Annotated in this window: 51 protein-coding genes (2 of these 51 running past the window's edge); 26 read left to right on the top strand and 25 right to left on the bottom strand. The window is 70.9% G+C overall.

Annotated elements, in window-relative coordinates; genetic code table 11:
* A protein-coding gene (gene araD, locus AC1HIL_RS41085; RefSeq protein WP_479669655.1) for an L-arabinonate dehydratase crosses the window boundary here: on the top strand, positions 1–477 show its end. 1,257 nt of this gene lie to the left of the window's left edge; only the last 477 of its 1,734 coding nucleotides appear in the window; the start codon falls outside the window, past its left edge; its stop codon occupies positions 475–477.
* An 11-nt stretch (positions 478–488) separates the two neighbouring features.
* Here araD and AC1HIL_RS41080 read toward each other — a convergent pair whose 3' ends face one another.
* Entirely contained in the window at positions 489–1,493 is a 1,005-nt protein-coding gene (locus tag AC1HIL_RS41080; protein WP_479669266.1) for a LacI family DNA-binding transcriptional regulator, read from the bottom strand.
* 81 nt (positions 1,494–1,574) lie between these two features.
* Positions 1,575–2,522, bottom strand: a complete 948-nt coding sequence (locus AC1HIL_RS41075; protein WP_261214105.1) for a GlxA family transcriptional regulator — start codon at positions 2,520–2,522, stop codon at positions 1,575–1,577.
* A 114-nt stretch (positions 2,523–2,636) separates the two neighbouring features.
* Between AC1HIL_RS41075 and AC1HIL_RS41070 the strand changes: the two genes are divergently transcribed.
* Positions 2,637–3,470, top strand: coding sequence for an isocitrate lyase/PEP mutase family protein (locus AC1HIL_RS41070; protein ID WP_479669267.1), 834 nt, complete (start codon positions 2,637–2,639; stop codon positions 3,468–3,470).
* Between the two features lie 10 nt (positions 3,471–3,480).
* On the top strand, positions 3,481–4,665 hold the full coding sequence (locus AC1HIL_RS41065; RefSeq protein WP_479669268.1) for an MFS transporter: 1,185 nt from the start codon (positions 3,481–3,483) through the stop codon (positions 4,663–4,665).
* On the opposite strand, the gene AC1HIL_RS41060 is transcribed toward AC1HIL_RS41065, so the two are convergent.
* A complete protein-coding gene (locus tag AC1HIL_RS41060) occupies positions 4,660–5,577 on the bottom strand; it encodes a DMT family transporter (RefSeq protein ID WP_479669269.1) in 918 nt (305 codons plus the stop codon). The two genes, AC1HIL_RS41065 and AC1HIL_RS41060, sit on opposite strands and share 6 nt — an antisense overlap.
* A 54-nt stretch (positions 5,578–5,631) precedes the next feature.
* Positions 5,632–6,426, bottom strand: a complete 795-nt coding sequence (locus AC1HIL_RS41055; RefSeq protein WP_479672820.1) for a helix-turn-helix domain-containing protein — start codon at positions 6,424–6,426, stop codon at positions 5,632–5,634.
* Positions 6,427–6,580: 154 nt separating this feature from the next.
* On the opposite strand from AC1HIL_RS41055, the gene AC1HIL_RS41050 reads away from it, so the two are divergent.
* From AC1HIL_RS41050 to AC1HIL_RS41025, 6 genes are all read left to right on the top strand, one after another.
* A complete protein-coding gene (locus tag AC1HIL_RS41050; protein WP_479669271.1) occupies positions 6,581–8,602 on the top strand; it encodes an FUSC family protein in 2,022 nt (673 codons plus the stop codon).
* On the top strand, positions 8,599–8,805 hold the full coding sequence (locus AC1HIL_RS41045; protein ID WP_057594640.1) for a DUF1656 domain-containing protein: 207 nt from the start codon (positions 8,599–8,601) through the stop codon (positions 8,803–8,805). The genes AC1HIL_RS41050 and AC1HIL_RS41045 overlap by 4 nt, the downstream gene beginning before the upstream one ends.
* Positions 8,806–8,850: 45 nt before the next feature.
* Positions 8,851–9,813: an HlyD family secretion protein gene (locus AC1HIL_RS41040; RefSeq protein ID WP_296730144.1), complete on the top strand. Its 963-nt coding sequence runs from the start codon at positions 8,851–8,853 to the stop codon at positions 9,811–9,813.
* The gene (locus AC1HIL_RS41035; RefSeq protein ID WP_479669272.1) at positions 9,810–11,273 is read left to right on the top strand and encodes an efflux transporter outer membrane subunit; all 1,464 of its coding nucleotides are present in this window, start codon (positions 9,810–9,812) and stop codon (positions 11,271–11,273) included. Before AC1HIL_RS41040 ends, AC1HIL_RS41035 begins: the two co-directional genes overlap by 4 nt.
* 3 nt (positions 11,274–11,276) lie before the next feature.
* Positions 11,277–12,173, top strand: coding sequence for a LysR family transcriptional regulator (locus AC1HIL_RS41030; protein ID WP_057594638.1), 897 nt, complete (start codon positions 11,277–11,279; stop codon positions 12,171–12,173).
* Between the two features lie 187 nt (positions 12,174–12,360).
* Positions 12,361–12,786 carry a hypothetical protein gene (locus AC1HIL_RS41025; RefSeq protein WP_057594637.1) on the top strand — a complete coding sequence of 142 codons (426 nt, stop codon included), beginning with the start codon at positions 12,361–12,363 and terminating at the stop codon, positions 12,784–12,786.
* Here AC1HIL_RS41025 and AC1HIL_RS41020 read toward each other — a convergent pair.
* Positions 12,776–14,767 carry a lactonase family protein gene (locus AC1HIL_RS41020; protein WP_479669273.1) on the bottom strand — a complete coding sequence of 664 codons (1,992 nt, stop codon included), beginning with the start codon at positions 14,765–14,767 and terminating at the stop codon, positions 12,776–12,778. The two genes, AC1HIL_RS41025 and AC1HIL_RS41020, sit on opposite strands and share 11 nt — an antisense overlap.
* A 257-nt stretch (positions 14,768–15,024) precedes the next feature.
* Here AC1HIL_RS41020 and AC1HIL_RS41015 point away from each other — a divergent pair, with 257 nt between their 5' ends.
* The 7 genes from AC1HIL_RS41015 to AC1HIL_RS40985 are packed head-to-tail and all read left to right on the top strand — an operon-like array spanning position 15,025 to position 22,290.
* Complete coding sequence (locus AC1HIL_RS41015) at positions 15,025–16,209, top strand: acyl-CoA dehydrogenase family protein (RefSeq protein WP_479669275.1); 1,185 nt, start codon at positions 15,025–15,027, stop codon at positions 16,207–16,209.
* 6 nt (positions 16,210–16,215) lie between these two features.
* Entirely contained in the window at positions 16,216–17,349 is a 1,134-nt protein-coding gene (locus AC1HIL_RS41010) for an acyl-CoA dehydrogenase family protein (protein WP_479669276.1), read from the top strand.
* Entirely contained in the window at positions 17,346–18,242 is an 897-nt protein-coding gene (locus tag AC1HIL_RS41005; protein WP_479669277.1) for an enoyl-CoA hydratase-related protein, read from the top strand. The genes AC1HIL_RS41010 and AC1HIL_RS41005 overlap by 4 nt, the downstream gene beginning before the upstream one ends.
* A complete protein-coding gene (locus tag AC1HIL_RS41000; RefSeq protein ID WP_479669278.1) occupies positions 18,239–19,762 on the top strand; it encodes an acyl-CoA synthetase in 1,524 nt (507 codons plus the stop codon). Before AC1HIL_RS41005 ends, AC1HIL_RS41000 begins: the two co-directional genes overlap by 4 nt.
* A gap of 1 nt (position 19,763) precedes the next feature.
* On the top strand, positions 19,764–20,768 hold the full coding sequence (locus AC1HIL_RS40995; RefSeq protein ID WP_479669279.1) for a phosphotransferase family protein: 1,005 nt from the start codon (positions 19,764–19,766) through the stop codon (positions 20,766–20,768).
* A gap of 17 nt (positions 20,769–20,785) precedes the next feature.
* On the top strand, positions 20,786–21,154 hold the full coding sequence (locus tag AC1HIL_RS40990; protein ID WP_479669280.1) for a DUF6285 domain-containing protein: 369 nt from the start codon (positions 20,786–20,788) through the stop codon (positions 21,152–21,154).
* Positions 21,151–22,290, top strand: a complete 1,140-nt coding sequence (locus AC1HIL_RS40985) for an acyl-CoA dehydrogenase family protein (RefSeq protein ID WP_479669281.1) — start codon at positions 21,151–21,153, stop codon at positions 22,288–22,290. Before AC1HIL_RS40990 ends, AC1HIL_RS40985 begins: the two co-directional genes overlap by 4 nt.
* A gap of 37 nt (positions 22,291–22,327) precedes the next feature.
* On the opposite strand, the gene AC1HIL_RS40980 is transcribed toward AC1HIL_RS40985, so the two are convergent.
* From AC1HIL_RS40980 to AC1HIL_RS40950, 7 genes are read right to left on the bottom strand one after another with little or no spacing between them, the layout of a single operon-like run.
* Entirely contained in the window at positions 22,328–23,464 is a 1,137-nt protein-coding gene (locus AC1HIL_RS40980) for an acyl-CoA dehydrogenase family protein (protein WP_057594645.1), read from the bottom strand.
* A gap of 28 nt (positions 23,465–23,492) precedes the next feature.
* Positions 23,493–24,500: an NADPH:quinone oxidoreductase family protein gene (locus AC1HIL_RS40975; RefSeq protein WP_479669282.1), complete on the bottom strand. Its 1,008-nt coding sequence runs from the start codon at positions 24,498–24,500 to the stop codon at positions 23,493–23,495.
* Complete coding sequence (locus AC1HIL_RS40970; protein ID WP_479669283.1) at positions 24,497–25,363, bottom strand: MaoC/PaaZ C-terminal domain-containing protein; 867 nt, start codon at positions 25,361–25,363, stop codon at positions 24,497–24,499. The genes AC1HIL_RS40975 and AC1HIL_RS40970 overlap by 4 nt, the downstream gene beginning before the upstream one ends.
* Positions 25,364–25,409: 46 nt before the next feature.
* Complete coding sequence (locus AC1HIL_RS40965; protein ID WP_479669284.1) at positions 25,410–26,204, bottom strand: enoyl-CoA hydratase/isomerase family protein; 795 nt, start codon at positions 26,202–26,204, stop codon at positions 25,410–25,412.
* A complete protein-coding gene (locus tag AC1HIL_RS40960) occupies positions 26,201–27,238 on the bottom strand; it encodes a DUF7064 domain-containing protein (protein WP_479669285.1) in 1,038 nt (345 codons plus the stop codon). The genes AC1HIL_RS40965 and AC1HIL_RS40960 overlap by 4 nt, the downstream gene beginning before the upstream one ends.
* A gap of 14 nt (positions 27,239–27,252) precedes the next feature.
* A complete protein-coding gene (locus tag AC1HIL_RS40955; protein WP_479669286.1) occupies positions 27,253–28,026 on the bottom strand; it encodes an SDR family NAD(P)-dependent oxidoreductase in 774 nt (257 codons plus the stop codon).
* Positions 28,027–28,085: 59 nt separating this feature from the next.
* Complete coding sequence (locus AC1HIL_RS40950) at positions 28,086–29,750, bottom strand: long-chain-fatty-acid--CoA ligase (protein ID WP_261214233.1); 1,665 nt, start codon at positions 29,748–29,750, stop codon at positions 28,086–28,088.
* 190 nt (positions 29,751–29,940) lie between these two features.
* On the opposite strand from AC1HIL_RS40950, the gene AC1HIL_RS40945 reads away from it, so the two are divergent.
* Positions 29,941–31,110: a thiolase domain-containing protein gene (locus tag AC1HIL_RS40945; RefSeq protein ID WP_479669287.1), complete on the top strand. Its 1,170-nt coding sequence runs from the start codon at positions 29,941–29,943 to the stop codon at positions 31,108–31,110.
* A gap of 2 nt (positions 31,111–31,112) precedes the next feature.
* Positions 31,113–31,511: a Zn-ribbon domain-containing OB-fold protein gene (locus tag AC1HIL_RS40940; protein ID WP_479669288.1), complete on the top strand. Its 399-nt coding sequence runs from the start codon at positions 31,113–31,115 to the stop codon at positions 31,509–31,511.
* 9 nt (positions 31,512–31,520) lie between these two features.
* Here the strand turns inward: AC1HIL_RS40940 and AC1HIL_RS40935 are convergent, their stop codons facing one another.
* From AC1HIL_RS40935 to AC1HIL_RS40910, 6 genes are read right to left on the bottom strand one after another with little or no spacing between them, the layout of a single operon-like run.
* The gene (locus tag AC1HIL_RS40935) at positions 31,521–32,489 is read right to left on the bottom strand and encodes a Bug family tripartite tricarboxylate transporter substrate binding protein (RefSeq protein ID WP_479669656.1); all 969 of its coding nucleotides are present in this window, start codon (positions 32,487–32,489) and stop codon (positions 31,521–31,523) included.
* Positions 32,489–33,898: an MmgE/PrpD family protein gene (locus AC1HIL_RS40930; RefSeq protein WP_479669289.1), complete on the bottom strand. Its 1,410-nt coding sequence runs from the start codon at positions 33,896–33,898 to the stop codon at positions 32,489–32,491. Before AC1HIL_RS40930 ends, AC1HIL_RS40935 begins: the two co-directional genes overlap by 1 nt.
* Positions 33,899–33,955: 57 nt before the next feature.
* Positions 33,956–34,276, bottom strand: coding sequence for a DUF4387 domain-containing protein (locus AC1HIL_RS40925; protein WP_479669290.1), 321 nt, complete (start codon positions 34,274–34,276; stop codon positions 33,956–33,958).
* Positions 34,273–35,646, bottom strand: coding sequence for an acyclic terpene utilization AtuA family protein (locus tag AC1HIL_RS40920; protein WP_479669291.1), 1,374 nt, complete (start codon positions 35,644–35,646; stop codon positions 34,273–34,275). Before AC1HIL_RS40920 ends, AC1HIL_RS40925 begins: the two co-directional genes overlap by 4 nt.
* Entirely contained in the window at positions 35,643–37,019 is a 1,377-nt protein-coding gene (locus AC1HIL_RS40915) for an LLM class flavin-dependent oxidoreductase (protein ID WP_479669292.1), read from the bottom strand. Before AC1HIL_RS40915 ends, AC1HIL_RS40920 begins: the two co-directional genes overlap by 4 nt.
* A gap of 32 nt (positions 37,020–37,051) precedes the next feature.
* Positions 37,052–38,044 carry a Bug family tripartite tricarboxylate transporter substrate binding protein gene (locus AC1HIL_RS40910; RefSeq protein WP_479669293.1) on the bottom strand — a complete coding sequence of 331 codons (993 nt, stop codon included), beginning with the start codon at positions 38,042–38,044 and terminating at the stop codon, positions 37,052–37,054.
* Positions 38,045–38,175: 131 nt separating this feature from the next.
* On the opposite strand from AC1HIL_RS40910, the gene AC1HIL_RS40905 reads away from it, so the two are divergent.
* Both AC1HIL_RS40905 and AC1HIL_RS40900 read left to right on the top strand, forming a co-directional pair.
* Positions 38,176–39,117, top strand: a complete 942-nt coding sequence (locus AC1HIL_RS40905) for a LysR family transcriptional regulator (protein WP_479669294.1) — start codon at positions 38,176–38,178, stop codon at positions 39,115–39,117.
* 121 nt (positions 39,118–39,238) lie between these two features.
* Positions 39,239–40,315 (top strand): flavin reductase, encoded by a 1,077-nt coding sequence (locus tag AC1HIL_RS40900; RefSeq protein ID WP_479669295.1) that lies wholly within the window; start codon positions 39,239–39,241, stop codon positions 40,313–40,315.
* Here AC1HIL_RS40900 and AC1HIL_RS40895 read toward each other — a convergent pair.
* The 5 genes from AC1HIL_RS40895 to AC1HIL_RS40875 form a co-directional block, all read right to left on the bottom strand.
* The gene (locus AC1HIL_RS40895) at positions 40,312–41,340 is read right to left on the bottom strand and encodes a Bug family tripartite tricarboxylate transporter substrate binding protein (protein ID WP_479672819.1); all 1,029 of its coding nucleotides are present in this window, start codon (positions 41,338–41,340) and stop codon (positions 40,312–40,314) included. The genes AC1HIL_RS40900 and AC1HIL_RS40895 overlap by 4 nt on opposite strands.
* A 38-nt stretch (positions 41,341–41,378) precedes the next feature.
* On the bottom strand, positions 41,379–42,590 hold the full coding sequence (locus tag AC1HIL_RS40890; protein WP_413765457.1) for a CaiB/BaiF CoA transferase family protein: 1,212 nt from the start codon (positions 42,588–42,590) through the stop codon (positions 41,379–41,381).
* Positions 42,583–43,479, bottom strand: coding sequence for a CoA transferase subunit A (locus AC1HIL_RS40885; RefSeq protein WP_479669297.1), 897 nt, complete (start codon positions 43,477–43,479; stop codon positions 42,583–42,585). The genes AC1HIL_RS40890 and AC1HIL_RS40885 overlap by 8 nt, the downstream gene beginning before the upstream one ends.
* Before the next feature lie 11 nt (positions 43,480–43,490).
* Positions 43,491–44,288, bottom strand: coding sequence for a CoA-transferase subunit beta (locus tag AC1HIL_RS40880; protein ID WP_479669298.1), 798 nt, complete (start codon positions 44,286–44,288; stop codon positions 43,491–43,493).
* A 163-nt stretch (positions 44,289–44,451) separates the two neighbouring features.
* Positions 44,452–45,330, bottom strand: coding sequence for a FadR/GntR family transcriptional regulator (locus tag AC1HIL_RS40875; protein WP_479669299.1), 879 nt, complete (start codon positions 45,328–45,330; stop codon positions 44,452–44,454).
* Between the two features lie 166 nt (positions 45,331–45,496).
* On the opposite strand from AC1HIL_RS40875, the gene AC1HIL_RS40870 reads away from it, so the two are divergent.
* On the top strand, positions 45,497–47,746 hold the full coding sequence (locus AC1HIL_RS40870; protein ID WP_479669300.1) for an acyl-CoA dehydrogenase: 2,250 nt from the start codon (positions 45,497–45,499) through the stop codon (positions 47,744–47,746).
* A 22-nt stretch (positions 47,747–47,768) separates the two neighbouring features.
* On the opposite strand, the gene AC1HIL_RS40865 is transcribed toward AC1HIL_RS40870, so the two are convergent.
* Positions 47,769–48,497, bottom strand: coding sequence for a FadR/GntR family transcriptional regulator (locus AC1HIL_RS40865; RefSeq protein WP_057595726.1), 729 nt, complete (start codon positions 48,495–48,497; stop codon positions 47,769–47,771).
* Positions 48,498–48,651: 154 nt separating this feature from the next.
* Here AC1HIL_RS40865 and AC1HIL_RS40860 point away from each other — a divergent pair, with 154 nt between their 5' ends.
* The 3 genes from AC1HIL_RS40860 (at position 48,652) to AC1HIL_RS40850 (ending at position 52,623) form a co-directional block, all read left to right on the top strand.
* On the top strand, positions 48,652–49,635 hold the full coding sequence (locus AC1HIL_RS40860; RefSeq protein WP_479669301.1) for a Bug family tripartite tricarboxylate transporter substrate binding protein: 984 nt from the start codon (positions 48,652–48,654) through the stop codon (positions 49,633–49,635).
* 45 nt (positions 49,636–49,680) lie between these two features.
* Complete coding sequence (locus tag AC1HIL_RS40855) at positions 49,681–50,856, top strand: PDDEXK nuclease domain-containing protein (RefSeq protein WP_057595728.1); 1,176 nt, start codon at positions 49,681–49,683, stop codon at positions 50,854–50,856.
* A 159-nt stretch (positions 50,857–51,015) separates the two neighbouring features.
* Positions 51,016–52,623, top strand: coding sequence for an MFS transporter (locus tag AC1HIL_RS40850; RefSeq protein ID WP_479669302.1), 1,608 nt, complete (start codon positions 51,016–51,018; stop codon positions 52,621–52,623).
* Between the two features lie 15 nt (positions 52,624–52,638).
* On the opposite strand, the gene AC1HIL_RS40845 is transcribed toward AC1HIL_RS40850, so the two are convergent.
* Positions 52,639–53,340 (bottom strand): nitroreductase, encoded by a 702-nt coding sequence (locus AC1HIL_RS40845; RefSeq protein ID WP_208513123.1) that lies wholly within the window; start codon positions 53,338–53,340, stop codon positions 52,639–52,641.
* Positions 53,341–53,592: 252 nt separating this feature from the next.
* Here AC1HIL_RS40845 and AC1HIL_RS40840 point away from each other — a divergent pair, with 252 nt between their 5' ends.
* Positions 53,593–54,912, top strand: a complete 1,320-nt coding sequence (locus tag AC1HIL_RS40840; protein ID WP_296728571.1) for a Rieske 2Fe-2S domain-containing protein — start codon at positions 53,593–53,595, stop codon at positions 54,910–54,912.
* Positions 54,909–55,132, top strand: the start of a protein-coding gene (locus AC1HIL_RS40835) for a PDR/VanB family oxidoreductase (RefSeq protein WP_413765467.1). The gene runs 748 nt beyond the window's last position; only the first 224 of its 972 coding nucleotides appear in the window; its start codon is at positions 54,909–54,911; the stop codon falls past the right edge of the window. The genes AC1HIL_RS40840 and AC1HIL_RS40835 overlap by 4 nt, the downstream gene beginning before the upstream one ends.

The following is a 55,132-nucleotide window of genomic DNA, read 5'->3' as shown; positions in this document are numbered from 1 at the left end:
AAGGAGCTCGACAACGAGGCCACCACCCTGACCGAGGATCACGTAATCGTGCTGCGCAACGCGGGGCCCAGGGGCGGGCCCGGCATGCCGGAGTGGGGCATGGTGCCGATCCCGACGCGCCTGCTGAAGCAGGGCGTGCGCGACATGCTGCGCATCAGCGACGCGCGCATGAGCGGCACGAGCTACGGCGCCTGTGTCCTGCATGTCGCGCCCGAGGCCTATGTGGGCGGCGCCCTGGCACTGATCCGAACCGGCGACATCGTCAGCGTGGACGTGCCGGCACGGCGCATTTCGGTGGAGCTGTCGGGGGAGGAGATGGCGGCGCGGCGCGCCCGATGGTCACCGCCTCCGCCGCGCTTCGGCCGGGGCTACGGCAGGATGTTCTCCGACCACATCCTCCAGGCCAACGAAGGCTGCGACCTGGATTTCCTTCGCACGAGCCACGGTTTCTCCGCGGGCGAACCCGACATCTTCTGAAAGCCGCCGCCTCAGGCACTCTCCCGCGCCACGATCCGGAACCCCAGGTCGACCACCTTGGGCAGGAGCGCGGCATCGGACCCGCCTTCGAGGCGGGCGACGAGCATCGTCGCGGCCCGCCGCCCGAGTTCGCGCGCCTGCACGGCCACGCTCGTGAGGGCGGGCACGCTCGCCGCCGCGATCGGCTGGTCCGAGAAGCCCACGATGGCGATGTCCCGCGGCACTCCCCAGCCGCGGCGCCGGCACTCGAAGAGCGCGCCGGCGGCCAGCGTGTCGTTGCTGCAGAAGACGGCATCGAGCCGGGGCTCGCGCTCCCGCAGTTGTTGCAGCGCCGCGGCCCCGGCATCGAAGGCCGTGGGCGGACTGCCCAGCCAGGGACTCACGGGACCGCGGCCCGCGCGCTCGACCGTTTCGGCAAAGCCTTGCAGGCGCTTGCGCGCGCGCTCCTCGTCGGCACCGATGAAGCCCAGGTGCCGGCAGCCACGCGCCAGCAGATGGGAGGCCGCCGCCTCGCCGGCCCGCACATTGGAGAAGCCCGCCACCATGTCCAGCGGCGCCTCGACACCATGCCCGCCGTGCGCGGGCAGGTCCCAGGTTTCCACCACGGGAATGCCGGCACGGCCGACGAGCTCGCGCAGCGCCGGTGCGTGGCCCGTTCCCGTCAGCATCAACGCATCGACGCGGCGCCCGAGCAGGGTCGACGCGACACGCAGTTCCCGCTCCATGTCGTAGCGGGACTGCGCCAACAGCAGCTGGTAGTTGGCTTCCTCCAGCACTTCGGACAGGCCGTCGATCGTCTCCGCGAACCAGGCATTCGACAGGCTCGGCACGATGCCGCCCACGATGCGCGAGCGGCTCGAGGCCAAGGTGCCGGCGTTCAGGTTCGGCACATAGCCGAGCCGGGAGATCGCCTCCTGCACCGCGGCGCGCGTGGCCGGCGCGACGGACTCGGGATCGCTCAGGACGCGGGACACGGTCACGCGCGCCACGCCCGCTTCGCGCGCGACGTCGGACATGCGAAAGGTGCCGGGTGGAAGAGGTGACGGCATGGCGGGCTTCGTCATCGGAGCGGCGTTGCCCGGGTTAGCCATGCGCCCTCACGCACGCCGCGCCTCCGACCGATTGGCCCGGCGGATCACCTGCGGCGGCTGCCCATAGGCCCGCAGGAAGGCCCGGCGCATGCGGTCGGGATCGCCGAAGCCGGTGTCGCGCGCCACGGTCTCGATCGGCAGCAGCTGCGACTCGATCATCAGCCGCGCCGTCTCGGTCCGCAGCCGCTCAATGGCCTTGGCCGGCGTCTGTCCGGTCTCCTCCCTGAACACGCGGCCGAACTGGCGCGGGCTGAGGTTCGCGGCCTCGGCGAGTTCCTCGAGCGAGAGCTCGTTCGTCAGGTGGCTCTTGGCATAGGTGAGCGCCTTCTGGATGCGATCGGTGCGCGGGCGCAGCTCGAGCAGCGCGGAATGCTGCGACTGGCCGCCGGTGCGGCGGTGATACACCACCATGCGCTTCGCCACGAGCTTGGCGACATCGGCGCCGCAGTCCTGCTCGACGAGCGCCAGCCCGAGGTCGATGCAGGCGGTCGCGCCGGCCGAGGTCCAGACGCCATCGTCGTGCACGAAGATGCTGTCCTCCTCGAGCAGCACCTCGGGATGGTCGCGCCGCATCTTGACGACGTGCGCCCAGTGGGTGGTCGCGCGCTTGCCGTCGAGCAGCCCGGCCTGCGCGAGATTGAAGGCGCCGGTGCAGGCCGCGCCCAGGCGCCGCGCGCGGCGGGCCGACTTGCGCAGGAAGCCCAGCAGGGCAGGGGAGCCCTCGGTCACGACCGTATCGCCGACCACCAGCACGGTGTCGTAGCGCGCGTTGCCGAACGGCACCGTGCCGACTTCCACGCCGCATGAGGACCTGACGGGCCCGCCGTGCTCGGAGAGCAGGGTGTGGCTGTACAGCGGCGCGTCCAGCGACATGTTGGCGTACTCGAACACCGAGACGACTGCCAAAGTGAGCAGCTGGAAACCGGGATAGATCGCCACGCCGACACGAATCATTCGAGAGCTCCTTTTATGGCGTGAAAAGACGGAAACCTGACCTTAACGCCATCGCAGTTTATCGCGAAGATGAGCCCCTGTCACCCCGCGAGGGGCCCACTCCAGGAGCACGCAATGACCCATCCGAACCGCGACAAGCCGAAGAACACGGCCGCGCATTTCCGCCAGCTTCACCACGCCGCCACGCCGCTGGTGCTGCCCAACGCCTGGGACGCGGTCTCGGCACGGCTCTTCGAGAGCGCCGGCGCCGCGGCCATCGCCACCACCAGCGCGGGCCTCGCCTGGTCGCTGGGCTGCGCGGATGGCCGGGAACTGCCGGTCGACGAAGCCGTGGGCGCGGTCGCCCGCATCGCGCGGGTGCTCACGGTGCCGCTGTCGGTCGACATCGAGAACGGCTATTCGGACGACCCGAAGGCCGTCGTCGAGTTCGTGCGGCGGCTGCTCGACCTCGGGGTGACCGGCATCAATATCGAGGACGGGCGCGACGCGCCGGAGACCCTGGCGGCCAAGATCGAGGCGATCAAGGCATTCCTGCACCGCACGAACACCGACCTGTTCGTGAACGCGCGCACCGACGTGATCCTCGCCGGGCTCGCGGAGCCCTCGCAGCGGGTGGAGGAAACGATCCGGCGCGCGGGGCTGTATGCGCAAGCCGGCGCCGACGGCCTGTTCGTGCCGGGCCTGCGCGAGCCGACCGAGATCGAGGACGTCGCCCTCGCCACGCGGCTGCCGCTGAACGTGATGGCCTGGGGCGGCCTGCCCGCGGCGGCCGAGCTGTCCAGGCTCGGCGTACGGCGCCTCAGCGCGGGCTCGGCCATACCGCAGTGGATCTGGGGACAGGCCGAGCGCGCCGCCAGGAGCTTCCTCGAGACCGGCCATTCGGATCCGCTCTCGGCCGGCGCGAAGCCGTTCGCGGAGATGCAGCAACTCTTCGCCGCGGCGCGCTGAAGGAAAAGCCATGGACAAACGATTGCTCGTGCTGGCGCTCGGCATGTTCGCGCTCGGCACCGACACCTTCGTGGTGGCCGGCATCCTGCCGCAACTGGCGCACGCCTTCGACGTCGACATCGCCGTGGCCGGCCAGTTGACGACGCTCTATGCGATCTCCTACGCGCTGCTGGCGCCGACCATTGCCGCCATCGCGGGCAACGTGCCGCGCAAGCGGCTGATGCTGGCGGGCCTGGGCATCTTCGTGCTCGCGAACCTCGCCACCGCGCTCGCGCCCACCTTCGCGCTCGCGCTGGCCTCGCGCGTGTTCGCCGGGCTGGGCGCGGCCATGTACTCGCCGACCGCGACCGGGACGGGCGCGAGCATCGTGGAACCGAACCGCCGCGGCCAGGCGATCGCCGTGATCGTGGCGGGCCTGACGGCGGCCACGGCGCTGGGCTCGCCGATCGGCACGGTGCTCGGCGGGCTCGGCGACTGGCGCTGGACGATGTACTTCGTCGCGGCCGTGGGGCTGGCGGCGGGCCTGGGCATCCTGGTACTGCTCGAGCGGGTGCCGCTGGCGCCGAGGATCGGCCTCATGGCACGCCTGGCGCCGCTGAAGGATTCGCGCATCGGCTGGACCCTCCTCACCACCTACCTGGGCATGGCGGGCAATTTCCTGGTCTACGTCTATTTCTCGGTGGTGTTCGATCGCGTGCTGGTCAACTCCCTCGTGTTCGGCGCGCTGCTGGTGGTCTGGGGCGCGAGCGGAACGCTCACCAACATCGCGCTGGCGCGCGTGCTGGACCGGACTTCTCCGACGACGGTCATGTTCGTGGTGCTCGTGGCGCAGGCGGTGGACATGGCCTTCCTGCCCTGGACCAGCGCTTCGCTATGGCCCGCCGTGGTGGCGGTCGCCATCTGGGGTGCGACGGGCTGGGGCATCCAGGGGCCGCAACAGTACCGGCTCGTCAACGTCGCGCCGGCCATCGCGCCGGTGCTGCTGGGCCTGAACACCGCGGCGACCTACCTCGGCGTCACGACGGCCGGCATCCTCGGCGCCGTGGGCATCCATCTGCTCGGCGCCCACTGCTTGAGCCTGTTGAGCGTGGGCGTCTTCATGCTGGCGATCTTCAGCTCGCACATGGCCGGGCGCCGGATCGCCGGCCACCGCGCGCAGGCGGCTTCGGGCGCCGCGCTGCCGGTGCGCTCATGAGGACGAGCGCGTCACGGGGGCGGCCGGCCGCTGCTTGTTCCGGGCCGACCTCGATGCCTCGCTGCGCGCCAGCCAGAGGCCGCTCGCGACGATCAGCGCGCCGCCGCCCAGCGTCCAGGCATCGGGCACGGCCTGCCAGAACAGCCAGTCGAGCAGCAGGGCCCAGGCCAGGGCGCTGTACTCGAAGGGCGCGATGGCGGCGGCCTGGCCGTGGCGAAACGCCTCGGCGATGGCCAGCTGTCCCAGGAAGCCGCTGAGGGCCAGGCCCGCGAGCATCCATGCGTGCTCGGCACGGATCGGCACCCATTGCGGCGCCGCCAGCAGGCTGCCGCCCACGGCCATGCCGACGGTGGTCCAGAACACCAGCGCGGCACTCGGTTCGGTGCGGCTGATGAGCCGGCCCAGCATGTTCGACAGCGCATAGCAGACCGCGGCCACCAGGATCGCGATCGCGCCCATCGAGAGGAAGGCGCCCTGCTCGGGCCGCAGCGCGATCACCACGCCCGCGAAGCCCAGCCCGATGGCGACCCAGTGCCGCGCGTGGATCGACTCACCCAGCATCGGCACGGCGATCAGCACCATCAGCAGCGGCGCGATGAAGGTCAGCGTGTAGGCCTCGGCCAGGCCCAGGGTCTTGAGGCCATGGACGAAGAGCATGAGCATCGCCATGTTCAGCACGGCGCGCAGCAGGTGCAGGCGCCAGCGCAGCCGGCGGTTGAAGACGCCGGCGGCCTCGCGGCGCCAGGCGACGTAGAGGCACACCAGCGGCAGGGCCGTCAGGCCGCGCAGCGCCATCACCTGCGCGGGCGGATAGTGGTCGGCCAGGGTCTTGAGCAGCGCGTCCATGCAGGCAAAGAAGGCGCAGGCCAGCAGCATCGCGGCGATGCCGCGCAGGGTTCCGGTCGATTGCATGGGTGGGTTGTCTCGCTCCTGCCGCATTCTGCCTGCCGGGGCAGGGCGCGCGGATCAAGGGCCCACCTTGAACCGCTCGGCGATGTAGGTGGCCGGCGGTTTGCCGAAGGCCTTCTTGAACATCGTGATGAAGGCGGACGGCGACTCGTACCCCAGGCCATAGGCCACCTGCTGCACGGTCGCGCCGCCCGACAGTTCGCGCAGCGCCACGATCATGTGCAGCTGGCGCCGCCAGCGGCCGAAGCTCAGGCCGGTCTGCGCCGTGCACAGCCGGGTCAGGGTGCGCTCGCTGGTGCCGGTCTCGGCGGCCCAGTCCTGCAGGGTCCGGCGGTCCGAAGGGTCGAGCGAGATGGCGCGCGAGATCCTGCGCAACCGCGCATCCTGCGGCATCGGCAGCGAGAAGTCCTCGTTCGGCATCGCGCCGAGCTGGTCGAGCACCACATGCGCGAACCGGTCCGTGGCGCTGCCGGGCTCGTAGGTCGGCGCCAGGCCGGCCAGGTGCTGGATCATCTCGCTCAGCATGGTGCTGATGGCCAGGGTGCAGCACCTGGTCGGCAATGCGCCCGCGCCCGGCGCGACGAACAGGTAGAAGATCAGCGCGTTCGCCGTGCCGTGGTTGCTGTGCGGCGTGCCGCCCGGAATCCATACGCCCGCCTGCGGCGGCACCATCCACAGCGCGCCCGGCACCTCGCACGACACGGCACCGCGCAGCGCGATGACGAGCTGCCCCATCTGGTGCTGATGGACCGGGATCTCGCGCGCACGCGCCTCGACGTCCACGCGAAGCGCCATGACGGGCACGGTGAGCGGGTAGTCCAGGCCTTCGGGGACGACCTCGGGGCGTTGCATGGTCTCCATGAGGGTTGCTGCGAACCGGCCATTCTCGCCCGCCGGCCGCGGGGCTCCGCACGGAAGGGACGCAGTCCGCGCCGTGGCCGAAAAGAGAAATCGTTCGGCCGGGATTGCAATTTCCGACACGCACGGCGCTGCCTAGCATCGACGCATGCAACGGATCCGCTTCTCTCGCCAGGAGATGCTCTTCTCCCTCAAGAGCTTCGCAGGCGCCATGCTCGCGCTCTACCTGGCCTGCCGCGCCGGCCTGCCGCGGCCCTTCTGGGCCTTCATGACCGCGTACATCGTGGCGCATCCGCTCGCGGGCCAGGTGCGCTCCAAGGCGCTCCATCGCTTCGTGGGGACCGTGCTCGGCTGCGCGGCCACCGTGGTGCTGGTCCCCGCGCTGTCGGCCGCGCCCGAGCTGCTGACCCTGGCGCTCGCGCTGTGGACCGGGCTATGCCTCTACCTCTCGCTGCTGGACCGCAGCGCGCGCTCCTATGTCTTCCTGCTCGCGGGCTACTCGGCCACGCTCATCGGCTTCCCGCTGGTGGAAGCGCCCGCGGCCATGTTCGACACGGCCGTGGCGCGGGTGCAGGAGATCGGACTCGGCATCCTGTGCGCCAGCCTGGTCCACGGTCTCGTGCTGCCGGCCAGCCTGGCGCCGTCGCTGCTGGCCCTGATGGACCGCGCGCTCGGCGACGCGCGCCGCTGGATGAACGACCTGCTCGGCGACGGGCACGCTGACGGCATGCGCATGGCCGCGGACCGCCAGCGGCTCGCGCTGGACATCACGCAGCTGCGCCTGCTGTCGACCCATGTGCCCTTCGACACCGGCAACCTGCGCTGGACCGCGGGCGCCATTCGCGCCATGCAGGACCGCCTCTCGGCGCTCGCGCCCACGCTGTCGGCGATCGAGGACCGGCTCGAGGCGTTGAAGGCCGCCGAGGGCGAGGTGCCGGAAGACATCGTCTCGGCGCTCGAGCGGCACGCGGGCTCGATGGCGCCGCCGGGAGCGGGGCAGCCGGCCGCGTCCATGGACGAAGCACGCGCCGCGTTCCAGGCCCTGGCGGATGGGCCGGCGGCGTCGCCCTGGATCCGCGCGCTGCGCATCGACCTCGCCGTGCGGCTCGAGGAACTGGTGTTCGAGTGGCGGGCCTGCGTCGGGCTGCGCGCCGACATCGACGCCGGCCTCGCCGGCGGCGCGATGCCGCCGCGGCGCAGCGCGGCACTCGGCCAGAAGGTGCTGCATCGGGACCGGGGCCTGGCACTGCGCTCGGCGGCGACGGCCGTGCTGGCCACCTGCGCATGCTGCGCGGCCTGGATCGCCACGGCATGGCCCTCGGGGTCGGCCGCGGCGATGTCGGCGGCCGTCTTCAGCAGCTTCTTCGCGACGATGGACGATCCGGTGCCCGCCATGCACAGGTTCGTCGTCGCCTTGCTGTGGTCCTTGCCGGTGTCGGTGTTCTGCGTGCTGGTGGTGATGCCGCTGGCGCGCGACTTCGGCATGCTGGCGCTGTGCATCGCGCCGTTCTTCCTGCTGGTCGGCTGCTACATCGCGCGGCCCGCCAGTTCGCTCGCGGCGCTGGGCCTGTTCTTCGGCGTGGCCGGCACGCTCGCCTTGCAGGACACCGCCAGCGCGGACCTGCCGACCCTGCTCAACTCGAACCTCGCGTTGATCCTGGGCGGGGTGGCCGCGGCGCGCCTCACCGCGCTGGTGCGCAGCGTGGGCAGCGACTGGAGCGCCCGGCGCCTACGGCGCGCGACCTCGCTCGACCTGGCCGAGCTCGCGGCCCGCCCGCGGGGCGCATCCGCGCGCGACGCCTATGCGGGCCGGATGCTGGACCGTATCGCGCTGCTCGCACCGCGCACGGCACCGGGCGCGGGCGAGGAAGCCCGGGCCCACGCGCGACTGGCGCTGCGCGAGCTGCGCACGGGTGCCGACATCGCGACCCTGCAACAGTGGCGCCGCTGCCTCCCCGCCGGAGCCCTCGGCCGCCTGCTCGCGGACTCGGCCCGGGTCTTTCGCGCCCGGGCCGCGGGAGCGCCGCGGCGCGATGAACCGCTGCTGCCGCAGATCGACCGCCTGCTGCTCGACGCGCTGCACGGCGGCGCCGCGCCGCCCGCCATCGCGGCCCTCGTGGGCCTTCGACGCAACCTCTTTCCGGCGGCCGACGGCACGCTCCACCCATGATCGAAACGAGTTTCCACGGCGTGTACCTGCCGGGCCTGATGCTGCTGGCCGGCGGCGCGCTGGCGTGTTCCTGGGCGCTGCGCCGCCTGCTGGCGCTGGCCGGCGTCTACCGCTGGGTGTGGCACCCGGCCCTGTTCGACCTGGCGGTGTACGTGCTGCTGCTTCATGCCCTGGCCCGTTTCACCGGCGCCTTCGCCACCTGATTTCCGCGCTTCGCATTCCATTGCCTTTTCATGAGACCTGACGCCATGTCCTTTCCTGCATGGGCCCGACCGGGCGCCCGCGCGCTCCTCACCCTGGCGGTCGTCGCCGCCGCCTGCGGCTCCGCCTGGCAACTGTGGGACCACTACGAGCTGGCCCCCTGGACCCGCAACGGACGCGTGCGCGCCGAGGTCGTGCAGGTCGCGCCCGACGTGTCCGGCCTGGTGACCGAGGTCGCGGTGCGCGACAACCAGTTCGTCGCCGCCGGCGCGCCGCTGTTCTCGCTGGACAAGGCCCGCTTCGAACTGGCCGTGCAGCAGGCCGAGGCGGCCGTCGCCGCGCAGGCCGTCGCGCTCGACAACCAGCGCATCCTCATCGCGCAGGCACGGCGCGAGAACGACCGCAACACGGGCCTGGCCGAGCTGGTCTCGCGGGAGCTTCGCGAGCAGTCGCGCCTGCGGCTGGACCAGGCGAACGGCACCCTGCGCGCGGCCGAGGTGGCGCTGCGCCAGGCGCAGGTCGCGCTGGACACCGCGCGGCTGAACCTGCGCCGCACGCAGGTGCATGCGCCCGCCGACGGCCTCGTGACCAACCTCGACCTGCGACAGGGCGCCTATGCGAGCGCCGGCCATCCGGTGATGGCGCTGGTGGACGCGGGGTCGGTCTACGTCGAAGGCTATTTCGAGGAGAACAAGCTGCCGCGCATCCACCTGGGCGACCGGGTGCGCGTGACGCCCATGGACGCCGGCGCGCTCGAAGGCAGCGTGGAGAGCATCGCGGCCGGCATCGCCGATCGCGATCGCAGCACCGGCGCCAACCTGCTTCCCAGCGTGAACCCGACCTTCAACTGGGTACGGCTCGCGCAGCGCGTGCCCGTGCGCGTGAAGCTGGACACGCTGCCGGCGGGCACGCGGCTGGTCACGGGCCAGACGGTCACGGTGCAGGTGCTCGGGGCCTCGGCGGCGCCAGAGACGGCCGCCGCCGCGCGCCGTGCGGAGCCGCGAGGATGACGCACCTTCACCGACACCTGGCCACCGTCGCGGCGGGCGCGCTGCTGGCCGGCTGTGCCCATTCGCCCATCGGCCCCGACTATGTCGCGCCGGCCGCGCTCTCGCCCGCGCAGGCGGCCTCCGCGGGGCCGTTCCTGTCGGCCGGCGGTAATGCGACGGACGCGGCGCTGCCGCCGAACTGGTGGCATCTCTACGAGGACCCGCAACTCGACGCACTGGTCGCCCGGGCCCTGGCGCACAACGCCGACCTGCGGCAGGCCATGGCCAGCCTCGAGCGCGACCAGGCGCTCGAAGCCGAGGTGCGCGGGCCGCAGCGGCCGACGCTGGCCCTGAACGGCGGCCCCGGCTTCGGCCATGTCTCGGGGCTCACGCTCGTGCAGAAGGACTACGAACCGCCGAGCCGCTTCACCTATGGCGTGGGCGCGAACCTGTCCTACCAGCTCGACCTGTTCGGCCAGTTGCGCCGCGCCATCGAGGCGGCCGAAGCCGGCAGCGGCGCGGCGCGGGCGGCCGTCGACCTGGTGCGCGTCAACGTCGCCGGCGGCACGGCCCGGGCCTATGCCGAGGCCTGCGCCACCGGCTTGCGTCTGCGCAGCGCCCGCGAATCGGTGCGGCTGCAGGAAGAGGCCGTGCAGCTCGCGCAACGGCTGCAGCAGGGCGGCAGGGTAGGGGCCATCGACACCGCGCGCGCACGCGGCCAGCTCGAACTGCTGCGCGCCTCGCTGCCGCCGCTACGGGCGCAGCGCCAGAACGCGCTGTACCGGCTGGCCACGCTGACCGGCGCGGCCCCGCGCGACTTCCCGGCCCAGGTGGCCGCATGCGACAGCCCGCCGCGCGTGGCGGGTCCGTTGCCCGTGGGCGATGGTGCAAGCCTGTTGCGTCGCCGGCCCGACGTGCGACAGGCCGAGCGCAGCCTCGCGGCCGCCACCGCCCGCATCGGCGTGGCGACGGCCGAGCTCTATCCCAAGGTCGTGCTCGGCCTGTCGGCCAGCTCGGCCGGCTTCATGGACCGGTTCGGCAACCGCGAGTCGTTCAGCTACAGCCTGGGGCCGCTGGTCAGCTGGACGCTGCCCACCAACGGCGTGGCCCGCGCGCGCATCGCGCAGGCCGAAGCCGCCACGCGGCAGGCCGCCGCGCGCTTCGATGCCACCGTGCTCACGGCGCTGCGCGAGGTCGAGAGCGCCCTCGAGTCCTACGCGCGCGAACTGGAGCGGCACGCCGCCCTCGCGGCCGCCCGCGACCAGAGCGCCGTCGTGGCGGCACAGGCGCGCACGCTCTACGTCAGCGGCAAGACCGCGCAACTCGATGCGCTCGATGCCATGCGCACGCTGGCGGCCAGCGAGGCGGCCCTCGCGGCATCGGAAGCCCGGCTCGCGGACGACCAGTTCGCCGTGTTCATGGCGCTCGGCGGCGGCTGGGAAGGCCAGGGGCGGGACCTGCTCGCCGGCGTGGCGCCATAGGCCATGGAAGACTTGCAGCAGCTCAGGGTCTTCGCCGAAGTCGTCGCCCGCAAGAGCTTCACGCGCGCGGGCATCGCATTGGGAATTTCCAAGGCCAGCGTCACCAAGATCGTGGCCCAGCTCGAGAAGGGCGTGGGCGTGCGGCTGCTGAACCGCTCGACGCGTTCGGTCACGCCGACCGACGCCGGGCAGACGCTCGCGCGGCGGCTGGCGCCTCTGTTCGGCCTGCTCCAGGAGCTGAGCACGGAACTGTCGGACTTCGCGGCGCATCCGCGCGGACGCCTGAGGGTCGCGGCGCCGCACGGCCTGTCGCTGAGCCTGCTGGGCTGGCAGATCGAGGACTTCATCACCGACCACCCCGACGTGCACGTGAGCATCCACCTGAGCAATCGCGACGACGACCTGGTGATGGGAGGCATCGATGTCGCCTTGCGCATCGGGCCCATCGAGGCCAGGGACGTCGTGGTGCGCAAGCTTCGGCCCGTGCCGCTGGTGCTCTGCGCATCGCCGCAATACTGGGCGCGCAAGGGCATGCCGTCGAAGCCCGAGGACCTGGCCCGGCACGAACTGCTGACCTTCTCGCTGTGGGACGCGTCGCCCCGGCTGCCCTTCCTGATCGATGGCAAGACGCACCACGTGCCCGTGCGCAGCCGCCTCGATGCGGACGATGCCGCGCCGCTGATCGCACTGGCGGTGAAAGGGCTCGGCGTCACCTGCGTGCCCGAGGTGCTGGCGCGCGCGCACCTGGGCTCGGGTGCATTGGTGCCCGTGCTGAAAGACGCGATGCCCCCGACGATCTGGCTGTATGCGACCTACGCGCATCGCAATCACAAGAGCGCGGCACTGCGGGCGTTCCTGGACTTCCTCACGTCGAGCGCCGGGGATCTCTCCGTGCGCTGATGCGGGCACCGGCGATCCGTCGAAGCTTGCCCTGAACCTGGGCTGGGCTGGCCTGGCTGGACGCTCTCACGTCGTGGCGCGCCGATTCGCACGGCCCCCTGCAAGGCACATGGATGGCGGCGTGATCGGAAAAGCGCCTACGAGCAGGGCATGTTCCTCGTTCCATAAAGTCGTTTCGGGGGCGCCAATGTTCGACTTCAGCCAGGAAAAGGTAGCGATGCGTCGAAAGATCCTCAACGAGCGGCAGCTTCGCGTGCTGGACAGCATGAGGCTGCTGGCGTCCTTCTGGCAGCGGCGCCTGCCCGCCGAATCGACCTCCCCCGACGAGATCGAACAGCTCCTCTCGCTGGAGGCTGCCGGCCTCGTGAAGGCACGCTTCGACCCGCCGCGCAGGGAGCGCACCGGCGAGCTCGTGATCGCACGCGCGGTCGTTCTCGAAGTCACGGCCGAAGGACTCTCCGCGCTGACGCACGCGCAGCGTCAGCAGCCGGGCATTCTCGGAGAAGCGCCAGGTCGCCGACCCGTTCGGTCGAGCCGGGCGCGCAAGCTGGAGGCGCGCGCGAACCCGCTCGACGCCTGCCGCACGAACGTCCGCGGGCCTCTCAGCGATTGAGCAGCACCATCGCCCTGATCGCGGGCCCGACCTGCGTGGTCAGCGTGTTCGCGTAGCTGGCCGTGGCGGGGTCGATGGTGCGGCGGTAGAGGTTGAGGGACCCCACGAGAAAGTTCACGCCGTCGCTCGAAGGGTCGAAGGCGGTGGCCACAGGATTGATCAGGCCGTGGATCGGGAAGGGCGTCCCCAGTGCGCCGGTGGCCATGTCGGTGATCGCCCGCGTGTATTGCAACTGGTTGGCCGTATCGACCAGGCTGAGCATGCGGCCCCTGCCGTCGATGGCCAGGGAGGTCGACCCATCCACTCCCAGGCCGGCCACCGTCAGGGCCGTCTGCGTCAGGGCGCCGGTCGACGCATGGATCGAGTAGGTCCGCAACATGCCATCCGTTCCGATGGCATAGAGGTAGGCGCCGGAAGGGTGGACCACGACCGATACCACGTCTGTTGTTGCTTGCCGGACCGGGTCATCCAGCGTGCCATCCGCGCGGATCGGCAGCGTCTGGATGCCCTGGCCGCTGGTGCCGACGAACACGAAGCGCCCCAGCGGATCCACCGCCAGCGGCAGCGGCAGCGGGGAGGTACCGCTGGCGCCCGAGAGGAATTTCTGCTGAAGAACGCCCGGTGCCGCGGGCGTGGCCGGGGGCACGGCATACGTGCTCAGCAGGCCGTCGCCGTTCGCGACGACATAGAGATAGTCGCCGCTGGGATGCATGCCCACCGCGACAGCTCCGCGGGCGCCCAAGGTTGCGGAGCTCATCGTATCGATGCCATCGCCTTGCCGGATGGCATACACCCGACCGCTGTCGCTCCCGCCGAACACGAGACGCCCCTTCGGATCGGCCGCGAACGACACGAAGGTGGCGGGCGCGATGGTCGATGCCTGTGCCGTCAGGTCGGCGGCGCTATAGCGCATGAGCATGGGAATGCTGGAGCCGAGCAAGGAGGACACGTAGACGCTGCGCGTCGCGGGAGTGGCGCAGGCCACGCTCACATCGTCGATGTCCGCCGCGGCGACCGTGCCATTGCCCCGGTCGACGGTGCAGAACTGGGTGTACATGCGCGGCTGGGATTTCACCGTCACGGCATACGTGCTCCCTTCGGCGACGGAGGTCGCGAACTGGCGCTTGCCATTGGCGCCGACGGCCAGGTCGTCGCCCGAATTGTTCTGCAGCACCAGGCCCTGTCCGTCGAGACCGCTCACCTTGACGTTCACCGCACGGGTGCGGGTGGCGCAGACCACCTGCACCGAAGCCACGTCGTCCGCGTCGATGGTGCCGCTGCCCTGCGCCACCGAGCACAGCTGGGTCGGTCCGCCGGGCTGCGTCTTCACGGTCACCGCATAGGCGGCGCCGCTGGCCACCGCGACCGGAAACACGAAGCTGCCGTTGGCCGCGACGGGCAGATCGTCCCCCGCATTGTTCTGCAGCACCAGGCCCGTGCCGGCCAGTCCGCCGACCGTGCCGCCCACCGTGTACGACTGCGTGGCGCACAGCACCTTCACCCCGGTGACCGCCGTATCGGCCACGGTGCCCGTGCCGCCGTTGACCGTGCAGACCTGGGAAGGTCCGCCGGGCTGGGACCGCACGCTCACCGCGTAGGTCGCGCCTTGCGCCAGCGCGGTGGAAAAGGTGAAGGCACCATCGGCCGACACCGCCAGCGTGTCGTCGTTGTTCGCCAGCACGAGCCCGTGGCCCTTCAATCCGGTGACCGTTCCCCCGATGGTGAGCGGCGGGGGCGGCTCCGGCACGGAAGGCTCCGTCGGCACCGAAGGCTCCGTCGGCGCGGAGGGCTCCGTCGGCGTCGTCGCGGGGCCGACAGGCGGCAGTGCGAACGCGCCGCCACCGCTGCCTGCACCGCCGCCACAAGCGGCCAGCAGCAGCACCAGCAGTGCGCAGCTGCGGCGTGCGACGGCCCGAAACGAGTCGGTGCTGCGGGTTGACGAAACAGGGGCGGGGATGGCGGCGGGCGTGTGCTGTTGCATGAAACGATGAGCCCGGTGGCGCGACGTGGCGATCGCGGGGCAGGGTCGGGAAAACGGGCATCCTAGGGAGCTCCGCCTCGAGAGCCAATCCCCGAGAACTGGTAAATCGAGGGCTGCGACTGCATCGTCTTTCGTCAGTTTGATTTGACATAACACTCATTGGATGATTTTCAGCTGGGCTAGAAAATCAATGGTTGATCCAATAGAAAGTCAGGCATATGATTCCCCAAGCCAACTCCCAGCCCGCCACCCGCCCGATGGACCTACACACGCCCCCCGACCAAGCCGCTTTCCGCCGCGAGGTCCGCCAGTTCATCGAGGAGCGGCTGCCCGCCGAGATCCGCGAACGCCTGCGCCTGGGCCACCCGCCGCGCAAGCAGGACACCGTCACGTGGCAGCGCATCCTCAACGAGAAAGGCTGGGCGGCGCCGCACTGGCCGCGTGAATACGGCGGCGCCGAGCTCGGACAGGCCGAGCGGCTGATCCTGCTCGACGAGCTGTTCCGCGCGCCCGCGCCGCTGCCGCAGGTGTTCAACGTGGGCATGCTCGGGCCGGTGCTGCTGAAGTTCGGCACCGAGGCGCAGAAGCGCTTCTTCATGCCCAAGCTCGCGAACCTCGACCTCTGGTTCTGCCAGGGCTTCTCCGAACCGGGTTCGGGCTCCGACCTGGCCTCGCTGCGCACTTCGGCCAGGCGGGAGGGCGAAGGCGAAGACGAACACTACGTCGTCGACGGCCAGAAGATCTGGACCACCACCGCGCACCTGGCCGACTGGGTGTTCGCGCTGGTGCGCACCGATGGCACGGGCAGCAAGCAGCACGGCATCTCCTTCCTGCTGATCGACCTGCGCAGCCCGGGCATCACGATCCGCCCGATCACCTCGATCGACGGCCAGCACCATCTCAACGAGGTCTTCTTCGATGCGGTGCGCGTGCCGGTCGGCAACCTCGTCGGCGAGGAAGGCCGCGGCTGGGACTGCGCCAAGTACCTGCTGATGAACGAGCGCACCGGCATCGCCAACGTGGGCCTGTGCCGCGAGCGGCTGGACTATGCGCGCGAGCTGGCCGGCCGCCTCACGCAGGCCGGCCGACCGCTGCTCGACAGCCCGCGGCTGCGCGCCGAGATGGCCGTGCTCGACGCCGAGATCCGCGCGCTCGAGGTCACGAACTGGCGCTTCCTGCTGTCGAACGACACGGCGCGGAAGAATCCGGGCTTCGCTTCCGTGCTCAAGCTCAAGGGCACCGAGCTGCAGCAGGAGATCGCGCAGCTGCTGCAGCGCATCGCCGGTCCCGCGGCGATGGAGCGCCGCGCGCACGACGGGCCCGGCGCCGAGCACTGGGCCGGGCCGCTCGCGATGCGCTACTTCTACAGCCGCGCCGCCAGCATCTACGGCGGCACGAGCGAAGTCCAGAAGGACATTCTTTCCAAGACGATCCTGGGATAGGCCCGCATGAACTTCGAACTCAATGAAGAGCAGCAGGCGCTGCAGGCCAGCCTCTCGCGCCTGCTCGGCGATGTCTACGGCTTCGAGCAGCGCCGCGCGATCGCCGCCACGCCCGCGGGCTGGAGCGAAGCGGTGTGGCGGCAACTGGCCGATCTGGGACTGACCGCCCTGCCCTTGCCGCAGGCCCACGGCGGTTTCGGCGGCGGCGCGGTCGACCTGCTGCCGGTGATGCAGGAGCTCGGCCGCGCGCTGTCGCTCGAGCCCTTCCTCGCCTCGGTCGTGCTCGGTGCCACCGCGCTGCGGCTCGCGGGCGACGACGGCATGCAGGCGCGGTTGCTGCCCGGCGTGGCCAGCGGTGAAGTCCGCCTGGCCTGGGCCCACGACGAAGCGGCCGGGCACCAGGCGCCGCTGTGGATCGAGACCGTCGCGCGCCGCGATGGCGAGCGCTGGCGGCTCGACGGCGTGAAATGCAACGTGCTGCATGCCACGGCCGCTCACCATGTCGTGATCAGCGCACGCGTCGCAGGCGTGCCCGACGATGCACAGGGCCTCGCCCTGTTCCTGGTCGATGCCCAGGACCCGGGCGTGCAGTGCCGCGCCCATCGCCTGGTCGACGACACGCCGGCCGGCGAGCTGCGCTTCGAATCCGCCACCGCGCTGCCGCTGCACGATCCGCACGATGCCGCCACCGCGCTGCGCGCGCTCGAGGGAACGCTGGCCGCCGGCACCGCCGCGGTCTGCGCCGATGCCGTCGGCCTCATGGAGTCGGCCTACCGGCTGGCCGTCGACTACCTGAAGACGCGCCGCCAGTTCGGCCGACTGATCGGCGAGAACCAGGCGCTGCGCCACCGCGCCGCGGAAATGCTCGTGAGCCTCGAGATGTGCCGCAGCATGGCGCTGGTGGCGGCGGTCGCCGCCGACGACCTCGACGCACCCGGCGCGCGCGCCGACCTCGCGCGCGCCAAGCTCATGATCGGCCGCCACGGCCGCGGCCTGTGCCACGCGGCGATCCAGCTGCATGGCGGCATCGGCATGACGGAGGAATACGCGGTGGGCCACTGCCTGCGCCGCCTCGCGCTGCTCGACCAGCTCTTCGGCGATGTCGACGCGCAGTCGGCGCGGCTGGCGGCGATGGCATGAGCGAACCCGCCTTCGAGACCCTGCGCTGGGACCTGTCGGGCCCGGTGCTCACGCTGACGCTGCACCGCCCCGAGCGCATGAACGCGATGACCCGCGCCATGCGCCGCGAGCTGTGCCGCGCGCTCGACCTCGCGGATGCGCAAGACGCGGTGCGCGCCATCGTGATCACCGGCGCGGGCCGTGCCTTCTGCGCCGGCTTCGACCTGTCGGAAGGCGCGCGGGCCTTCGATCCGGCCGCGGCCGCGCGTGACGCCGAATCCGGCGAGGAGCCGGGCCGCGATGGCGGCGGCGTGCTCGCGCTGCGCCTGTTCGCGAGCACCAAGCCGCTGATCGCCGCCGTGAACGGCGCGGCCGTCGGCATCGGCGCGTCGATGCTGCTGCCGATGGACATCCGCATCGCCTCGCGCGACGCGCGCTTCGGCTTCGTCTTCGCGCGCCGCGGCATCGTGCCCGATGCCTGCGCGAGCTGGTTCCTGCCGCGCGTGGCCGGCATCTCGAAGGCGCTGGAATGGAGCATGGGCGGCCAGGTCTTCGATGCCGAGGAGGCCCGCGCGGGCGGCCTCGTGAGCGAGCTGTGCGAACCCGGCGAGCTGCTGGCGCGCGCGCAGTCGCTGGCCGCGGAGATCGCCACGCATGCGGCACCGGTGTCGGTGGCGCTCACGCGGCAACTGATGTGGCGCATGCTCGGCGCGGCGCATCCGATGGAGGCCCATCGCCTCGAAAGCGCCGCGCTGCGCGCGCGCGGCGCTTCGGCCGACGCGGCCGAGGGCGTGGCCTCGTTCCGCGAGAAGCGGCCCGCGCGCTTTCCCGATGCCGTCAGCACCGGCATGCCCGCGCCCTACCCCTGGTGGACGGAGCCGCCGTTCGCCCCCACCGGAGACACGACGACATGAGCCAGGTGATCCTCGACGGGCGCGCGATGGAGCGCGACCTGCTGACCCAGCGCGCCCTGCAGGCCGCGCGCGGCCTCGATGCGCTCGGCGTGCGCGAGGGCGACGCGGTGGCACTGCTGCTGCGCAACGACTTCGCCTTCCTCGAGGCGCAGCAGGCCGCGGCCGCGCTCGGCGCCTACGCCGTGCCGATCAACTGGCACGGCAAGCCCGAGGAGGTGCTCTACATCGTCGAGGACGTGCGTCCGCGCGTGATCGTGGGCCATGCCGACCTGCTCGCGCCGGTGCGCGAGCGCTTCCCCGTGGACACCGCCGTCGTCACGGTGCCGACGCCGCCCGAGGCGGTGCGCGCCTTCGCGCTGACCGACGAGGCCGCCGCGGTGCCGGGCGGTGCGCTCGAATGGAACACCTGGCTCGCGGCCTTCGCGCCCTGGGACGGCCCGCCGATGCGCAGCCGCGCCACCATGATCTACACCTCGGGCACCACCGGCCGCGCCAAGGGCGTGCGGCGCGAGGCCGCCACGCCCGAGCAGGCGCGCGCCTATGTCGAACTGCTGCGCAGCGTGTACGGCCTGCAGCCCGGCGTGCGCGCGCTGATCGCGGGGCCGCTGTACCACTCCTCGCCCAATGCCTTTGCGCGCCAGGCGCTGCCCGCCTGCGAGGTGCTGGCGATGCAGACCAAGTTCGATCCCGAGGCCGTGCTCGCCGCGATCGAGCGCCACCGCATCAGCCACATGGTGGCGGTGCCCACGATGTTCGTGCGCATGCTCAAGCTGCCCGAGGCGGTGCGCCGCCGCTACGACCTGGGCTCGCTGCGCTGGGTCACCCATACCGGCGCGCCCTGCGCGCCCGAGACCAAGCGCGCGCTCATGGACTGGTGGGGACCGGTGGTGTACGAGACCTATGGCGGCACCGAGGTCGGCACCGCCACGCTGAGCACGCCGCAGGACTGGCTGGAATTTCCCGGCAGCGTGGGCCGGCTGACGCCCGGCGCGCGCATGGTGCTCTACGGCGAGGACGGACGCCCGGTCGCGCCGGGAGAGGTCGGCGAGATCTTCGTGCGCGTGCCGGCCTATGCCGACTTCACGTACCACAACCATCCCGAGAAGCGCCGCGAGGTCGAGCGCGACGGGCTGATCAGCTGCGGCGACGTGGGCTACGTCAAGGACGACCACCTGTACCTGTGCGACCGCCGCGCCGACATGGTGATCTCGGCCGGCGTGAACATCTATCCGGCCGAGATCGAGGCCGTGCTGCTGCAATGCCCCGCGGTGCGCGACTGCGCGGTGTTCGGCATTCCGGACGACGAGATGGGCGAGTCGCTGGCCGCGGCCATCGAGTGCATGCCCGGCGCCGCGCCCGACGCGGAAGCGATCCGCGCCTTCCTCGCCGAGCGGCTCGCCCGGTACAAGGTACCGCGCCGCATCGACTTCCACGCGTCGCTGCCGCGCGAGGACAGCGGCAAGATCTTCAAGCGCCGCCTGCGCGACCCGTTCTGGCAAGGCGCGGGCCGCAGGATCTGAAATGGCGCCCGCCACGGAAGCGATGGCGCAACGGCTCGCCGCCGCGCTGAGCCGCCATGCGGGACTGCACGGCCGCGTCGAGGCGCTGCGCCGCCTCACGGGCGGCGCGACCAAGACCACCTGGTCCTTCGAGCTCGCGACCGCCGACGGCCCTGTCGCGCTGATCCTGCAGCAGGCACCAGCCGCCACACCCGAAAGAAAGGAATCGTCGGCACCGAAGCTCGATGCCGCCGACGATGCGCGGCTGATGATCGCCGCGCGCGGCCACGGCGTGCCGGCGCCCAGGGTGCGCGCCATCCTCGACCTGCACGACGGCCTCGGCCGCGGCTACGTCACCGAGCATGTGGAAGGCGAGACGCTGGGCCGCAAGCTGGTCGCCGATCCCGCGCATGCCGGTGCGCGCGCCGCGATGGCGGAGCAGGCCGGACGGATCCTCGCGACCATCCATCGCATGCCCACCACCGGGCTGGATTTCCTGCAGCGGCTCTCGCCCGCGCAGGAGCTCGCGGTATATGCGGGCCTGCTCGACGCCACGGGGTTCCGTCATCCCGCGCTCGACTTCGCGCTGCAATGGGTGCGCCGCCATCTGCCCGCGGACGATACCGACGCGCTGGTGCATGCGGACTTCCGCACCGGCAACCTGATCGTCGGACCCGAAGGCATCCGCTGCGTGCTCGACTGGGAGATCGCGCGCCGCGGCGATCCGATGCAGGACCTCGGCGTGCTGTGCATGCGGACCTGGCGCTTCGGCGCCGCGCCCGAGGTCGGCGGCTTCGGTGCGCGCGAGTCGCTCTACGCAGCCTACGAGCGCGCGGGCGGCGCGCCGGTCGATCCCGCGCGCGTGCGCTTCTGGGAGGCCTTCTCCAACCTCAAGTGGGCCATCGGCTGCGTGCGCCGCGGTCTCGCCGCCCGCGACGACGGCACGCCCGCGAGCCTCGAGCTGTGCGCCGTGGGCCGGCGCATGGAAGAGCCGCTGTGGGACTTCTTCCAGCTTGTCGAGCACTGAACAAAGGAACCGCGGCCATGTCCGACAGCGTCCCGCCCGCCCCCACCCTGCTCGCGGCGACCGCGCGCTATCTCGAGGACGAGCTGATGCCCTCGCTCGAGGGCTACCACCGCTTCCAGACCCGCATCGCGATCAACGTGCTGCGCATCGTCGAGCGCGAACTGCGGCTCGGCGCCGCGCACGACGCGGCGGCGCGCGAGCGTCTGCTCGCGCTGCTGCAGGACGCCCCCACGCCCACCTCCCCGTCCCTCGCGCTGGCCGATGCACTGCGCGAGGGCCGGCTCGACCCCGACGCGCCCGGCATCGCGGCGCACCTGCGCGCCGCGCTGGCCGAGGCGCTGGCCATCAACAACCCCCGCTGGATCACCAAGGAAACCCCGCCATGAACTTCACCGAAGAACAGATCGCCTTTCGCGACAGCGTGCGCCGCATGGTCGAGCGCCATGTCGCGCCCATCGCCGCCGAGATCGACGAGAACGACCGCTTTCCCGAGGAGCTGATCCCGGTCTACGGCGACATGGGACTGCTGCAGCTGTGGGTGCCCGAGGCCTACGGCGGCCCCGGCGCCAACCTCACGATGGTGTGCATCGCGCGCGAGGAGATCTCGCGCGTGTCGGAGTCGTGCGCGCTGATGGCCGGCATGAACACCATGTTCGCGTTGCCGCTGATGCACTTCGGCACCGAGGAACAGAAGCGGCGCTTCCTGCCGCTCCTGGCCGAGGGCCGCACGGTGACGGCGATCGCGCTGTCGGAACCCGACTGCGGCAGCGACGTGGGCGGCATGCGCACGCGCGCGGTGGCCGACGGCGACAGCTACCTGCTCAACGGCCAGAAGCAGTGGTGCACCTTCGGCAGCCGCGCCGACTACATCCTGGTCTTCGCCAAGACCGGCGAAGGCGGCGGCGCCGACGACATCAGCCCCTTCATCGTCGACGCGAAGAACAGCAAGGGCCTGAGCTTCGGGCGCAACGAGCGCAAGATGGGCATGAAGGGCACGATCAACGTGCCGATCTACCTCGACAACGTGCGCGTGCCGGCCGAGAACCGCCTCGGCGAGGAAGGCAAGGGCTTCCGCTCGGCGATGCGCGCGCTCGACCTCAACCGCCCCGCCATCGCCGCGGCCTCGGTCGGGCTGGCGCAGGGCGCGCTCGACGCGGCGCTGGCCTACGCCAAGCAGCGGCGCCAGTTCAAGCGCGCCATCATCGAGTTCCAGGGCATCCAGTTCATGCTGGCCGACATGGCGATGCAGATCGAGGCCGCGCGCTGCCTGGTCTACGAGACCGCGCGCCTGGCCGACACCGGCGACTGGGCCGCGCTGCCCAAGTTCGCGAGCATGGCCAAGTGCTTCGCGAGCGACGTCGCGATGAAGGTCACGACCGACGCGGTGCAGGTCTTCGGCGGCTACGGCTACGTGAAGGACTACCCGGTCGAGAAAATGATGCGCGACGCCAAGCTCAACCAGATCTTCGAGGGCACCAACCAGATCCAGCGCGTGGTGATCGCGCGCGAACTCATGCGGTGAAGCCGGGTGCGGGCGTCGCGCCCGCCCCGGCCTCGCCTCAGGCCAGCAACTGCCGCGCGATCATGTTGCGGTGGATCTCCGAGGCGCCCTCGTAGATGCGCAGCACGCGCAGGTCGCGGTACACGCGCTCGACGATGGTGCCGCGGCAGTAGCCCGAACCGCCGAAGATCTGCAGCGCCTTGTCGGCGATGCGGCAGGCCGCCTCGGTGCAGATCACCTTCACCATCGAGGCCTTCATGCGCGCGTCCTCGCCGCGCGTGGCGCGCCACACGGCCTCGAACAGCACCATGCGCGCGGCATGCAGGTCCATCGCCATGTCGGCGATCATGTGCTGGATCGCCTGATGCTCGGCCAGCGCCTGCCCGAAGGTGACGCGCGTGCGGGCGTGCTCGATGGTCTCGTCGAGCGCGATCTGCGCCGGGCCGAGTGCCTGGCAGCCCACGTTGAGACGGCCCTCGTTGAGCCCCGACATCGCGTACGAGAGGCCGCGGCCCTCCTCGCCCAGCAGGTTCTCCACCGGGATGCGGCAATCGGTGAAGGTGATCTCGCAAAGGCTGTCGTCCATCCAGCCCATGGTCGGCATGGTGCGCGCCACCTCGAAGCCCGGCGTGGTGGTGTCGAGCAGGAAGGCCGAAATGCCGTGCTTGCCGGCCGCGCGGTCGGTCGAGGCCAGCACGGTGATCGAGTGCGCGTGGTTGGCGTTCGAGATGAAGGTCTTCGTGCCATTGAGCACGTAGTGGTCGCCCTCGCGTTTGGCGGAGGTCAGCATCCGCGCCGCGTCGGAGCCCGCGTGCGGCTCGGTGATCGCGATGCAGTTGCGCGAGCGGCCCGAGGCGATCTCGGGCAGCCACTTCTTCCTGAGGGCCTCGCTGCCGTGGTCCACGATGATGTGCACGCCGGGCCCGATGGCCGAGCGCACGAAGGGCCAGAACTGCGGCGGCAGCCGCGCGAGCTCCAGTTGCACCGCCACGCTCGTGAGGTGGTCCACCGGCATGCCGCCGTAGGCCTCGGGGATCGCCATGCCGTAGAAGCCCATCTCGCGCAGGGTGCTCTCGACCTGCTCGGGCACTTCCCCGGTCTCGTGGTAGCGCGGTTCGAGCTTGAGCAGCGCGTCGACGGCGTCTCGCGTGGCGACGCGCATCTCCTCGGCGTCGGCGGGCAGGTTGAAGTCCATCATGTCTCCTTTGGTAGAACCATTGATTCTACGCAAGCGAATTCGATCCTGCACGTTCCGTCGGCGACATCGGGGACATCGTGAGGATCGCCTTGCCGCAGGTGCGCCGCTGCGCCAGGGCGGCCAGCGCCTCGGGCAGCCGCGCGAAGTCGAAGGCCGTGGCCTCGAGCGGACGCAGCCGCCCTTCGCGCCACCAGTCGCGGATCTCCTGCGCCAGCCGGCTCGCCAGGGCCGGCTCGCGCTTGCGCACCTCACCCCACAGCACGCCGATGGCCGAGGCATTGGCGAGCAGCAGGCGATTGGCCGGCAGTTGCGTGAGCGTGCCGCCCGCGAAGCCGACCACCAGCAGGCGCGCGCCGAAGCCGAGGCAGCGCGCGCTTTGCACGCCGACCTCGCCGCCCACCGGATCGAAGACGAGGTCCACGCCGCGCGGCGCGAGCGCGCGCACTGCATCGACCCAGCCGGCATCGCCGTAGTCGACCACCGCATCCGCGCCCAGCGCGCGGCAGAGCTCGCGCTTGGAGTCGCTGCCCGCCGTGGCGATCACGCGCGCGCCCATGGCCTTGCCCAACTGCACGGCCGCGCTGCCCACGCCGCCCGCGCCCGCGTGCACCAGCAGGGTTTCGTCGGCGGCCAGCCGGCCCGCATGGCGCAGCGCATACAGCGCGGTCGGATAGTTGCCGCGCAATGCGAGCGCCACGCCGGGCGGCACGTCGGACTCGAGCACCACCGCCTCCGCGCGCGGCACCAGCGCGTATTCCGCGAAGCCGCCGAAGCGTCCCGATGGCGTCGCGGCCGCCACGCGCAGTCCCGCCTCGGGCTCGCCGACCACGGTGCCCACCACCTCCATGCCGGGCGTGAACGGCAGCGCGGGCCGCACCTGGTAGCGGCCCTCGACCAGCAGGGTGTCGAGGAAGTTGAGGCCCGCCGCCTCGACCTTCACGAGGTACTCGTCGGCGGCCGGCTCGGGCAGGGGCACGTCGGCGAGGCGCAGGCCGGCCGGATCGCCGATCGCCTCGACGCGCCAGGCCTTCATCGCAGCTCGGCGCGGCCGTGCGTCAGCACCAGCACGTCGCGCTCGAGCACGCGCGCGCGAAACGCCACCTCGTTGCCGTTGCGCCAGCTCTCGAGGCGGATCGTCTCGCCCGGATAGACCGGCGCCGACAGGCGCGCGCGCATCGCCACCAGCCGCGCCGGATCGAGGCCGGCATGCGCCTCGAGCAGGCCCCGGCCCGCGATGCCCCAGGTCGCGAGGCCGTGCAGGATCGGTTTCGCGAAGCCCACCCTGGCCGCGAAGGCCGGCTCGGCATGCAGCGGGTTGAGGTCGCCCGAGAGCCGGTAGAGCAGCGCCTGGTCGGGCCGCGTGGGCAGGTCCAGCACATGCTCGGGCGCGCCCTCGGGCGTGGCCGGCGCCGGCGCGGCGGCTTCGTCGCTGCGCCCGCCGGCCTGGGAGAAGCCGCCGTCGCCGCGCAGGAAGTACACGCTTTCGACGGTGGCGAGCGCCCGGCCCTCGGCATCGGCCAGTTCCTTCTCCACATGCAGCACCGCGCCCTTGCCCTCGCCCTTGTCGACCACGCGCGTGACGCGCGTGCGCCCGAGCACCGTGCCCGACGGCGGCAGCGGCGCATGGAGGCGCAGCGCCTGTTCGCCGTGCACCAGCTTCATGAAGTCGATGCCGATCTCCCGCCGCTCGCGCATCCAGAAACCCGGCGAAGCCAGCACTGCCGCCATGGTCGGCAGCGCCGCGAGCTCCTTCTCGTAGACGAAGCGCAGTTGCCGCTCATCGAGCGGATCGGCGCCCAGGCCGAGGCCTAGCGCATAGAGCATGGTGTCCCTCGGTGCGTAGTCGTGGCGCACCTCGCCGGATTGCCAGTCGCGGGCCTTCTGATAGTCGAGCATCGTCGCTTGCCTTGTCGTGTCGTAAATCTGTCGAGGTCGCCGCGCTTCACGCGGCGGCGGGCGGCCAGCGGAACTGCGCGGGCTCGCGTGCCGCGAAGCGCCGCACCGCCTCCTTCGCGTAGTCGCTGTTCGAAGCCAGCGCCTGGCCGGACGACTCGATCTCGAGCAGCGTCTGGAGGTCGCTCCCGAGCGAGGCCTGCAGGGCGCGCTTGGCGATGCTCATCGCCACCGGCGAGGCGCCCGCGAAGCTGCGCGCAATCGCCTGCGCGCGCGCCGCCAGCGCCTCGGCGGGCAGGACCTCCATCGCCAGGCCCAGGCGCAGCGCCTCGGCGGCGTCGATCTCGCGCGCCGAGAAGATCAGCTCCTTCGCACGCTGCAGCCCCACCACGCGCGGCAGCGTATAGAAGGCACCCATGTCGGGCACCAGGCCGATGCGCTGGAACACCATGCACAGGCGCGCGCGTTCCGAGAGCAGCACGATGTCGCACATCAGCGCCAGGCTGAAACCCGCGCCGTAGGCCACGCCGTCGACCGCGGCGATCACGGGGCGGTCCAGCGCCATGAGTTCGGTGCAGATGCGCGTGTAGCGCGCCATGCCGGCGCGCCGCTGCTCGGGCGTTCGCGGTCCGCCCTGCCCCATGGCCTTGACGTCGCCGCCCGCGCAGAACGCGCCGCCGGCGCCGGCGAGCACCAGCACCCGCACCGACTCGTCGGCGCGGATCGCGGCGAGGCATTCGCCGAGCTCATCGGCCATCGTCGGATCGAGTGCGTTCTTCGCCTCGGGGCGATTGAGCGTGAGCGTCGCCACGCCATCGTCGAGCCGGTAGTCGAGGGTCTTCATCGCGCTGCCTCCTCACGCACCGAGATCGGCACGCCGTCCACCATCAGGTCGCAGTACTCCGACATGCTCAGCGCCGTACGCCCTTCGCAGCGGTACTCGGTGATGCCCTCGGTGATGCGCGTGTAGTCGCCGGCGCCGCCGGCCACGCGGCGATGCCGCAGCGGTACCAGCGCGCCGACCTTGCCGGTCAGCGTGTAGCTGCGTTCGGCCGTGCGGACCTGCGCGGTGAAGGCGCGCGGATAGTGCTGCGCGTCGTAGTCGGTCTCGATGCGCCCGTCGACCACCGGTTCGTAGCGGCCGTCGCGCAGCACGTTGCCGCTCACGTGGTTCGGCTGCCCCTTGCGGCCCTTGATCGACAGCAGCACGCCGAAGTCGTCGCCGAAGGTCACGGGCAACCACTTGTACCAATAGAAGCTGTGCCAGTGGCGCGGGCCCCAGGACTTGTCGCGGTAGCCGTGCCCGGCGATGTCGAAGCGCAGGCCGTCCACCGCGATGTGGCCGGTCACCGCCATGTTCTGCTCGATGTGGCCGCGGTACACCGCATGCTCGGGGTCCAGCACGATCGGGCTGCCGTCGAGCGCGACGATCTCGCCGCCGTGCATCGGCGAGACGCCGCGGAAGTCGAGCGCGATCGAGGCGGGCCGCTTCGGATAGCGCTTGAAGGCGCTGCTCGGGTCGGCCATCGCATGCGGGTCGTCCATCAGCAGCAGTTCGCCCTCGTAGCGCACGCGCAGGTGCCTGAAGGGCTCGACCACCTCGAAGCGCATGCCGCCCGCGTCCAGTGCCTCGTTGTGCTCGATCTTCGGGCGCTGGTGCATGAAGCCCACGCGCCCGTCGGGCAGGTAGACGCAGCAGCTGAGCTCCGCATGCCCCTCGTGCGACCGGTTGCCCAGGCGCATCCAGGCACCGATGCCGCGCGCGCTGTCGAAAGCGTTGAAGTAGGCGCTCTCGTTGTAGTTGGACACGGCCTCGGGCACGTGGTTGTACTCGTCCCGCGGATCGAGCCGCAGCTTGCTGTGGGGCGGCATGTACATGGTTCGCCCCGTGCTCAGAGGCTGATGTGGAAGCCGCCGTTGACCCCCAGGTGCTGGCCGGTGATGTAGGAGGCCGCGTCCGACATCAGGAAGCACACCGTCTTCACCACCTCCTCGGGCGTGGACCAGCGGCCCAGCGGGATCTGCGCGAGCATGCCGTCGCGGAATTTCTCGCCGCGCACCACCTCGGTCATCGGGGTCTCGACCACGCCGAAGCAGATCGAGTTGGTGCGGATGTTGTAGCGGCCCCATTCGCGCGCCGCCGTCATCGTGACGCCCAGCATGCCGGCCTTGGCGGCCGCGTAGTTCACCTGGCCGATCGAGCCCTTGCGGCCGGCGTCGGAGGAGATGTTGACGATGGCGCCGCCGCTGCTGTCGCCCGCCTTCGCGCGCGCCACCATGTGGCGGCCCACGGCCTGCAGCCAGTAGAAGGTGCCGGTGAGGTGCACGTCGATCACCTCCTGCCACTGCTGCGGCGTCATCTTCTCGATCATGGCCGGGCGCGTGATGCCGGCGTTGTTCACCAGGCCGTGCACGTCGCCGAAGCGCTCCACGGCCTCGGCGACGGCGCGCGCGGCGAGCTCCGCGTCGGTCACGCTGCCGACCACCTGCTGCACGCGGTTCGCGGGCAGCGCGGACATCGCCGTGCCCAGCGTGTCGGGGTTGAGGTCGAGCGCGACGACGTTGCCGCCGAGCTCCACGGCGAGCGTCGCGATCGCCTTGCCGATGCCCTGTCCGGCGCCGGTCACGACGATGGTGCGGCCTTCGAGATTGACGAGGTTCTGCATAGGTCTCCGTTGGATGATGGATGGGGATTGAACTGGGTGTACGAGGCGGTGCGCTTCGCTCAGGCGGACGCCATCGAGGCCTTCGCGCGCTCGGCGTCCTGCAGCTGGCGCCAGGCGATCTTTCCGGTCGGCGACTTGGGCAGTTCGCGCACGAACTCGACCAGCCGCGGGTACTTGTAGGCGGCCATCTTCTGCTTCGCCCATTCGATGACGTCGGCCTCGCGCACCTGGCCCGCATGCGCCTCGCGCAGCACCACCACGGCCTTCACGGTCTCGCCGCGATAGGGATCGTGCGCCGCGATCACGCAGGCCTCGGCGATGGCCGGATGCTCGTGCAGCATCGCCTCGACCTCGGCCGGCCAGACCTTGTAGCCCGAGGCATTGACCATGCGCTTGAGCCGGTCGACGATGAAGAAGTAGCCGTCCTCGTCGCGCCGCCCGAGGTCGCCGCTGCGCACGAAGCGCCGCCCATCGATCTCCAGCAGCGCCGCGCGCGTGGCCTGCTCGTTGCGCCAGTAGCCCGCGAACACCTGCGGCCCCGACATCACGATCTCGCCCACCTCGCCGGGCGGCAGCTCGCGCAGGGTCTCGGGATCGACGATGCGCAGGTCGGTGCCGAACAGCGGCATGCCCAGGCACTGGCGCTTGAACGCATGCGCGGGGTTGCCCGAGACATGCGCCGTTTCCGACAGCCCGTAGCCCTCGAGGAAATCGAGCCCGGTCAGTTGCTTCAGGCGCTCGCACACGGCCTCGGGCATGCCCGCGCCGCCGCCGCCGATGCGGCGCACCGAGCTCAGGTCGTACTCGGCCAGCCGCGGACTCGCGAGGAAGTCGATCACCATGGTCGGCATCGCCGTCCAGTGGCTGACCCGGTGGCGCGCGATCAGCGCCGCGGCCTGGTCGCGGTCCCAGCGCTTCATCAGCACCAGCGTGCCGCCGCCGTAGATCGGCGCGTTCAGCAGGTTCTGCATGCCGGTGATGTGGAAGTACGGCAGCGCCACCAGTTGCACCGAGTGCGGGACCATGCCCATCCAGTGCGCGACCGCGACCGTGCTGGCATTGAGCGTGCGGTGCGTGTGCATGCAGCCCTTGGGCACGCCGGTGGAGCCCGAGCTGTAGAGGATCAGAGCGAGCGCGTCGGGCAGGTGCTCGAGCGGGGCCACGGGGGCGCCGGTGGCCGCCAGCACGCGGCGCAGGCCGATGGTGCGCGACGCGCCGGTTGCCGCGTCGCAGGCTTCGGCGGCTTCCAGCGGCTCCTCCACCGGCGCCGGGCTGCCGACGATCACCACGCGGCGCAGCCGGTGCGCGCCCGGCACGGCCAGCAGCTCCGCCACGTTGTCGGCACCGCAGAAGGCCACCACCGCCTCGCTGTCCTCGAGGTAGTGCGGCAGCTCGTCGCGCTTGTTCATCGGGTTGACGGGCACCACGACCGCGTTGATGCGCAGGATCGCGAAATAGGCCGCGATCCAGCCGCGGCCGTTGGGCAGGTACAGCAGCACCCGGTCGCCCAGGCGCACGGCCAGGTCATGCTGCAGGAAGGCCGCGATGCGCTCCACCTGCTCGACCAGCGCCGCGTAAGACAGGCTGCCGAAATCGTCGACCACCACCGCGCGCTGCGGGGAACGCATGGCCGACACCAGCAGGTTCGCGCACAGGTTGGTGGGCGGAACGTCGATGTCGCGCGGCAGGGTGCGCGGCCAGTGCTTCGAATCGTGCGGGGTCATGGCTGTCGTCCTTGGTCTTCGCCGGGCCGCGGCATCGCGCGAGAGACAGCGCCGCCGATTTGCCTGTTGATTTATTTTGGTTGAACCAATGATAATCAGCCTCGCGACACAGCGTCAAGGCGGGCGGCAACGATCCGGCCGGCGCGACGCACCTCGAGCCCGCAACGGGCGATCACACGGAGCCATTGGAATGAGCATCAAGCGGCAGGCCTGCATCGCGGGCGCTTTCGAACACCCCACGCGCAAGGCGCCCGACAAGACCGTGCCCCAGCTGCATGCGGAATGCGCGCGCGGCGCGCTGGCCGACGCCGGCCTGTCGCTGCAGGACGTCGACGGCTATTTCTGCGCGGGCGACGCGCCGGGCCTGGGCCCGCTGAGCATGGTCGACTACCTCGGCCTCAAGGTGCGCCACGTCGACAGCACCGACACCGGCGGCTCGGCCTACCTGGTGCAGGTCTCGCATGCCGCGCAGGCCATCGCCGCGGGCAAGTGCAACGTGGCGCTGATCACGCTCGCGGGACGCCCGCGCACCGAGGCCAGCGGCGTGGGCACCGGTCCGCGCAACGTGACCGCGGCCACGCCCGACGTGGCCTGGGAAATGCCCTATGCGCCGGTCACGGTCAACATGTATGCGCTGGCCGCGGCGCGCCACATGCACGAGTTCGGCACCACCAGCGAGCAGCTCGCCTGGATCAAGGTGGCCGCCGCCGCGCATGCGCAGCACAACCCGAACGCGATGCTGCGCGATCCCGTGACGGTGCAGGACGTGCTGGCCTCGCCGATGATCTCCGACCCGCTGCACAAGCTCGACTGCTGCGTCGTCAGCGACGGCGGCGGCGCGCTCTTGGTGGTGCGCCCCGAGATCGCGCGCTCGCTCGCGCGGCCCGTGGTCAGCGTGCTCGGCGCCGGCGAGACCGTGAAGGGCCAGGCCAACGGCCAGCTCGACCTCACCTGGTCGGGCGCCGCCGTCTCGGGCCCGATCGCGTTCGCCGAGGCCGGCGTGACGCCCGCCGACATCCAGTACGCGTCGATCTACGACAGCTTCACCATCACCGTGCTGATGCAGCTCGAGGACCTGGGCTTCTGCCGCAAGGGCGAAGGCGGCCGCTTCGTGGCCGACGGCAACCTGATCTCGGGCGTCGGCAAGCTGCCGTTCAACACCGACGGCGGCGGCCTGTGCAACAACCATCCCGCCAACCGCGGCGGCATCACCAAGGTCATCGAGGCGGTGCGCCAGTTGCGCGGCGAGGCGCATCCGAAGGTGCAGGTCCCCGGCTGCGGTCTCGCGCTCGCGCAGGGCACGGGCGGCCTGCTCGGCTCGCGCCACGGCAGCGCCACCCTGATCCTCGAAAGGAACTGAAGATGAGCACCCCCTACCAGGACCGCGCGCTCGGCGCGCCGATCGTCGACGCCGCCACCGAGGCCTACTGGAACGCCGCGCGCGAAGGCGTGTTGCGCATCAAGCGCTGCACCGCCTGCGCCAAGGTCCACTGGTATCCGCGCGCGCTGTGCCCCTACTGCCTGGGCGACACTGCATGGGAAGACGCCAGCGGCCTCGGCACGGTCTACAGCGTCAGCGTGACGCGACGCGCCGGCCCGATCCCCTATGCGATCGCCTACGTCACGCTCGACGAAGGGGTGACGATGCTCACCAACATCGTCGATGCCGATCTCGATGCGCTGTGCATCGGCGATCGGGTGAAGGTGTGTTTCAAGCCGGCGGAGGGTGGGTTCGCGGTGCCGATGTTCGCGCCGGCCTGAGGCACAGGCTCAATCCACCCGTGCGCCCGAGGCGGCGACCGCTTCGCCCCATTTCGCGACCTCCGAGCGCAGGAAGGCCGCGAACGCCTCGGGCGTGCCGCCGCGCGGGCGCGATTCGGAACTCGCATAGTGCGCCACGACCTCCCTGGTCCGCAGCACGCGGTTGGCGGCCGCGTTGAGCCGCATGACGATCTCCCGCGGCGTTTTCGCCGGCACCATCAGCGCGGCCCAGGTCAGAGCCTCGAAGCCCGCGAGGCCCTGCTGCGCGATGGTCGGAATCTCCGGATGCGTGGGCAGCCGTTCGGCACTGCTCACACCGAGCAGGCGCACGCGCCCGGCCTGCGCGTGCGGCAGGATCGAGGTCGAGACATCGAAGGCGAACTGCACGCGCCCCGCGATCAGGTCGGTCACCATCGGCGGCGAGCCCTTGTAGGGCACGTGCAGCATGTCCAGCCCGGCCTCCTTCTTGAGCATTTCCATCGCGATGTGCTGGGTCGCGCCGTTGCCGCTGGAGCCGTAGGAGATCCGGCCCGGCCGCGCCTTCACGTAGGCGAGCATCTCGTCGAAGCTGCGCACCGGCGTCTCGTTGGACGCGACCAGGTACATCGGCGAGGAGTTCAGCAGGATGACCGGCGCGAAGTCCCCGAGCGGGTCGTACGGCAGCTTGCGGTACAGAGCGGGATTGATCGCCAGCGTGCCGGAGGAACCGTAGAGCACGGTGTGGCCGTCCGGCGCCGCGTTCTTCACGAACTGGTGACCGATGATGCCCATGGCGCCGGCCTTGTTCTCCACGTAGACGCTGCGACCGAGCTCCTCGCCGAGCCGGGCCGCCACGATCCGCGCGCCGATGTCCGAGGCCTGGCCCGGCGGGAAGCCCACGACGATCTGGACCGGCCGCTCGGGATAGCTCGCCTGCGCCAGGGTGGCGCAGGCCCATGGCGACGCGCCGAGCGCCGCGACGAAGCCGCGGCGGCGCATCACGCTTGCTCCGGGCTGCACAGCGCCATGATGCGGTCGAGCGACGCGGCCGCCTCGAGGTCCAGCACCCGCTCCATCAGCTCCCGCGCCGCCGCCTCGGAGATCGCGCGCGTGGCATTGGTCATGAACTTCGCCTTCAGCGCCTCGCTGGACAGCGGCACGTCGGGCGTGCCCAGGCTGGCCGCCTTGCGGCAGCGCACGACGCGCCCGTCCTTGAGGTGGACCACGACCTCGCCGGGGAAACGCCGCGGGAAGTCGCTGGCCGGATCGGGCACGCAGAAGGTCCGGGCCGCGACGGCCAGCACCTCGGGCGCATCGAGCGGCTCGTCGTGGAAGGCCGCGAGGTCCACGCGGCCGCGGATGAGCGCCAACGCCACGACGTACTGCACGCTGAACAGCGCCCGGTAGGGAATGGTCGGGCGGATGCAGGCCTCCCGCGGCTCGGCCACCATCTTGTGCAGGTCGGGCGTGAGCGGGCATTCGATGCGCTCCACGTCCTCGAGCGCGAACTGGCCGCGAAGCTCGAGCGCCGCATCGACGAAGGCATGGATGAAGTGGCAGCAGGGGTACGGCTTCAAGGCGATGCCGCGCGCCTGCCACTCGGCGCCCAGTCCCCGCGTGGGCAGCGCCTCGGGCGCGGGCACGCGCTGGATGTGGGTCTGGTAGAAGCCGCCCTTGGTGGCCTCGAAGACGGTGTTCGGGCCGAGGAAGCCGGCGCGACCCAGCGCCACGGCGGTCAGCGCGCTGTGCGCCGACCAGCCCGGGTGCAGCCGCTTGAGCCAGGAGTTGCCGCCGATGAGGATGCCCGAGGCCATGCTGCCGCACAGCCCCAGCGACCAGGCCAGCGCCTGCGGGGTCGCCTTGCCGAGCCGGCCGGCACCCGCCGCCGCGGCGAAGGTGCCGCACAGGGCCGTCGGATGAAAGCCGCGGTTGTGGAAGTCGGGCGCGCCCACGGTGGCCAGCCGGCAGCCGATCTCCAGCGCCGCGACGAACGCCGCCAGCACCTCGGCACCCGAGGCGCGGTGGGCCTGCCCCGCGGCCATCGTGGCCGCCATCGCCTGGGCGCTGGCGTGGTAGATCGCGCCGATGTGGGTGTCGTCGAAATCGAGCGCATGGGCCAGCACGCCGTTGACGAGCGCGGCGGATGCCGCGGGCAGCCGCGCGCCGCTGCCGATCGCGGTGGCGTCCGTGCCCTGCCCGAGTTCCCTCGCGGCCTCGAGCACCGACGCGCCGATGTCGAACCTGGAGGAGGCCAGCGCGATGCCGATCACGTCCAGCAGATGCTCCTTGGCAAGCGCCAGCACGTCGGCGGGCACGTCCTCGAGCCGCAGGGCCAGGGCGAATTCGGCGATCTTCTCGCTCTCGGTGGGCGCCGCCTGGGCGGGGGAATGCGGGGTCGTTGCGGTCATGTGGTTGCGTCTCCGGAAAAAGGTCTTGAATCTCGCCTGCGGTCAGGTCGCCTGCGGTCAGGTCGCCTGCGGAATGTCGATGTCCATCAGCGGCGCGTGCTGCTGCGCGCCGAAGGTGTCGCGTTCGTCGATGCTGCCCTGGGCCCAGCCGCGCCGCAGCGTGAACTTGAACGCCAGCGCGGGTTCGAAGAACTGGAAGGCGACGATGTCCTCGTCGGTCACGCCGTAGATCCGGGCGACCAGCTCGCGCGTCAGCACCCGGCTGCGCTCCACCTGCCGGTAGCGCTCCGCGCTCGCGAACATCACGTCGAAGGTGATCTCGAAGGGCCCCGAGTTCTTGCTGCGGATGACCTGGGCCAGGTCCTTCAATGCGGTCATGCGCCCACCTCCTCGATGCGCGACGGAAACAGCGCCAGCGGCGTCTCGACCGGCATCAGGTGATAGAGCGAGAAGCGGCACACGGGCCCGATCGGATTCTCGGGCGGGTTCAGCGGGATCGCGAAATTGCCCGCGGTCGCCATCTGCCCCGGGTAGGGCATGTGCAGCACGCCGATGCGTGCGTGGCTGCAGATCGCGTTGGCCAGTTCCTGCGTGGCGGCCGTGGCCTCGCCCAGGATGCCGACCTCCAGCGGCACGAAATCCTTGCAGGGTTCGAGCGCGCCCATGACGCCGTTCTTGCCGTAGACATGGAAGTGGATCTGCGCCTGGCCCGACGCCAGTTCCGGGAACACGCCATGCAGCCGCTTCTTCAGGGTCGCCAGAAAGCCGTCGATCTGGCCCACGAGGATCGGATCGCGGATGCCGCCGACGAAGATCGTGCGGTGCCCGGCGATCGCGGCGCCCTCCAGCTTCACGAGATAGGCCGGGGTGGGCCTGAACACGCTGCCGCTCACGCGCACCCGGCGTTCGTCCAGCGGCAGGTAGCGCGCGCCGCCCAGGTCGAGCACGCCGCCGGGTCCCGACAGCAGGTCGGGCCGCGTCTTCTCGTAGAGCGTGTGCGCGGCCACCGACAGCGGCGTGCAACGCTCGTTCGAGCTCATGGGCTCCAGGTCGAAGCTGTCGGCGCGCACCGTCGCCAGGATCACCTTGCCCTTGGGCTCGGCGCAGTTCGCGCCGCATTCCATGATCTTGCCCATGTGCCAGTAGATGCCGGGATCCTCGATGCCATGGAACTGGCAGAAGGCGGCATAGGGCGCGGGGTCGTAGGCACGGCCCGCCACCACCACGTCCACGTCGGGATGCGCGCGCAGCACCGCGAGGATGGGCTCGGCCCCCATCTGGGCCACGATGTGCTCGGAGGTCTCGATGTCCGCGAGCGTGGCGGGCGGTGCGCTGGCACAGGGATCGAGCTGTCCGCGCTCGAAGCGCTCGCGCACGAGCTCGCGCTCCACGTCCGAATAGATCGCGGCGACCTTCAGGCGGTAGCCACCATCGCGCGCGATGCGGCCGATGACCACGATGGTCTCGTCCACGTGACGTCCGATGCCCGGCCCGCCGGCCGAGCCGATCAGCAGAGGGATGCCGCGCGCGCGGCACCCCTTGAGGATGGTGCGCAGGTCGCGTTCGAGCGCGCTGGGCGAGACGATCATCTTCGCCAACCCGAGCTGGTAGGGGCCGGGATCGGTCGATCCGGCATCCACGATGACCGCATCGGCGCCGGCATCGATGCCGCGCATGAAGTCGTCCTCGGGAATCCCGTAGCCCAGCATGCCCACGGGGGTGAGAATCCGGATCTCGCCGCGGCTCATGCGGCCTCCCGCAGTTCGGTGCGCCGCCAGGCGCGCGGCTGCGGGCGCTCCAGGCCCAGGTGCTGGCGCAGCGTCCGGCCTTCGTACTCCTTGCGGAACAGGCCGCGGCGCTGCAGCTCGGGCACCACCATGCGCACGAAGTCCTCGTAGCCGCCGGGCGTGTAGAGGGCCTGGATCACGAAGCCGTCGCAGGCGGCGCCGAACCAGGCTTCCATCTGGTCGGCGATCTGCGTCGGCGTGCCGACGAAGTTGGGGCCCTCCTTGACGGTGCCGCGCCCCGAGAACTCGACGAAGTCCTTCACCGAGGGATTCTTCTTGCCGCTGGCCGCGATCACGCGGTCGCGCAGGCCGTGCCACGAAGTGGCGGCCAGTTCCTCGTCGGTGAAGGGGAGCTCGTAGGGCCGCCGGGCGAAATCGACATTGAGCACCTCGCACAGCAGCGCGAGGCTGTCGATCGGGCGCGCCGTGGCGGCGATGGTCGCGAGCCGGTCCTGCGCCTGCGCCTCCGACTCGCCGACGACGAACTTCAGCGCCGGCGCGATCTTCACCTCGTCGGGATCGCGGCCGGCCTCGGCCACGGCATTCTTCAGGGCCGCGTACTGCTTCCTGCCCGCCTCGAAGTTGGGATAGGCCGCGAACACGAGCTCCGCCCAGCGGCCCGCGAAGCGCATGCCGCGGCCGCTCTGCCCGGCCTGCAGGATGACCGGGTGCCCCTGCTGCGAGCGCGGCACCGGCAGCGGCCCCTTCGACCGAAAGAAGGTGCCGCGATGGTCGAGCCGGTGCACCTTGTCGGGATCGGCGAAGCGCCCGCTCGCCTTGTCGAGCACCATCGCGTCGTCCTCCCAGCTGTCCCAGTGGCCCATGACCACCTCCATGAACTCGTCGGCGCGGTCGTAGCGCAGGTCGTGCTCCAGATGCTCGTCGCGCCCGAAGTTGGCGGCCTCCGAATCGTTGAGCGAGGTCACCACGTTCCAGGCCACCCGCCCCTTGGTCATCAGGTCGAGCGTGGCGAACAGGCGCGCCACGTGGAAGGGCTCGTAGTAGGTCGTCGAGTAGGTCGCGCCCAGGCCCAGCCGGCTGGTCGCGCCGGCCATCGCCATCAGGATGGTCGCGGGGTCCATCTTCACGCAGCGCACGCCGTTGGCGACCGTCTCGCGGTGGCTGTCGCCATAGATGTCGGGCATGGCCAGCCGGTCGTCGAAGAAGGCCATGTCGAACTTCCCTTCCTCGAGCGTGCGCGCGATGCGCTGGAAGTATTCGGGCGTGGTGAAGTCGCTCATGCTCGAGGGATGCCGCCACGAGCCGACGTAGTTGGTGCAGTTCTGGGCCTGTAGAAAGGCCACGAGGGCCATCTGGCGCTTCGAGGTGTTCACTGGATTTCCTTGGGTGACGGTGACGGATTCGTTCAATCGACCTGCGCGCCCGAGAGGGCGACGGCCTTGCCCCACAGGGCGTGTTCCTTCTGCATGTGCAGCTGCAGCTCCCGGGCGCTGCCGCCGAGCGCGTAGCTGCCGGTGGTGGAGAACTGCTCGAGCACGGCGGGATCCTTGAGCGCGGCGTTCACGGCCTCGTTCAGGCGCTGGACGACCGCCGCGGGCGTGCCCCGGGGCGCGAGGATCGCCGACCACGGCACGGCCTCGAAACCCGGCAGGCCCTGCTGCGCGAGCGTGGGGATCTCGGGCGCCTGCGGCAGGCGCTTGAGCGATGCCACGCCGAGGATCCGCACGCGGCCGTTCCTGGCCATCGGCAGCACCGAGCCCGCGGTGTCGAAGGCCAGGTCCACCTGGCCGCCGATCACGTCGGTCATCATCGGCGGCGAGCCCTTGTAGGGCACGTGCAGCAGGTCGAGGCCCGCTTCCTTCTTGAGCATCTCCATCGCGATGTGGCCGGTGGTGCCGCTGCCGCTGGAGCCGTAGCTGACCTTGCCGGGCCGCGACTTCGCGAGTTCGCGCAGGTCCTTGAAGTTCTTCAGCAGCGAGTCGGCCGCCACGAACAGCACCAGCGGCGAGGCCGACACCAGCGCCACCGGTTCGAAGTCCCTGAGGGGGTCATAGGACATCTTCCGGTAGAGCGAGGGGTTGATCGCCAGCGTGCCGGTCGAGCCCATGAGCAGCGTGTAGCCGTCGGGCGCCGCGTTCTTCACCGCCTCGTGCGAGATCATGCCGGCGGCACCTGGACGGTTGTCCACGTACACCGGCTGTCCCAGCGTCTGCGTCATGCTCTGCGCGACCTGGCGCGCGCTGGTGTCGGTACTCTGGCCGGCGGGAAAGCCGACCACCATCTTGATGGCGCGGGTCGGATAGTCGCCCGCGGCCGATGCCGCCGCGGCAGGCCGGGCGAAACCGGCAAGCGGGGCGGTCGCCATCGCGGCGAGGCAGAACGTTCTGCGTGTGGGCACGGTTTGTCTCCTTCGATGTACGGCCCGATGCATTCGCGGGCCTTGGGAAGATTGTTCGAGCCAAGCCCGCGCCGGACAAATCGAGAAGCGCGATACAGTTATAGATTGGCGCTATAAATCGAATCCCTCCCATGCCGCTGCCCGACCCCGAATCGCCCACCGTCCCTCTCACGCCGGGGCTGGCGCTGGTCGAATTGCAGACCTTCATCGCGGTGGCGCGCTCGCTGAGCTTCAGCGCCGCCGCGGCGCAGCTGCACGTGACGCAGCCGACGGTGACCGGGCGCATCCATCGCCTGGAAGCGCTGCTGGGCGTGCAGCTGCTTCGGCGCACCACGCGCAAGGTCGAGCCCACCGCGGCCGGCGCCCTGCTGCTGGAGGAAGCGGTCAGGACGCTCGAGGGACTGGCCGGCCTGGTCGACCGCTTCCGGCGCGAGGCGCGCCGCGCACGCCAGCGCGTGGTCGTCGCGGCCACGCCGACCATCGCCGCGCTGCGGCTGCCGCCGATCATCGCGGCCTATGCGGAACGCTACCCGGACGTGGAGCTGGAACTGCTCGACCTCAAGTACGCCGGCGTCCTCGCCGCCATCGACTCGGGGGAAGCCGACGTGGCGGTGCTGGCCCTCGATGCGCCCGACCGGCGCTACCGCTTCACGCCCCTGTGGAAGGACGACATGGTGCTGGTCGCGCCGCCCGCGCATGCACTGGCCCGCCAGACCAGCGTGGCGCCCGAGGAACTGGCCCAGGTGCCGCTGATCGTGGTCGACCAGTACCAGTCGGTGCGCGCGAGGATCGCGGCCGCGCTCGAGGCGCGCGGCTTGAAGATGCCCGCCTCGAAGGTGGTGGGCAACCTCAACACGCTGCTCGGGATGCTCGATGCGGGCATGGGCGTGACGCTTCTGCCGCGCTCGGTGTCCGCCCGCGGCAGCGTCGCGCGGCACGCTCGCATCGAGATCCGCGACATCGACATGACGCGGCATTTCGGCATCGTCACGGCGCGCGACATCAAGGCCGGTGCGGCCCTGCAGAGCTTCATTCGCTTCCTGCGCCAGGCCGACACCCGCGCGCGCGACTGATCGGGTTCGCAGGCCGCCCATTTATCACGGCCACCTATCAATCCATCGCGAGACTCGAATTGTTGCGGGCCTGCCCGCTTCCTAGACTTCCAGCGCATTGAAACCGACGTTGGAGACAACCATGGAAGCGACAGCGACCTTCGAACCCAGGCAATTGCGCGACGTGCTGGGCACCTTCGTGACCGGCGTGACGGTGGTGACCACCCGCGCGCCCGACGGCCAGACGCATGGCGTCACGGCCAATTCCTTCAGCTCGGTCTCGCTGGATCCGCCGCTGGTGCTGTGGAGCCAGTCGCTCTCCTCGCGCAGCCACTCGGCCTTCCAGGACAGCGGGCATTTCGCGATCAACATCCTCGCCGACGACCAGATCGCGCTGTCGAACCACTTCGCGAAGTCGCGCGACGACAAGTTCGACGGCATCGCGCATGCGCAGGGAGTGGGCGGCGTGCCGGTCCTGGAGGGCGTGGCCGCGCACCTGGAGTGCACGAAGATCGCAGCCTATCCGGGCGGCGACCACGTGGTGTTCATGGGCCGCGTGGAGCGCATCGCGCAGTCGGGCCGACGGCCGCTGGCCTTCGGCCGCGGCAAGTACATGGTGGCCTACGCGCACGACCTCGGCCCCACGGCCCTGCGCCTGGGCACCTCGAGGCCGGTGGACCTGCAGGCCATTCGCACGGCAACCGCCGCGCTGCCCGCGATCGCCGAGCGCCTGGGGCAACACACGCTGTGCCTGGCGGTGTGGGGCAACCACGGACCGACGGCGGTGCACTGGGAACCTTCGCGCCGCCCGGTCAGCGACCAGCTGCGCCCGGGCCTGGTGATGAGCATCACGCGCTCCGCGACGGGGCGTGCGTTCGCGGCCTTCCTGCCCGAGGAGATGACGCGGCCGATGATCGAGGAAGACCTGCACGCCTGGAGCCAGGCCGGCGAGAGCGCGGCCGAGCGGCGCGCGCGATTCGACGCGACGCTGACCGAGGCGCGCGCCCGAGGCCTGGCGCGCGCGATCGGGGATGCACCGTCACCGATCCACCAGGTGGCCGTGAATGCCTTCAGCGCACCCATCCTCGATGCCGGGGGCCACATGGTCATGGCGCTGTCGCTCACCTCGGATGCGCGGCGCCTGTCGTCCGACTGGGACGCCGAGGTACCGCGGGGGTTGCTGAGCGCCGCACGGGAAATCTCCCGGCAGATCGCCTAGTCGGTCCTGATGTTGGCCTCGCGGATCACCGAGGTCCACGTCGCATACTCCTCCGCGATCCGCGCCCCCAGTTGCTCGGGCGTGCTGCCGGTGGCCGCCGCCCCTGCGGTCTCGAACTTCTCCTTCACCTCGGGCAGCGCCAGCGACTTCACGATCGCGTCGTTGAGCCGGGCCACCACCTCGCGCGGCGTGCCGGCCGGAGCGAACAGGCCGAACCAGACCTCGGGATTGAAGCCCGGCAGGGTGTTGGCGATCGGCGGCGCGCCGGGCGCGAGCGGCGAGGGCTGCAGCGAGGACACGCCGAGCAGGCGCACCCTGCCCTCCTTGATGAAGGCATTCATCTGCGACGAACTGGTGCTCAGCAGCACCTTCGACTCGCCGGTCAGGATCGCCTGCGTGGTCGGCGCCTGGCCCTTGTAGGGGATGTGGGTCATCTCGATGCCGGCGCGCCGGCTGAAGAGCTCGGTGGCGAGGTGGCCGAAGGAGGCCGGTCCGGCGGTCGCGAAATCGAGCTTGCGCGGATTGGCCTTCGCGTAGTCGATCAGCTCCTGCACCGACTTCGCGGGCACCGAGGGATTGATCGCGAGGATCATCGGCTGCAGCGAGACCAGCGACACCGGCGCGAAGTCCTTCAGCGGCGCGTAGTCGGCCTCCTTCGAGACCTGCGGCGAGATCACCAGGCCGTTGTTGGGGAACAGCAGCGTGTAGCCGTTGGCCGGCGCCTTGGCAACGAACTTGGTGCCCAGCACGGCCGAGGCGCCGGCCTTGTTCTCGATGATCACGGGCTGCTTGAGGAAGCGCTGCATCGGTTCCTGCAGCACGCGCGCGAGCACGTCGGTGGTGCCGCCCGGCGGATAGGGCACGACGATGGTGATCGGGCGGTTCGGGAAATCCGACGCCGCGGACTGCGCGATGCCGGCCTGCGGCAGCGCGAGCGCGCCGGCCGCGAGCAACGCGGCCCAGAAGCCGCGGGCCGCGGCTCGCGCCGGGCCCCCTGCCTTGCCGGCGACTCGCGGAAGGCGCATCCAACTGTTCATCATGTCTGTCTCCTTCGTTGTGTGTCTCAGCCGCGCACGTGCAGCGCGCGGCTCTCGCGCAGCGCCGCGATGCGCTCCTCGCCCAGCCCGAGCAGGCTGCCCAGCAGCGCGGGGCCGTCGGCACCGAGCTCGGACACGCTGCCGCGCGCATGCGCCGCGGTGCGGGCGAAGCGGAAGGCGGGGTTGGGCACCTGGAACGCGCCGGCGCCGTCGTCGATGGTCTGGAAGGCCTGGCGCTCCACCAGCGGCGGCAGCTTCATCGCTTCGCGCACGGTGAAGTAGCGCGAGCACGGCACGCCCGCGGCATTCATCTCGGCCTCGCATTGCGCGGCGCTGCGATCGGCGGCCCAGTCGTCGAGCAGCTGCATCAGCGCGCCCCAGTGGTGCTCGCGCTCCTGGCTGGTCGCGAAGCGCGCGTCGGTGATCCATTCGGGATGGCCGGTGCCGCGCGCCAGCGCCTCGAAGTTGTTCTGGCTCACGGGCGCGATCAGCAGGAAGCCGTCCTTCGCCTTGGTCGGGCGATAGAGCGGACGACGCCGCTCGGCCGGGAACTGCGCCTCCTGGCACTCGTAGACGAGCAGGCCCAGCATCGCATCCATCAGCGCGAGGTCGATGTGGTCGCCCTCGCCGGTGCGCGCGGCGCGGAACAGTGCGCTCTGGATCGCGCCGAAGGCCAGCGAGCCGCCGAGCACGTCGGCCACGAAGATGCCGTTCTTCAGCGGCCGCTCGACGTCGCCCTCCTGGTAGTCGAGGTTGGCCATGTCGTAGCCGCTGGCCGCGTGCAGCACCGGCGCGTAGGCGCTGCGGCCCGACCAGGAACCCTCCTGCCCGAAGCCCGAGATCGAGCAGTACACCAGCCGCGGGTTCAGCGCCGAGAGCGTCGCGTAGTCGAGGCCCAGGCGCTGCATCACGCCGGGGCGGTAGTTCTCCACCAGCACGTCGCACTGGGCGACCAACTCGCGCACCAGCGCGACCGCCTCGGGCTTCTTGAGGTCGAGCGCGAGGCTCTTCTTGCCGGCGTTGAGCTGCGCGAAGTAGGTGCTGCGGCCCTGGCGCCGCGGCGGCCGCAGCCGGATGTGGTCGCCCTCGGGCGGCTCCACCTTGATGACCTCGGCACCGAGGTCGGCCATCAGCCGCGTGCAGTAGGGGCCCGACATCATCGCGGTGAAGTCGAGCACGCGCACGCCGTCGAGCACGCCGGGCTTCGCGGCGGCGGAGTTGTTGGTCGGCTCAGCCAAGGTTGCTCTCCGTCACGGCGAGGCCGGCGAGGCGCGAGCCGCCGAGCGCGTCGAGGTAATCGGCATGCGCCGCGGTGCCGCGCGCATAGCGCGCGAGGTAGGCATCGAAGGCCGCGTCGTCGGCGCTCGCCTTCACGTACTCGCGCAGGTGGCGCTCGTCGGCGCGGTACAGCGTGGGCGAGGCGCTCGGGTGGGCGCCGTAGGGCGCCTCCACCACCGCGTCGACCATCACGCTCGGCAGCTTGGTCAGGTGGTTCGAGCGGCGGATGGTGTCGGACGACACGATGCGATCCACCGAGACGATCACGTGGCGCGAGGCCTGCGCGAGCATCGCGTCGAAGAAGGGCGTGGCGAGGTACTGCACGTTGCCGTATTCGTCGGCCTGCTGCGCGTGGAGCAGGCACACGTCGGGCTTGATCGCGGCGGCGGCGAGCATCTTGCGCTCGCCGGGCTTCGAGGGCAGCGGCCAGTAGTGCTCGGGCGTGTGGCGCGGCAGGTCGGTGCCCAGGTCGGGGATCGCGGTCCAGGGCATGTCGCAGATGCCGGCGCGCAAGCCTCCGGCGATGCCGGGTCCGTCGAGCTCGTAGACCTTCAGCGTGCCGGCCTCGGCGCGGCGGCGGAAGTGCGGCGCGAGGCCGAACTGCTCGAAGCTGATGAACACGCAGGCGGTGCTGCGCGCGCAGCCGGCGCCGATCAGCATGTCGGGCGCGATCGAGCCGGGCGCGGGCACCAGGTCGAGGTCGCGCGCGCCCTTGCGGATCAGCGCGCGCACCAGCGCCATCGGCTGGGCATTGAAGATCCAGCCGCCCAGGCCGACGCGGTGGCCGTCCTGGATGACCGACACGGCCTCGTCGAGGGTGGTCAGCTTGCTTTTGTTGTTGGGGCTCATGGCTCGTCTCTTCAGGGGAACTTGCGGCGCAGGGTGCCGCGCGTGTCGACACGGGTGCGCAGCAGGCGCAGCTCCTCGGGTTCGGGCATGCGCGTGAGGGGCGGCGTGCCCTCCACCACCAGCTCGAAGCCGGTGGCCTTGCGGATCTGCTCGAGCGTCACGCCCGGATGGATCGAGCGCACGCGCATGGCCTTGCTCACGGGCTCGAAATCGAACACGCCCAGCGGCGACACCACCAGGCGCGGCCCGCCCGGCGGCAGACCGGCCTCCTCGCGCGAGTTGCCGCCTTCCATGTGGCCCGGTCCGCAGAGGAAGTCGACGCGCGGCACGAAGGCGCCCGGATCGTGGCGCGTGAGCGCGACATAGAAGCGCTTGGCCAGCCCGCACAGCGCGCTGATGCCCACCGTGCCGGGGCCGCGCACCCTGGGCCGGGCCTGGTCGCCGACCACCACCGTGTTGATGTTGCCGAAGCGGTCGACCTGCAGCGCCGAGAGGATCGCGAAGTCGAAGAAGTGGATCTTCCAGTCGATGAAATCGATCATGTTCGGCAGGTCCATCCAGGCCTCGGAGGACTCGATGTTCTCCGAGTCGGCCGTGGACAGCAGGTGGTCGCGCACCGGGTTCACCATGCCGCCGGGGCCCGAGATCCACCACAGCCGGGGCGCCTGCATCTCGCGCGCGAGGTTGCAGGCGGCCAGCTGGATGTCGGAGTTGGTGCCGATGATGACCTTCTCGCCATCGGCGAAGTCGCGCGCCAGCAGCACGGCGAGCAGCTCGCCGGTCGACGGCTTGTCGTCGTTCTGTGTCATTTGCTTGATATTTGGTTCAACCATTCATTGCTCCTAGGAATCAACCATGGCACTGTCAAGCGGGATTCACCTGCCGGGCGCGCAAGAAGAAAGGACCGCGCGCCTTGCGGCGGGCGGTCCTCTGCGGATGGGACGAAGGCGTGGCGGCGCGTGCCGCGCGGGTTCAGCGCGCGGTCTTCGGGGCGCGGGTGGCGGATTTGGCCGCCGGCTTGGTGGCGGGCTTTTCGGCCGGCGCCCTTGCCGCCGCCTTGCGCGGCGCGGCGGGCGCGGCGGCCGGGGCATCCTGCGCGGCGTCCTCGCCCACCTTCGACAGATAGCTGCGCTGCAGTCGCTTGAGGCTGGACTCCATCTCCGCCACGGCCGCGTCGGCGTCCTTGGCCGCGAGATGCTTGAGGAAGCGGCGGCGCGAGGGCAGCACGTAGGCGTTCTCCTCGTGGCCGATCTGGCCGATGAACTCGGCCAGCACGTTGAGCACGCCGTTCATCACGATCACCATGATCGGATTGCCGGTCATGCGCGCGAGGATGCGGTGGAACTCGAGGTTGGTCGCCGCGCGCGCGGGGAAGTCGTCGCGCCGCAGCGCTTCCTCGGCCGCGTCGATGTTGGCGGCCAGCGCCTCGAGATCGGCGGGCGTGGAGCGCGCGCAGGCCTCGCGCACCAGGATCGATTCGAGCCAGATGCGCGCCTCGGTGAGCTGCGCAGGCTGGATCGCGCCCATGTGGTACATGTCCATCAGGCCGGTGGCGATGGCGTCGCCGCTGCGCCCGCTGATGAAGGCGCCGCCGCTGGCGCCCTTCTGCAGCCGGATCAGGCCCGCATGCTCGAGCGAGCGCAGCGCCTCGCGCAGCGTGTTGCGCGACACGCCGAACTGCTCGGACAGGGCACGCTCCGATGGCAGCCGCGTGCCGACCTTGAGCCGGCCCTGCGACAGCTCGCCGCGGATCTGCTGGGCGATCTCCTCGAAGGCACGCGCGGAACGGATGGGCTGGAACTTGGCGCTCCGTGCGTCGGCCGCGGGCGGCGACGGTTCTTTGGCGTCCATGGGGAATCCTCCGTTGGAAAAACTAAAAGTTGGACCTTTGAGCCAAATGATAAGGGGCCGCGTTGCGCAGGCCGCTGTGGGCCGAGCCCTCGCGACCATGGCGGTTGCCGGATCTTAGTAATGGTTCTACCATTCAAATTTTCCGAGATCCAGGAGAGACACGCCCATGCCCCCGACCACCCTTCCCGGCGACGAAGAGCGCGCCCTGCTGCGCGACTCGGTGCGCGGCTTCCTCGAGCGCCACTGGCCGCCCGCCACCGCCGTGCCATGGTCACGCGAACCCGCGCGCGTGCAGGCGCTGTGGCAGCAGCTCGCGGCCCAGGGCCTTGCCGCCTTGGGATCGGATCCCTCGGAGGGCGGCCTGCGCGAGATCGCGCTGGTCATGGAGGAACTGGGCCGCGCGGGCTGCACCCTGCCGCTGCACCACGGCACGCTGCTGAACCTCGCGGCGCCACGCACGCCGCAGGGCGAGGAGCCCGCACTGCTCGCGCTGCAACGTGCCGGCGAGGCGCGCGTGGTGCTGTGCTTCGGGGCCTTCGACGGCGACCGCGGCGCGGGCCGGGCGCGCATCGACGACGACGGCAGGCTCCACGGCGAACTCGCCTTCGTCGAGCATGCCGACAGCGCCACCCACCTCGCGGTGGTGGTGGACGGCCCCGCGCTCGCGCTGATCGACCTGCGCGCGCCTGGCGTGCGCATCGAGGCCACGCCAGCGATGGGAACGCAGGGGCTGTTCCGCGTCGCGCTGGACGGGATCGCCGCCACCGTCCTGCCCTTTTCCGAAGACAAGCTCGGCGCGCTGCACGCGATGGCCCGCCTCGCGCTGTGCGCGCGCGCCACCGGCGCCGCCGAACGCGCCTTCGAGCTCGCCGTGGCCTACGCGGGCGAGCGCCGGCAGTTCGGCCGCCCGATCGGCAGCTTCCAGGCGATCCAGCACAAGCTCGCCGACAGCCACATCGCGCTGCTGGGCGCACGGCTCACGCAGGCCGGCGCCGCGCGGCAGCACGACCTCGGCGCCGACAACTGGCGCGTGTTCGCCGAAGCGGCCTGCGCGCTGGCCGCGACGACACTGCGGCGGGTGTCGCTGGAAACGCAGCACACCTTCGGCGCCATCGGCTACAGCGAGGAGCACGAGGCGCCGCGCCATTTCAAGCAGGTGCACCTCGACGTGCTGCGCCACGGCGGTGGGCGCCGCGCGCGCGAGGCGCTGGCCGATCACTTCCTCGGCGAGACGCCGCGCACGCTGCCCGAATACGATCTGGGCCCGGCCGGTAACGCCTTTCGCGAGGAGGTGCGCGCCTGGTTGCAGACGCACTGGTCGGGCGAGCGCAAGGCCGCGCACGAGGCGCTGGACTTCAAGGCGCGCGAGTACGACCGCGAGTTCGCACGCGAACTCGGGCGCACCGGCTGGATCGGTCTCTCGTGGCCGCAACGCTTCGGCGGCCAGGCGCGCGGCGCCTTCGAGCAACTGGCTTTCGTCGAGGAGATGGAACGCGCCGAGGCGCCGCGCGTGGGCGCACCGGTGCAGGCCGCGATGCTGCAGGTGCACGGCAGCGCGGCGCAGCAGGCGCGCTACCTGCCCGAGATCCTGCGCGGCGAGGCGATCTACGGCATGGGCTACAGCGAGCCCGACGCGGGCTCCGACCTCGCGTCGATGCGCACCCGCGCGGTACGCGACGGCGACCACTACGTGATCGACGGCCAGAAGATCTGGACCACCACCTACTGGGGCGACTACATGCTGCTGGCCACGCGCACCGACTCCGAGGCGAGCCCGCCGCATGCCGGCCTGAGCCTGTTCATCGTGCCGATGGACACGCCCGGCATCACCATCCGCACCTCGACCACGATGTACGGCGGCAGCTTCGCCAATGTCTTCTACGACGGCGTGCGCGTGCCGGCCGAGGCGATGGTGGGCGAGCTCCACGGCGGCTGGAAGGTGCTGGTCGGGGCGCTGGCCACCGAGCGCGGCTTCATCGGCGGCGGCATCGTGATGAAGGTGGCGCATGCCTTCGAGCAGCTGTGCGAGCACCTGCGCGGCGCGACGGGCGCCGACGGCCGGCCGATGCGCCTCGATCCGCTGGTGCGCGAGCGCATCGCCGACCTGGCGGGGCAGATCGAGGCCGGGCGCCGCATGATGATGCACTGCGCCGAGCGCGTCGACGCGGGCGAGACGCCGCTGCACGACGCGGCCGCGAGCAAGGTCTACTCGGGCGAGCTGATGGAGCGCTTCGGCGAGGTGGCGCTCGACCTGCTCGGCATGGAAGGCACGCTCGGCGAGGGCAGCCCCGGCGCGGTGCTGCGCGGGCGCATCGAGCAGAACCTGCGCCATGCGCTGATGTGGGTGATCAGCATCGGCACCAACGAGATCCAGCGCAGCCTGATCGCGCAGCGCGGGCTCGGCCTGCCGCGCTGAACGCGCCCCGGGCCGGCGCGGCTCAGCGTGCCGGCTTCTTGCGCTCCATCTCGAGCAGCAGCGCGTTCAGTGCGTTGAGGTGCTTGGCCAGCGCGGCGCCGGCCTTGTCCGCATCGCGCTCGCGCATCAGGCGCAGCACCTTGCGGCGCACCTGCACCACGTTGCTGTGCGGCGTCTGCAGCTGCGCGATCAGGCCGCGCAGGATCTCCGACAAGGCATCGATCAGCATCACGATCACCTCGTTGTGGGTGGCGCGGCCGATCAGGCGATAGAACTCCGTGATCTGGCCGCTGTCGCGCACCGGCCGGCCCTGCTTCACCAGCTCGGCGAAGCGCTCGATGTCGGCCTCGATGGCGGCGAAGTCTTCCTCGGTCGCGCGCTCGCAGGCCAGCCGGATCGCCAGCCCGCACAGCAGGATGCGGGCCTCGGTCAGGTCCGACACCGGCACCTGCTTGAGCGCCACCATGTCGCGCACCGCCTGCGTGATGCCCTCGGGATGCGACTGCTTGATGTAGAAGCCGCCGTTGATGCCGGTCACCGCCTCGACCATGCCGGCCATCTCGAGGCTGCGCAGCGCCTCCCGTACGCCGCTGCGGCTCACGCCGAACTGCTCGGACAGCTCGCGCTCGCTGGGCAGGCGGTCGCCGGCGCTCAGCACGCCCTCCACCACCTGCTGGCGGATCTGGTCGCAAATCGCCTCGAAGGCGCGGCGCATGCGCACGGGCGCGAAGACTGGTGCGGATTCCGACATGGCTCCTTTCCTCCTCTGGATCACGAACGTCGATGGCTGGATGCCGAGCCGATAGTGTGCCCTTCCTGGCGCTGACGCCAATTGACCATCGACAAGGCTTTCGCTATGGTTCAACCAATTACATCACAAACCATCCGACCAGGAGACAAGCCTCATGACCCACTCCCGCCGCCACGCGCTGGCCACCGGCCTCGGCCTGCTGGGCGCCTCGGCGCTGCCCGCCTTTCCCCTGGCCGCGCGCGCCGCTCCGGGCTATCCCGACAACGTCATCAAGTTCATCATTCCCACGCCGGCCGGCGGCGGGCACGACACGATGATGCGGGTCATCGGGCAGAAGCTCACCGAGGCCTGGGGCCAGCCGTGCATCGTCGAGTCGAGGGCCGGCGCGAGCGGCGCGATCGCGGCCTCCGCGGTGGCGCGCGCCACGCCCGACGGCTACACGCTCGGTGTCAGCTACAGCGCGCTGATCAGCAACCTGGTGCTGCAGCCCGCTCAGCAGCCCTACAAGCTCGCCGACCTCGCGCCCATCAGCATGCTCGCGCTCACGCCCATCGCCATCGGCGTGCGCGAGTCGCTCAATGTCAGGACGCTCGACCAACTGGTGGCGCTGGCAAAATCGAAGCCCGGCAAGATCTCGTACGGTTCCTACGGCCCCGGCTCGGGCGGCAACTTCGTGGGCGAGCTGCTGAACATGGCCGCCGGCATCGACACCGTGCACGTGCCCTACAAGGGCGAGGCGCCGGCGCTGCAGGACCTGATCGGCGGCCAGATCGACACCGCCGTGGTGTCGCTGGGCGGCGTGTCGCGCTACCCGGGCAAGATCCGCGCGCTGGCGGTCGCGAGCCCGACGCGCTTTCCGCTCTATCCCGACGTGCCCACCTTCGCCGAGGCCGGCTTCCCCGACGTGAACATGCCGGGCTTCGGCGCGCTGTTCGCGCCGGCCTCCACGCCCAAGGCCATCATCGACAAGCTCGATGCCGAGATGGCGCGCATCGTGAAGCTGCCCGACGTGGCGCCCAAGCTGCTCGAGCTGGGCTTCGAGCCTGCCGGCTGGGGCCCGCAGAAGCTGTCGAGCTTCCTGGCCGAGCAGCTTGCGCTGACGCAGAAGCTGGTCGCGACCGGGCGCATCAAGGTCTGAGCGGGCGCCGCATGCGGCGCAGTGGGGCTACCCTATAGTGCACGCATGACCTTACCCAGCGGCGAAGCTGCCGACTACGCATCCTTCATCGAGGCGCTCAAGGAGCGTGTCGCGGCGGCCCGCCAGTCCGCGGCCCGCGCGGTCAATCACGGCCTGATCGCTTTGTACTGGGACATCGGCGAAGCCATCCTCGACAAGCAGCAGACGAACGGCTGGGGCCAGGCCGTGGTCGAGCGGATCGCCCGGGACCTGCGCGCGGCCTTTCCCGGCACACAGGGTTTCTCGGCACGCAATGTCTGGGACATGCGGCGCATGGTCGAGGCTTACAGCGAGCCCGGATTTCTGCGACAGCTTGTCGCAGAAATTCCGAAGGGCAAGGGTTCGGGCCGAAGCATCGGACGCTCCGCCGACAAGCGGAAACCCACGGTTTTCGGCGGCAACGACTCTCTGCGACAGCTCGTCGCAGAAATCCCCTGGGGCCACCACCTGCAGATTCTGGGCAAGACCGCCGACCCGGCACAGCGCCTGTACTACCTGCGCGCCAGCGCCGCGCTGGGTTGGAGCCGCAACGTCCTGCTCAACCAGATCAAGGCCGGCGCCTGGGAACGCTCGCGCGCGGAGGGCAAGAGCCACAATTTCCCGCGGGTGCTGCCGCCCGCCATGGCCGGGCAGGCCGAGGAGGTCCTCAAGAGCAGCTACAGCCTCGAGTTCCTGGGCATCCGCCAGGCGGTGAAGGAACGCGAACTGGAAACCCGGCTCCTCGACAGGCTGCGCGACTTCATCCTCGAACTGGGCTACGGCTTCTGCTTCATCGGCCGCCAGCACCGCCTCGTGCTGGGACGCAAGGAATACTTCATCGACCTGCTCTTCTACCACCGCTTCCTCAAGGCCCTGGTCGCCGTGGAACTGAAGGTCGGCTCCTTCGAACCCGAGTACGCGGGCAAGATGGACTTCTATCTCAACCTGCTCAACGACAGGGAGCGCGCGCCCGGCGACGCCCCGTCGATCGGCATCATCCTGTGCGCCGAGAAGGACAACCTGGAGGTCGAGTTCGCCCTGCGCAGCAAGACCAATCCTATCGGCGTGGCGGAGTACCAGTTGCAGGCGGCCCTACCGAGCGAACTGCGCGGCAAGCTGCCTTCGGTGCGCCAGCTCCAGCAGGTGGTGCGCGGTGCGCTGCCGCCTCCGGTCGCGACACAGGAGCGACGCGGCAAAGACTGAGCGGCGCCGCCGGTTCGCTACGAGGTCGCTCCTCGACCCAGCGCGCGGCGTCGCCGACGGCCGCGCGCGAGGTGCGGAAACCGTTGGCCGGGTGCGCCGCGAGCGGGCCGGCGCATGCATCTATATGATTTGCCTCGCCCGCCGCCGATCGCCCCGCGCTTGAATCCCAGCACTCCCACCGCCCCGAACGCAGCCTCGCTCTGGAGTCCGCTCTCCCAGCCCGCCTTCCGCGGGCTCTGGGGTGCCGGCAGCCTGTTCTTCGTCGGCAATGCGATGCAGAACATGGCGGCCTCGTGGCTGATGATCGAGCTCACGGCCTCGTCCTTCCTCTCGGCGCTGGTCCAGACCGCCTCCTTCCTGCCGATGTTCCTGCTGTCGCTGCCCGCCGGCGTGCTGGCCGACACCATCGACCGCCGGCGGCTGATGCTGCGCATCCAGGGCGTCTACGGGCTCGCCGCGCTGACGCTCACGCTGCTCGCGCTGGCCGGCTGGATCGGCCCGGGCGGGCTGCTGTTCTTCACCTTCCTGCTGGGCGTGTGCACGGCGCTGCAGTCGCCCTCGTGGAATTCCGCCGTCAGCGACACGGTGGCGCGCACCGAGCTGCCGCTGGCCATCACGCTGGTGTCGATGACCTTCAACGGCGCGCGCGCCGTCGGCCCCGGCCTCGCGGGCGTGCTGTTCGCGCTGACCGGCGGCGCCGCCGTGTTCGCGGTCGCGGTGCTGACCGCCTTCGGCATGAGCTGGGCCACGCGGCGCTGGCCGCCGCGGCCGCCCTCGCCCGGGCGCCTGCCGGCCGAGCGGCTGTGGGGCGGCATGCTCAGCGCGCTGCGCTATGCGCGCCATTCGCCGGCGATCTTCGCGCAACTGGTGCGCACGGCCGGCTTCAGCGGGCTCGGTTCGGCCCTGTGGGCCCTGCTGCCGGTGATCGCGCAGCAGCGGCTCGGACTGGGCGCGGCGGGCTACGGCCTGCTGATGGCCTGCCTGGGCACGGGCGCCGTCGCCGCCGGCTTCTTCGTCGGGCGCATCCGTTCGCGCTTCTCGCTCGATGCGCTGGCCGCCGGCTGCTGCCTCGTGTTCTCGGGCGCGATGCTGGTGGGCGCGCTCTCGACCTGGCGGCCGCTCGTATGCGCCAGCTTCGTGCTCGGCGGCGCGGCGTGGATGACGATGATGTCGACCTTCAACGCCGCCACCCAGACCAGCGCGCCATCCTGGGTGCGGGCGCGCGCCGCGTCGATGCACACGCTGTGCTCGCTCGGCGCCTTCGCGCTCGGCTCCGCGCTCTGGGGCGCGATGTCCTCGCTGGTCGGCCTGAGCGCGGCACTGTGCCTGTCGGCCGCGGGCATGCTCGCGAGCATCGCGCTGGCGCGGCCGTATCCGCTGCGCATGGGCGCGGACGACGAGGTCACGCTGGCGCCGCTGCACGAGGAGTTCTCGGTGCAGCACGAACCCGAGTTCGAGGCCGGGCCGGTCGCCGTCGAGGTGGTCTACCGCATCCGCGATGCCGACGCACGGCGCTTCCTCGACGCGGTGCAGCAGCTCGCGGTGCCGCGCAAGCGCGACGGCGCCACCTTCTGGCGCGTCTACCGCGACCTCGACGACCCGAGCCGCTACGTCGAGCGCTTCATCGTCACCTCGTGGGCCGACTACCTGCGCCAGCGCGCGCGGGCCACCGTGGCGCGCCACGAGCTGGAGGCGCTTGCTCGCAGCTTCCAGGTGCCGCACGAACCGGTGCTCACGCGCCACTACCTGGCCGAGCGCAGCCCCTGAGCGCGGGCCGCCGGATCAGTCCTCGACCCAGCGCGCGGCGTCGCCGACGGTAGCGCGCGAGGTGCGGAAACCGTTGGCCGGGTGCGCCGGATCCTCGTAGCCGAAGGAGATCCCGCAAACCACCTGGCGATCGTCCGGGATGTCGAACCAGCGGTGCAGGAACTTCGCGCGCGAAGCGAGCGCGGCCTGCGCGATGCTCGCCACGCCGCGGCTGCGCGCGGCCAGCATGAAGTTCGACACGTAGGCACCGCAGTCCAGCGCGCCATAGGCGCCGAGCGCGGCATCGGTGTGGATCAGCGCCACGTGCGGCGCACCGAAGAACGAGAAGTTCAGCAGCCCCTGGCGCGCCGAAGCCTCGCGGTCGCCATGGGCGATGCCCACGCTGTCGTAGAGCTGGAAGCCGCATTCGCGGCGGCGCTCGCGGTAGACGCCGCGGTATTCGGCGGGCGGCGCGATCTCGAAACCCTGGTCGACCAGCGCCTCGGGCGTGGCCATCGCAGCGCGCAGGCGCTCGGTGGCGGCCGCGCCGGTCACGACCACCTGCCAGGGCTGCGAGTTGCACCACGAGGCCGTGCGCTGGGCGGCGCGCAGGATCGCGTCGATGACGTCGCGCGGCACCGGGTCGGCGAGGTAGCCGCGGCAGCTGTAGCGCGCGTCGAGCACGGTGTCGAGGGCCGCGGCGAGATCCGGCGCGGGAACGGGCGGGGAAGTGGTCATGGCTCGGGCAACGGGATGAAGATGAGGGAGCCTAACCGTGCCGGCGCGCTCGCGCTGGCGACGCGGCGAAAGACATGCGCGACGGCGGCCACCTCGCGCATTTCAACCATATATGGTTGATCCATTCACAAGGTTATTGAAGCAAAAGCTTTGCATCGCGCGGGCTCGAATTTAGCATTGGTCCTACCAATCTGGTCATCCAAGGTGGTCCACCACGCCGGATGGCCCTGCCCCACAAGGAAAACCGCAGCCATGCTCTCGCAAGAAGACAACGAAACCCTCGTGCGCGTCGGCGCCGGCACGCCCATGGGCGAGCTGATGCGCCTCTACTGGATCCCCTTCCTGCCCAGCCGCGACCTCGAGACCGACGGCCAGCCGCAGCGCGTGCGCCTGCTCGGCGAGGAGCTGATCGCGTTCCGCGACAGCGAGGGCCGCGTCGGCCTGATCGACCATGCCTGCCCGCACCGCGGCGCGCCGCTGGTGTTCGGCCGCAACGAAGACTGCGGTGTGCGCTGCATCTACCACGGCTGGAAGTTCGGCGTCGACGGCCGCGTGCAGGACACGCCGGCCGAGCCCGCGCAGAGCCGGCTCAAGGACACGGTCACGATCAAGAACTACCCCTGCCGCGAGCGCAACGGCATCGTCTGGACCTACATGGGGCCCGACCGCGAGAACCCGCCGGCGCTGCCGAACCTCGAGTGGAACCTGGTGCCCGAGGAGAACGTGTACGTGAGCTTCCGCGTGCAGGAATGCAATTGGCTGCAGGCCGTGGAAGGCGAGATCGACTCGGCCCACGCGCCGATCCTGCACGGGCGCATCGACCAGCAGGGCGCGATCAGCGACTGGACCGCGAAGAAGGACCTGCGGCCCACCTTCGAATGCAAGCGCCAGGACTTCGGCATGAGCGTGGCCTCCAAGCGCGTGCTCGACGAGAACACGCACTACTGGCGCGTCAACCAGTTCCTGCTGCCCTTCTACACGCTGGTGCCGCCGCAGTCGAACTACCCCGAGCTCAGCGGCCACGCCTGGGTGCCGCTGGACGACCACCACACGCTGTGCATCATGTTCTCGTACACGCCGGCGCAGAAGTTCTACGAGAAGACGCGCAAGCTGTTCGACAACGGCCACGGCGGCCGCGAGACCGGCCACCCGAGCATCAACGCCTATGCGCCGCGCCCGGCCACCGAGCCCTTCGCGAAGTACTGGACCAAGTTCAACCTGCAGAGCGCCTTCCTCTTCAACTACGACGCGCAGACCAAGACCTGGTTCTCGGGCCTGCCCGGCCTGTGGGTGCAGGACGCGGCCTGCCAGTCGGGCGTGGCGCCGATCTACGACCGCTCGAAGGAGCACCTGGGCATGAGCGACACCGGCATCGCGATGACCCGGCGCCTGCTGCTCGAGACGGTGCGCAACCTGTCGGTGCGCCAGCAGCGCCCGCCGCGCATCGAGGACCCCGACCTGCCGATGGTGCGCGCGGTATCGCTCACGCTGCCGGCCGGCGAGGCCTGGAGCGAATCGGGCCGCGAGCTGATGACCGCGCGCCTGGGCGCCGACTTCGGCTACACGCCATGAGCCTGGGCAATCCCGCGCCGCTGGACCTGTGCCTGCGCCAGATCCGGCTGGAGGCACGCGGCATCGCGTCGTACGAGTTCGTGTCGGCCGACGGCCGGCCGCTGCCGCCGTTCACGGCCGGCGCGCACATCGACCTGCACCTGCCGCGCGAGATGATCCGCAGCTATTCGCTGCTCAACGCGCCCTCGGATGCCGCGCGCTACGTGGTGGCGGTGCAGCG

The organism is Variovorax sp. ISS6 (assembly GCF_056523145.1).
This window is presented reverse-complemented; position numbering and strand designations above follow the sequence as displayed.

Excerpts from the sequence above, each read along its gene's own strand:
- AC1HIL_RS41080 (WP_479669266.1), bottom strand. The coding sequence starts at position 1,493 with ATGTCCGACGTCGCGCGCGAAGCGGGCGTGGCGCGCGTGACCGTGTCC.
- AC1HIL_RS41075 (WP_261214105.1), bottom strand. The coding sequence starts at position 2,522 with ATGATTCGTGTCGGCGTGGCGATCTATCCCGGTTTCCAGCTGCTCACT.
- AC1HIL_RS41070 (WP_479669267.1), top strand. The coding sequence starts at position 2,637 with ATGACCCATCCGAACCGCGACAAGCCGAAGAACACGGCCGCGCATTTC.
- AC1HIL_RS41065 (WP_479669268.1), top strand. The coding sequence starts at position 3,481 with ATGGACAAACGATTGCTCGTGCTGGCGCTCGGCATGTTCGCGCTCGGC.
- AC1HIL_RS41060 (WP_479669269.1), bottom strand. The coding sequence starts at position 5,577 with ATGCAATCGACCGGAACCCTGCGCGGCATCGCCGCGATGCTGCTGGCC.
- AC1HIL_RS41055 (WP_479672820.1), bottom strand. The coding sequence starts at position 6,426 with ATGCAACGCCCCGAGGTCGTCCCCGAAGGCCTGGACTACCCGCTCACC.
- AC1HIL_RS41050 (WP_479669271.1), top strand. The coding sequence starts at position 6,581 with ATGCAACGGATCCGCTTCTCTCGCCAGGAGATGCTCTTCTCCCTCAAG.
- AC1HIL_RS41045 (WP_057594640.1), top strand. The coding sequence starts at position 8,599 with ATGATCGAAACGAGTTTCCACGGCGTGTACCTGCCGGGCCTGATGCTG.
- AC1HIL_RS41040 (WP_296730144.1), top strand. The coding sequence starts at position 8,851 with ATGTCCTTTCCTGCATGGGCCCGACCGGGCGCCCGCGCGCTCCTCACC.
- AC1HIL_RS41035 (WP_479669272.1), top strand. The coding sequence starts at position 9,810 with ATGACGCACCTTCACCGACACCTGGCCACCGTCGCGGCGGGCGCGCTG.
- AC1HIL_RS41030 (WP_057594638.1), top strand. The coding sequence starts at position 11,277 with ATGGAAGACTTGCAGCAGCTCAGGGTCTTCGCCGAAGTCGTCGCCCGC.
- AC1HIL_RS41025 (WP_057594637.1), top strand. The coding sequence starts at position 12,361 with ATGTTCGACTTCAGCCAGGAAAAGGTAGCGATGCGTCGAAAGATCCTC.
- AC1HIL_RS41020 (WP_479669273.1), bottom strand. The coding sequence starts at position 14,767 with ATGCAACAGCACACGCCCGCCGCCATCCCCGCCCCTGTTTCGTCAACC.
- AC1HIL_RS41015 (WP_479669275.1), top strand. The coding sequence starts at position 15,025 with ATGGACCTACACACGCCCCCCGACCAAGCCGCTTTCCGCCGCGAGGTC.
- AC1HIL_RS41010 (WP_479669276.1), top strand. The coding sequence starts at position 16,216 with ATGAACTTCGAACTCAATGAAGAGCAGCAGGCGCTGCAGGCCAGCCTC.
- AC1HIL_RS41005 (WP_479669277.1), top strand. The coding sequence starts at position 17,346 with ATGAGCGAACCCGCCTTCGAGACCCTGCGCTGGGACCTGTCGGGCCCG.
- AC1HIL_RS41000 (WP_479669278.1), top strand. The coding sequence starts at position 18,239 with ATGAGCCAGGTGATCCTCGACGGGCGCGCGATGGAGCGCGACCTGCTG.
- AC1HIL_RS40995 (WP_479669279.1), top strand. The coding sequence starts at position 19,764 with ATGGCGCCCGCCACGGAAGCGATGGCGCAACGGCTCGCCGCCGCGCTG.
- AC1HIL_RS40990 (WP_479669280.1), top strand. The coding sequence starts at position 20,786 with ATGTCCGACAGCGTCCCGCCCGCCCCCACCCTGCTCGCGGCGACCGCG.
- AC1HIL_RS40985 (WP_479669281.1), top strand. The coding sequence starts at position 21,151 with ATGAACTTCACCGAAGAACAGATCGCCTTTCGCGACAGCGTGCGCCGC.
- AC1HIL_RS40980 (WP_057594645.1), bottom strand. The coding sequence starts at position 23,464 with ATGGACTTCAACCTGCCCGCCGACGCCGAGGAGATGCGCGTCGCCACG.
- AC1HIL_RS40975 (WP_479669282.1), bottom strand. The coding sequence starts at position 24,500 with ATGAAGGCCTGGCGCGTCGAGGCGATCGGCGATCCGGCCGGCCTGCGC.
- AC1HIL_RS40970 (WP_479669283.1), bottom strand. The coding sequence starts at position 25,363 with ATGCTCGACTATCAGAAGGCCCGCGACTGGCAATCCGGCGAGGTGCGC.
- AC1HIL_RS40965 (WP_479669284.1), bottom strand. The coding sequence starts at position 26,204 with ATGAAGACCCTCGACTACCGGCTCGACGATGGCGTGGCGACGCTCACG.
- AC1HIL_RS40960 (WP_479669285.1), bottom strand. The coding sequence starts at position 27,238 with ATGTACATGCCGCCCCACAGCAAGCTGCGGCTCGATCCGCGGGACGAG.
- AC1HIL_RS40955 (WP_479669286.1), bottom strand. The coding sequence starts at position 28,026 with ATGCAGAACCTCGTCAATCTCGAAGGCCGCACCATCGTCGTGACCGGC.
- AC1HIL_RS40950 (WP_261214233.1), bottom strand. The coding sequence starts at position 29,750 with ATGACCCCGCACGATTCGAAGCACTGGCCGCGCACCCTGCCGCGCGAC.
- AC1HIL_RS40945 (WP_479669287.1), top strand. The coding sequence starts at position 29,941 with ATGAGCATCAAGCGGCAGGCCTGCATCGCGGGCGCTTTCGAACACCCC.
- AC1HIL_RS40940 (WP_479669288.1), top strand. The coding sequence starts at position 31,113 with ATGAGCACCCCCTACCAGGACCGCGCGCTCGGCGCGCCGATCGTCGAC.
- AC1HIL_RS40935 (WP_479669656.1), bottom strand. The coding sequence starts at position 32,489 with ATGCGCCGCCGCGGCTTCGTCGCGGCGCTCGGCGCGTCGCCATGGGCC.
- AC1HIL_RS40930 (WP_479669289.1), bottom strand. The coding sequence starts at position 33,898 with ATGACCGCAACGACCCCGCATTCCCCCGCCCAGGCGGCGCCCACCGAG.
- AC1HIL_RS40925 (WP_479669290.1), bottom strand. The coding sequence starts at position 34,276 with ATGACCGCATTGAAGGACCTGGCCCAGGTCATCCGCAGCAAGAACTCG.
- AC1HIL_RS40920 (WP_479669291.1), bottom strand. The coding sequence starts at position 35,646 with ATGAGCCGCGGCGAGATCCGGATTCTCACCCCCGTGGGCATGCTGGGC.
- AC1HIL_RS40905 (WP_479669294.1), top strand. The coding sequence starts at position 38,176 with ATGCCGCTGCCCGACCCCGAATCGCCCACCGTCCCTCTCACGCCGGGG.
- AC1HIL_RS40900 (WP_479669295.1), top strand. The coding sequence starts at position 39,239 with ATGGAAGCGACAGCGACCTTCGAACCCAGGCAATTGCGCGACGTGCTG.
- AC1HIL_RS40895 (WP_479672819.1), bottom strand. The coding sequence starts at position 41,340 with ATGCGCCTTCCGCGAGTCGCCGGCAAGGCAGGGGGCCCGGCGCGAGCC.
- AC1HIL_RS40885 (WP_479669297.1), bottom strand. The coding sequence starts at position 43,479 with ATGAGCCCCAACAACAAAAGCAAGCTGACCACCCTCGACGAGGCCGTG.
- AC1HIL_RS40880 (WP_479669298.1), bottom strand. The coding sequence starts at position 44,288 with ATGACACAGAACGACGACAAGCCGTCGACCGGCGAGCTGCTCGCCGTG.
- AC1HIL_RS40875 (WP_479669299.1), bottom strand. The coding sequence starts at position 45,330 with ATGGACGCCAAAGAACCGTCGCCGCCCGCGGCCGACGCACGGAGCGCC.
- AC1HIL_RS40870 (WP_479669300.1), top strand. The coding sequence starts at position 45,497 with ATGCCCCCGACCACCCTTCCCGGCGACGAAGAGCGCGCCCTGCTGCGC.
- AC1HIL_RS40865 (WP_057595726.1), bottom strand. The coding sequence starts at position 48,497 with ATGTCGGAATCCGCACCAGTCTTCGCGCCCGTGCGCATGCGCCGCGCC.
- AC1HIL_RS40860 (WP_479669301.1), top strand. The coding sequence starts at position 48,652 with ATGACCCACTCCCGCCGCCACGCGCTGGCCACCGGCCTCGGCCTGCTG.
- AC1HIL_RS40855 (WP_057595728.1), top strand. The coding sequence starts at position 49,681 with ATGACCTTACCCAGCGGCGAAGCTGCCGACTACGCATCCTTCATCGAG.
- AC1HIL_RS40845 (WP_208513123.1), bottom strand. The coding sequence starts at position 53,340 with ATGACCACTTCCCCGCCCGTTCCCGCGCCGGATCTCGCCGCGGCCCTC.
- AC1HIL_RS40840 (WP_296728571.1), top strand. The coding sequence starts at position 53,593 with ATGCTCTCGCAAGAAGACAACGAAACCCTCGTGCGCGTCGGCGCCGGC.